The sequence below is a fragment of the Mangrovibacillus sp. Mu-81 genome (assembly GCF_036867415.1).
In the GTDB taxonomy this organism is placed as follows: domain Bacteria; phylum Bacillota; class Bacilli; order Bacillales; family Bacillaceae_B; genus Rossellomorea.
On record NZ_JBAJHU010000009.1, the window covers coordinates 1 to 57,671 of the forward strand.

Below are 57,671 nucleotides of genomic sequence, written 5' to 3' on the forward strand. Positions count from 1 at the left end.
AGTTTTTCCCGTTATCCTTCAGAATAGGGCTAGGTTCGGGGGATATAAGGGGAGATATTTCCGTTAAGGCAAGTAAAATGGTCCATTTCCCTGCTATTGGAGCAAATAGGGGAAGTTTTATCCTCTATTCACTTTATTTTTCGTGCTATAACCTCAATAAGAGGAATTTCTCCCCTTATTTTAGTAGCTTATTTTCCGGATCGGATATTCTTGTAGATTTGGAAATCGCTAACCAGTAGTTATCTTGGGAAAAAAAATGCTTGGAGCATATGTCTCCAAGCATTCTTCTTTTTGATTTTCTGCCCCAATTGCTTTTTAATTTTGGTGCGAATTACTACATGAAAAGCAATGTTAATTCATATTTTGTACTTCAAAACAGAACCCCCTAATGTAGACGAATCGCGTTTTCAAGGTAAACTTTTTTAAATTGAACACATAATTCTTATTGACAAAAAAACAGACTATCCATTAAAATATTTTCATAGCGGTTAACAAGTTATACATATCGCACGGGGCATTAGCTCAGCTGGGAGAGCGTTTGGCTGGCAGTCAAGAGGTCATCGGTTCGAACCCGATATGCTCCATACACCCGAAACCCTTGATATTCAAGGGTTTTTTTATATTCCCTCAATTTTCTCTTTTTCCCTTGTATATCCCTTCACCTTCACAAGTCCACATTTGTTTTCAGACATTCCTTTGACTTTTATGTTTCTCCATTTCTTTCTCCAAGCCCCGAACAGCCTCATGGTCCGCATTCGGCCAAAGATGGCCATAATATCGGAATGTGGTTTCTATATCTTCATGACCTAATCTTTCCTGCACCAACTTGGGTTGTGCTCCGCTTCGAATGAGCAAGCTAGAGTGCGTGTGTCTTAGTTCGTGAAACGTAATCCTCCTCACGTTCGCCTTTTTCATCAGATTATAGAGTTGCCTGCGCACATTAGATGGATTTTGGAATCCACCATCCATTTTTGGAAATACCAGGGCAAGTTCATGGTGATAATCTTTACCGATTCGCTGTTTCATAATATCTTGCTTTTCTTTGTGCACCTTCAGTTTTTCTACCAGGTACGTGGGTAAGGACAACGTTCGGTAACTCCTTGGCGCTTTCGGTAGAAGCTCTGGATTTCCCATTTCATCATAGGAAACACTTCTTGTTACAGTGACGCTTTTCCCGTCTAAATCTACATTGAACCAAGGAAGGGCAAAGACCTCCCCCTGCCTTAACCCAGTCGCAAGGGTAAAGTCATACATTACATCTTTCCCCTCTTTTTCAGCTACTGCTAAGAATTGATCGACCTCTGCATAACTCCAAGGGTTGGCTATGCGGATGGGATCTTTTGGCTTATTCTTAATGGCTTTGATCGGGTGTTCCGTTAAGACCCCATTTTCGATTGTAGCTTGAAAGAAACTCGATAAGAATTTGTGAATGCTGCTGATCGTTTTTTGAGCATACCCATCTCGTTTCAGTTTGGCATAAAACTCTTTGATGTCTTGAGTCGTAACGTCTGAAAGGTATTTATCTCCGAAGAATGGACAGATGTGCTTCTCCATAAAGTAACGGCCTGCTTTGAATGTTGTGGCCCTGACTTTTTGGTAATACTCGACTTCTAACCATTTGGTCGCATATTCGACGAACAAGATTTCCTCCACCTCTGCTTCATTTTTGCTGGAAGTCCCGTTTTGATTCATTTCACCTTGATAACTTCTATTTAACGTTACTTGTGATCTAAACTCTTCTGCTTCTTTACTTGACTTGAAAGTCTTTTGAAGTTGTTTCCTATTTCCTGTCCTTGGATCAGGCGCACCGTCATACCTTACCACCCAACGTTTTTTATTTCCTTTTCCTTTCGTCTTTACACTAGCCATAAGCTTAACTTACCTCCTATTTTAGGTAAGCACGTGGTCATCAACAGTATGAACACATGCCACCAAATATATAATGTAATGCCCTTTACCTAAACAAAGATGGAATTTCTAATTACCTGCAAAATTTGAAAATAAAAAGGCAAATAGATTGATCAAACAATCCATTTGCCAGTTCTTCTGTGCAAATAATTCCTATTAATATTTATAGTAGTCACTTACCCGACCAAAAATGGTTAATTCATTTATTGATAATATACATTCTTTCTGAACCTGCGATTTACCTGAACGCCTCAATAGCTTGTTTGTATTATGACATACAGCCGAAATTACTCTTTTACTCAAAACTCTACCTTTAGCTATATACAATATCACTGCCTAGGTTATGTATAGAGTATGAAGTGTTTCAGAGTTTTTAACGCCCTAATCTTTCTTGTATGAACTGAGGATGTGCTCCACTTTGAACCAGCCTGCTCTCGTGTATATTACGCAATTCATGGAAACTGATTTGCCGTAAGTTTGCCTTCTCTATCAGCCTGAATAATTGAACTCGAATACTTGAAGGGTTACGTAATCCCCCATCCATTCCGGGAAATACAAGGTCAGGCCCATGTCGATAATCTTCCCTCAGGCGTTGCTTAATTTCATCTTGTTCCTCTTTATGCATCTTCATTTTCTCTACCAGGGATGGAGGTAGAGATATCGTACGATGGTGACTTCTGGATGTACTAAGATCAGCACCTCCATTTGAAAAGAAGGAAACGCTTCTTGATACTGTAACGGTCCCCTGTTTTAAATCCACATTGAACCAAGGTAGGGCTAAGACCTCTCCCAGTCTTAATCCTGTGGAAAGAGTAAAATCATATAATAGACCTTTTCCTTCTTTATTAACTACCGCTAAGAATTGACTTACTTCTTTTGAACTCCAAGGTCGTTTATTACTTAACTGTCGGTTTAGCATCCTCTGCTTGGGTTTACTTCGATTAATTAAGTATTCTCTTTTACCTTCCTTTCCCCTCTTATCCGATACTGGAGTATGTTTTCTGACATACCTAGCTTTCAGACATTTCTTGTTTATATTTCCTTCATGATTATTATTGTTCATACTCAACTTCCCCCTGATTTAAATAAAATTCAAACGCACAATTGTTGGTTAAGAATTGTTTGATTTTTCTTCCAACCAATTGAAAAATTCACTGCGAAGCGCTCTCATATTACGTCCTAAGGTTTTAATCAAAGGAAAATCTTTCTCACGCATTAGTTTATACGCCGTAGGTTCTGAAACACCAAGTATTTCAGCAATGTGACTTGCTTTAAGAACAATTGGATAACTCTCAATCGACTTTCCCAATGTCTTCCCTCCTTATAATGAAATTGATTATTACTATATGTCGTGATTATAGTAATTCTATTCCCTCATAACTAACTTTCCTCCTAACAAAAAAAGGACAAACGTATTGTGTAAAATCCACAATACATTCGTCCAGTCCTTCTGTACAAAATGCATTAATTCTTATCTTATTAATATTTATTTCTAATTTAAATTATAAGTTTGTTGATAGAGCGAAGGCAACCAGAGGGGATAAATTTTTTTCAGTTTGAATAGTTGTTGTTCAATATGTGTAATATGTGTGATAAGGAGTTGATTGTATGGAAATTGAATTATCACCATTGTTTGAAGTTCCTGATGATGTCGTTCTCCATATAGAAGATATATCTGACCTAACTGGTATGCACCCAGAATCAGTTCGCCGCTGGTGCCGCGATGGAAAGATGGCTTCATATTGTTTTGGAAACAAGTATATTGTAACTGGGCATGACTTTAAAGTATTTATGAAAGCTGCTCGTGTAAAACCTAAGTGGGCGCGGGAGTGACTATATGGGCAAACATTATGTTGTATTATCATTCTTTAAAACACGAAAAATTGATTATGTCTTTAATGCAGACGAGATGACAATTGTTTTTCCATGTCCCCATTGCTGGGAAAACACAATCATGGATGCAGTGACGAGTGAATGGAAATGTCTTCAATGTAAAGAAGATGGAAACATCTTTGACTTAATACATATCACAAAACTTGAACCCATCTCCACAAAGGTAGATACCTTTGACCCGGTAAAAGAACGAGCTCAAATTAATAAAAAATTTGAGATAATTTTAGGAAACCCACCTAAAGAAAAATTACATACATTGCTTATTGAGATCCAACATAAAGTAAATGCAGTTCTTGATTTTTATATAAAATAATATTAGTACATTACTAGATGTTCTAATTATTGTAAAGTGCAAAATTAAAGAGACATGCAATATTAGAAGACGAATAATTTAGTTTTTGCAACACCATAAGTGCAAAAGCACATACTTTTTATAAAAAGATGAGATGAGGGATATAAATGAAATTGGAGAATAGGCCGCCAATAAGTAATTTGTTGCTTAGTTTATGTTTACTTCGCAATATAAATGTTTCTTCTCAATTTAGCCTTATTACTGGAGATGATTTATTACATATAATGATAATTATGTCACCAGTCTGAATTGCTGAGCATTAACAAATTATAGAAGTTAGTATACCTAAATATTGAACATAATAAGGGTTGCTAAAATAATTGAGTTATACTCTCGTTAAGAAGAACGCTTCTTAAACAACAGTATTAAAAACTCTAGAAACGTTGATATGTTGCGTTTTCTAGGGTTTTTTAATTTTTAGGTACTTTGTAAAACAACTTAATCTCAACCATTATTATGGGGGAGGTTTTTAAAAATTAAGTGGACAGACGTTAAATATATAATTCATCTTCGAATTGCTTTTTAATATCTACTTAGTACATAACAAATAAATCCTCAATCAAGTTGAGAGAAATCAGGTTCTAGGATTAATTTTTCTAAAGACCTGTCGTTATTCAAACAAAAATTATATACATCTGCCAATAAATCATTACTTCTGTGTCAAAGTATCTAAGTCTTAACATACCATCGTACTCAAGGGCATCTAAATCAACAAGTTCGGCGTGGTCAAGTAGTTTAATTTCAGATTGAAGAGTGCCTTCTCCTATACGAAGCTGTCTTTGAACCACCCCTGGATCTATAACAATATCTCTATTATAAAAATTTTTTGTCTTACTTTTATATGCAATCAACACTCGATATAAAAACCTTTTTGCATTCTCATCTAACTCATTAATATTTTCAGCTAATTTTTGTATATTTTCTAATATTTCTTTCTGATCAACTGGGTTTGTAATTCCATATGAATTTATAAATGAACTCGCACTAAAAGGTCGTATTCTCTGGGGAGTAATCTCATATAATTGACGTTGGTAGCCTTCTATTTGAGCATTTATATTTTCATTGATAAATTTACAAACCCTTGATATTTTATCGCCTTCTTGCTCATCGATTAAAAGTATCAGGTCCATTAAATCCATAATATGTACTTCATATTGATAGTCACCAATTGACCGAATAGTTACAAAGATATTATGTTTTACCTTATTAAATTTGATTTTATCAGTCTTTCTTAAAGAGTAATGTTTTTCTCCTACAATAAAATGGATTAATACATTATATTTTTCATATAATTTGTGGTTTTCAAACTTATCCATAGTATTCCAAAGTTTTGTTTTAGAGCCATCCGTTGTTATTTGCATAGAAACAAGATTCTTTTTGTCCCCAAGGTCAATACCAGGGTGATTTTTCTCGTCATATTCTAATCGTTTATACTTTGTATCCCATAAAATATTAAATAGTTCACAAAAGAATGGCTCACACGCCTTATTAATGTCGTATAACCCAAGTTTATTAGAACTAAATTTTATGTAATATTGAAGTAAAGATAATCCCTTCATAATATCTTCAATTTCCTCTAGTCTTCTTATCAAACTCATGCACCTCTTTAAACCTATTTTACCAAATATTACTTTAAAGTTTGCGATTTTAAAATAGGTATCTGTTAAATAGTTGATTATATAAATTAATACTGTAAGCGTAAAACTCAAAAATAAGGTTAATAGAGGCTTTAAAACTTTTATATTGAGAATAAATAAAGTTTTTCAATAGAAGATTGGTAAGAACTTCTTCCAAAGTAATATAAATTCGTTTACTTTCGTTTCGAATATTGCTATATAATTACAAATATATCAATATTTATAGAGGGAGCCGATAACATTGACTATTGCCCTTGAGGAAAAGATTACTCAACATGCTACCTATGTAAACTTGGAAAATATATTACAATCACTAGAGGAAATTGACTCTAACGGTTTACCAACTGATCAATTACAAATGTTAGGGAGAATAAGAGAGACTTTTATTTTCCTTAAAGAAGCTCTCGATAAAGTTGATCCGTGGCTAATTTCCACAACAACTTTAACAAATATGAATCAACCAATTTCACAAATCGTAAATGAGTTAAATAATTTTAAAAGTAATAAGAACGATCAACACTTAAAGAACACTATTAACAATCATATAGAAAAATTATTATTATATTTTTCTCAAGTTTTGGTCTCAAGGACACCAGAAGATATTGAAGGTGTAAGAGCCTCGGTTATTTCATTCAGAAAATCTGTTGGGCAACATTTATCAAATGTAGAAAGAGACGCTATTGAAACTTCGGAAACTTTAACAAGTAATACTCAAAAACTAAATGAATTAACTAATTCTATTGAAGGTCAAAAGTCGAGAATCGATTCTATTATTTCGGATATTCAAAAACAATTTCTTCAAGCGCAATCTCAAAGGAATGAGGAGTTTGGAAATTTCCTAAAAATAGGGGAGGAAGATTTCAAAGGCACAGTTGAAGCAAATAAAAATTCATTTGGTCAACTAATATTAGAGCAAAAGGAGTCTTTTGGATCCCTAAACGAAAAGTTTAAAGAACAGATTAAAACTCAACAAGAGTCATTTGACACTCTAACTGAAGACTTAAAAAACAAGTTAGGATCAGAACTCGATGAGATTAAGCAGATGAATCAAGAAGCAGAAAAAATAGTTGGCATTATCAGTATGAAAGGTCTAGCTCATGGTTATCAAAAGATTGCAAATGAGGAAAGTAAAAGAGCCCTTTGGTGGAATTTAGGCTCAATTGGCTCAATGATTGCTGTTATTGTTTTCGGAGTTATATTTATATTAATGCACGAAGGTACATTCGATTGGACAACTCTTGTTAGTCGGATAGTTCTAACCGGTATTGGGTTAACACTTTTCACCTACTGTGCAAAACAAGCAACTAACCACCGAAACGAGGAACGCAGGAACAGAAAAATAGAATTAGAACTTGCTTCACTTGATCCTTACTTAAAAGATTTAGATACACAGGAACAAAAGGAAGTTAAACAAAAGCTTGTTGATAAATACTTTGGTGTAGAATTACCAAGCACTGCATTACAGGAAAAACAAGGACAAGCTCAGCAACAAAATGTTGTTGACACAATAAGTAACAATCCACAATTATTACAATTATTAGCGGAAAGGGTAAATCTCTTAATAACAAAGCAATAAAAAATAAAAAGGCACAAGCATATCATTGCTTTGTGCCTTTTTTAAATGAATAAAAAACAGGGCATAAATTTAGAAACAGTAAAGTATTTATGGGCCATTGTTCTAGCCTCTAACTCCCCTTATCAATTTTTAACACCTTCAAAAGGTTATTTGCTATATCATTATCTATATTTGTTCTATATTCATTTTCAATTGCATTAATATAGGAAATGGAACAACCAACTAAAGAAGCCAGTTTTGCTCTTGAATAACCAAGTTCTATTCTTTTATTTCGAATAGTATTCCCATTTGTAAACTTTAATAGATCACACACCTTTTTATATTCTACCTCTTGAATTTTTTTATATTGAAGATACTTCCTAGTGAGGTAGATTGTTGCACCATCATATAGCCAACCTAAAACTTTTAAAGTTTGTTTGCGTCCACCCCATTTCACTTCATATAAATGCCCCTGTTTATTCAATAATTTAATATCAGACACATCACATGATTTTTTTATTATTTTTTTAATTCCTTCACAAATGCTCTTAGTTCCATAGAAGATTACTTTGAAATCATACTTATCGCCATATTCTTGAATTGAACCGTCCCCGTCTAATAACCCTCTTATAAAATGGACATATAGATGCTCTGGCAACCAGTATGGAAACTTTAGTTTATAGGTTTTACTTTCGTCTTTTTTTAGCCCAAGTAACCCAAGATGCTTATTTAAATCACTACATATTTTTAGTGAATTTACATAAATAGTCGATTGTTGATAGGTTTTTATCCCTTTTCCAAAATCTATTTCGGTTTCTGAATCAAATATCCCATAACTTGCTTTCAGGTTTTGATTTAGTTTCGCTAAATGATCGGTGTCCTCACGTTTAAGTTTTAAAACAAGAGTATTTTTTTTTATGTGTCCATCAGCAGCAATAAAGCCTAGCCAATATGCTTTTTTTTCATTATCAATTTCCGAGAAGAAGTTCTCGTCTAGTCTAACTTCTCTATTTATCTCTCTTACCCATTCATAATTCATAGGAATAAATTTGTTTACTTTGACACCTTTTTTATGAAGTATCCTTAAAACTGGCCCCACTCCACAGTTATATGACTGTGCTATAGAGACCGCACTCTCCCCAGACATATATCGTTTCACAATAGATGGTGCGTCTTCTTCTGTAACTTTCATCGGAGAGCCAGCCTTACGCATTTTAACATCGTTTTTGTTAAGAAGTGTTAATATCGTGTTTTTAACAACACCGTATTCACTACATAACTTATAACTTGATTCGCCAGCCTGGTATCTTCGAATAATTTCCTTCTTTTCATCTTCAGTTAAAACTGATTTTCTTATTTCAATGTTATTTCTGCGAAGAATCCCAAGTATTGGTGTTATACTAACACCGAACTCCTTAGCTATCTTATTTGCTGAAACCCTTTTTACCTTATACATATAAATGATTGATTGAATTTGACCTTGAGAAAAACTGCCCAATATAATCACCTTCTCCTAATTTAGTATTAGCAGTAATAACCAATTCAAATCATTCTTATACTAAAGGAAAAAAAATTTTGACATATATTTATTTCAAATGGGTCTACTTTATTGAAACACTATGAAAAATTGTCTAAGCACTGATAAAATGAGTATAGAAGTGTATCAATAGACTTGTTTCAAATAAGGAGACTTTAAATTGAGAAAAATAGGGTATGTTCGAGTAAGTTTTGTGGACCAAAATCCAGCAAGGCAATTACAGCAGCTAAATGAATTAGGAATGGAAATTATCTTCCAAGAAAAATTATCTGATGCTTCCAAAGATCGACCAGAGTTACAGAATATGCTGAGCTCCCTGGAAGAAGGAGATACTATTTTTGTCACAGACCTTACTCGAATAACCAGGAGCACCCGGGACCTGTTCGAATTAGTTGATAAAATCAGAAGCAAATCGAATTAGTTGATGAAATCAGAAGCAAAAAGGCAAATTTGAAATCATTAAAAGATACATGGCTTGATCTTTCAGAAGATAATCCTTACAGCAACTTCCTTATGACAGTAATGGGAGGAGTTAACCAGTTGGAAAGGGACCTGATTAGAATGAGGCAACGTGAGGGAATTGACTTAGCAAAAAAAGAAGGCAAGTACAAAGGAAGAGTTAAGAAATATCATCAGAAACATGCCGGAATCAATTATGCGGTAAAACTTTATAACGAAGGTGAAATGACAGTAAACCAAATCTGTGAGATTACAAGTGTTTCGCGATCTGCAATCTATAGAAAATTGAAGCAAATGAATAGAGAAGGATTGGGAGAGTAATAGGAAAAATTTTTATTTTAGACAATCTTTTCAACAATTGCCCTTTGATTGCGGAACACCTCTCTTGTCATTAAACATTTTCCCCAATCCCCTTTTAGTCCAAATTACTCTTTCTTTCACAATAAAAACACCCCTTTAGATAACCAATAAACCTAAAGGGGCAAAGCATCGTACTTTTTATTCAGCTTAACTTTATTTGATATCCACATTAGTAACAAACCAAAACTCTAAAGAAAAAACAAAGATGAACTTGAAAAAAGAAAGCAGGATTAGTACAATGGCTTATCCTATTTTATATTATAGACTTTCTTGATCTACGTCCTTAACTTGATAAATATACCTTTCATTTTTACTATTTTCTTCTTTAGCTTTATCTTTTAACCTTTCAATCTCTTCTTTACTTAATAAGCCTTTGTCTACAAGTAAATTGGCTAATAACTCAATATAGCTTTTGTGGTACAAAGTCATAGATTGAATATTTTGTGTTACAGGATAATTAAGTGGCCTCCGAACGTCATCCTCGGCATCATACTTATCTTCCACGATGACTAATCGATACTTAATTACATCATTCTCGTGTTCAGACCAAATATTTACACCAAAACGCATTTTTATAGGATTCTCATTTATTCCCTCACGAATTACAGTAAAGTATTTCTCTTCATTCTCATGGAAACCTTCAATACGATCTGCAATATCCTTAGTTACAGTAACTTTTGTGTGAATTATAATAGCTTCATCACTTAAAGTTTCTTCGTATTCATAGGGAGTTAATTCAATATCCTCAATCAAAAGTTTATGGATTTTGATTTTTTCCGCTTCAGATAGTTCGAAAGAATACATTCTACCATCGGAATTATCGCTATAACTGTAAGAAGTATTACTTATATTATATTTTCCTATCTCTTTTCCATCTTCATCAACTTCAGTTATACAATGTACTTTTACATAATCTAATTCATCTTCAAAGACAAATAATTGTTGTTCCCTAACTGATACAGCTACTTGGAATCTCTTTAGCTGATGTCCAGTAAAAGGTGAAGTGAAATATTCCTCGTCTGTTGGTTTAACTGTTACATGATTTTCTTTAAACTTTAGTCTCATCAAAAATCCTCCTATTAATTCACAATAGAAACGAGGTGATCATATTGCTTGTCTTATTATTAAGTTATTACTTATATTATAGAACAAACAATCGTCAAATTGATACTAATAAACCTAAAAAATTACAATTAAAACATTTTTTTCAAACACACACCCTTACTTGCCCTTGATTGTTAAATAAAATGCTACAACCAAACTTTTTTATATCATTTTTTCAGGTTGAAGATAATCATCTCAAAAAAATATCTTTTATAGAATTACCTACTGTACTCCAGAAAGTATAGGGTTCTCGTATTCTCTTTTCCAATTTATTTAATAACTTATTTATATCGTAAATAAGTTCATCTTCTTTTACTAAAAACCGATCTTTATCTTTAATTTCCACTAGAGAGCATCTAATTTGACTAAATATATTAAAGATGTCTAGATACCTTGTATCCGCTTGTCTTATATGAATTTGGTACTTTATATTGGATTCTTGTACGTATCTAAAACTAATTCCTACTTCTGAATTTTCCAATCTATTTAACACATAATTAAATTCTTTCTCATGTATTAATTTTGTAGGATTATATTCAAAAAATGGACCACTTTTTTCACTATCTGTATCTGTAATGCTGGTCTTAGTTTGATACTTTTCTTTTTTTAAACTAACTCCATTCTTTATAAGTACCTCTTCTACAATTTCTCCTGCTTTTAGAGAAAGATTTTGAAAACTCCAACCATAAGATAAGCAATCTTTTTCTAGTTCGATAATTTGTGGAAATAAACCTTTGTTTAATTCGACATGGTCTCCTTTATCCATCATTTCTTCTAAATATGGAGTAAATGAATCATGAACCGAGTTCACAAAATGTCTCCAGTATAATGGGTTGCCCTCTTCTATTCCATCTCTGAACTTTTTAAGATAAGAATAGATGTTCCGATATTTCTCTCGTAATTCTTTTCTCTCAGCTCTTTCCTTCCCTGCTCTTAATCCCAAAGCAAATAAGATTAAACTTAAAAACAGACTTATTGCTGCATTAATCCCTATAGTAATCCATTCAATATTATTCAAAAATAAACCCTCTTTTCAATAATCTACTTGTTAGAATTAATTACATCATGATCTCTTCCTAATTTTAGCATATTTCTCAAACCCGGTTATTCCACAATCTATCCAGATTGTGGAAACCCTACCCCGATAATATAACCTTTTTATTATAGTGCATTCCTTCATTAAAATATTTCAAGTTGCACAGCAATGGTCTATTAGGTGTTACAAGAGTTATTCTGGAGTTTTTATCGTTAACTGATCAGAAGGATTTTCAGTGGTAAAGTGGTAAACAGTGTGTCATTTTTTCGTTCAATTTTGTCATTTGATATTTAATATTACGTCAAAAGTTGTACATGGCCGTAATTAAGAAGTAAGGCAAAGCTTTTAAATAGTAAATTAACGTTCATGATTTATAATTATAAGTTAAGACACTTACTCTTCAATAAATACGTGTTCATATTTAAAGAGCTGAAAACAACCTTAAATCATGCTTTTAGTAAGTACAATTATAGAATATCCAATAACTGTTAGACGAAATAAAAATAACCACATAGCCTGTAAAACCTTTAATATCAAGGATTACAAGGCTATGTGGTTTAGTTTTGTGGTTTGGGGTATTCTCTAGCGAACTATGCGACTCGCATGTGACCCGGGCGCGGTCGCCACTTTGAAAGGTGCAGAGATATTGACCTACCTATGATCCCCTAATCCTACTTAACCAGTTGTTTTGTGTAAGGTAATAGTTCTTTTGTCTTTTCAACTATGCGTTTTTATTCTTCTAATGGAGGCAATGGTATTATCACTTTTGCTAATTATGCCGCTGGCAATTGTCTAACTTTTGGTTCAGATAAAGTGTACTCTAACCGAACAAACCTATCCCTCTCTTAGTATGAACGTCTCTCCCCTTAAACAACCAATTATATAAGAATGATCAACGTATAATTGACCAGTTTGGTCCTATGTAATACATTTTCCATTACTCATGTTTATTCCCGGTGACATCGGTTTTGCTTAAGTTGTATACACATAATCCATGTTATACGAACTAAAGGCTTTATAGTTGGATAATACCTGCTATCCCCGTAAGGCTAATTTAATACCAGTAGATTATCAATTAGACAGGAAATGGCGACAGTAAGCGAGGTAGAGGTGCTTCGGAACTCTTTTATGCCTTATCACACCTTGGGCAATACAGCCGCGCCAATAAATGATCACTCCGCTTTTTCCACTTGTGGCCGCAATCCTGGCATTTAGCTGTTACCTTTTCTTTACTTGAGATGTATTCAACAATATCGATTTTGTTATTTGACTTCGCTATAACTTTTCCTCTAAAAGTCTCTGCTCGCCTAATCTTAGGATCGACTTTCACTTTGTCTATTTTCTTCGGACTCTTAGGAACCTTCTCCGGTTTTATTTTCGAACGCTTTCTCCTTTTCCCGGTTTCAAGCAACTTCACTGCAAAAGAATGGCCTTGCAACTGTTCATTAAAAAGAGACTTTTCCAAACACCCTTTTGATTCGGTATTAGTTAGAACAAACTCGGTTTCATCGTTAACTAACTGTTGCAGTTCATCTAATACTACCTCTAACCGTACCAACTTTTTATCTTTCAATGTGTAATCATTAATCCCATGCTTATATTCAGCTAAGACAGATATAAAAGAGTTATCTAATTCATCATCTATCAATCCGGTAATTGAAAACCTCTCGGGATTGAAAACAAACATACTATCAAAATCTTTCTCAATATACTGAATACCCGATAAACCACGAAGTGTTGTTTCATTCTCAATATAATACTGGTTTTCAACTTTTCTCCCAGAGTCATCGAAGTAACAGTAATCGAAGCGAACAATGAATGGATCCTTTCGGTAATATCCTCTTGTCCTCCCATTGTTTGAAATGAACAACTGGATATGAATGGTATTCACATCTTCCTCGATGTTTAGTGGAGCGAGCTGCATTCTATCCCCCAGAAAAAACGGACTGAAATGGATTGAAGGGAAAATCATCTTATATCTTTCGCGCTTAAACTTGGCCATTCTTTCTTGATACTTGTTATAAGCATCCGCAACGGGCTTCCCTCTTTGTTCTTTTTCCTCCAACCTTTCAACCACCACAGCAATTTGTTTGTCGAAAAGTTGGTAAAAATCTATAGAGCAGTTTTTCTTCTCAAGATACTTCAAAAACTCACCTTTAAGTGTCTCTTTCTCTTCCTTAACAATACTGTACAGGAAGTTTTCAAAAGCCTTTTTACTATAAAACTGTAGTTCTTTAAATTTCCCTTTTACTTGATTAGCAAGAAGCACGAAGGCTTTATTATATTCACCTACTGCCACTTCGTATGGTTCTCTCAGCCAACTCCATTTTTTCTCCAGCTGTTGAATTTCAGCTATTTGAAGGTCAAGACGATAATGTGTTAGCAACTCTTTAATCTCAAGATTTACTTCTTTAAAAAGCTTCGTGTCACTTATCTTGGTGTTCAACTCTGACAAGAAAGAGAGCTCCTTAAGGAAGGAATGCTCTAGGTTAAATCTGGTGAAACCATAATCATAATAAGAATAGATCCCCTTTATATCTTCCTGGACTAATCTAAGGAAATCGTCCAACTCTTTTATTTCCGCATCTGCAAGATGGTGCAACTTGATAGCCGCAAGAAAGGAATTCAGTTGATTAAATCCGAAGAAAGAGGCATTTAATTGTTGTATGTATTCCTGTTCTTTTCCATCTAATTCTTCAGCTTTAACCTCTTCTAACAAAATCACACGAAAATCACTAAGAGTATAGCTATTTTCGACCATAAACTTAAAAATCTTAGAAGATTTAAAACGCCCTTCATAAAACGAATTAGACTTAGAAAAAAAGTAGTTATAGTAGTTCTCATAAGATAGCCGGTTTAAGGAAAGGATTTCACTGAGATGAACTTTATACCGCTTTTGCACATCCTTTGATTGGCCAATATAAATGGGTACCATTTTATCTGAAGTGAGTTTGTCTATGTATATCATATATATGCCGGAAATTTTGTAGTTTGTATCTGGGGTGATTTCTTTATCGGAGTGTTCTTCTATTAATTTGTTCACCATGCTTTTGACATCATTAATACTATCCAATCCCGCCACTCCTTTTTTAAAAATATGAAACTAAATCTTCCTATATTTTACCACAGAATACATACAGGCTCCTGGTTTCCTTTCCATTCCTTTATCGGATCTCCAAGCGAAGCGAGAGAACCACCTAATGATAACTCTCCCACTCCTAAATGTAATTCTTCTACTACCTCTGTTTTGTGCATTGGTAGTTGGTCATTGTCTTATTGAAGCAAAAAGAGGACTTTCTTTCATAAAAGAAAATAATTGTTTCGCAGTATGCGTCATATATGAAGAAGAGACGATTACTTATTAAGTAATCGTCTCAATAATTTTCCTATTCTGTACTACGAAGGCATGTTTACTCACCCACTAGTCCATCACCATTTCGATCGTCCATATATTTATTGAGCCAATGTTATATTTAGGTTAGCTGAATTTAACGCTTGGTTTTAAAAGAACCACACATATTAGACATATCTAACATGTCTGGTCTTATTTTGATCTCATCTTCAACTAACGCCCCCGTTAGTTGAATAAAGAACTATTTTATTAATTCAAAGTAATTACGACTATCAATCATTGGCGTACAATCTTCATAATTTGGTAAATCGATCTCAAAAATAAAATCCCTTTGAATAAGATAAGGTTTTAACCTTGACCAATCTATCCCACCAAAACCCAAAGACAGAGCATCGTGAACGTCTGTACCAGCACTATCTACGACGTGGTAGTGCCGAGTAAAAGGAAAAGCCTCAATAAGATCTTGTTCTAACTTTTGGTTGTCTCCTCGAAAAGACATAAAAGAATGGCTAATATCATAGCAAATAGGTAGATTTAAGGGTTTTACGATATGAGATAGCCAGTAACGATTTGCACTGGAGAAAATCCCTCTCGGAGCATTTTCCCAGAGAAATCGATCATATGTATTGCGACGCACTATTTGAACTGCTTCCCTTAAAGAATTTGATCGATCAATAATTAATTCTTGATTAAATGTATCCGTCTTTCCACTTTCACACTTTTCATAGTGAGGATGAACCACACAATAAATGTCTTCAGAATGGCAAATATCGTTTAAAATGTCACAAGACGAACGATAAAACTCAAATACTTCTGGATCCTTACTTAATACATCTAAAAATTTCCCATTTACTTTCATCGGATGATGAAGAAAAACCTTAACTTTATTTTCTTGAAGTAACCGAATACTATTGATAATTTTTTCTGGAGAGTAAATATCATGTTCAAATAATTGAAGTTCGACAGTCCCCGGATTATATTTTAAACGATCATCTATCTGTTTTGGATCAAGAGAACATTTAAGATTGATATTCTTGTTTTTCAAAGTATTACCCTCCAAATTTTCATTAGTGCTTCTTCAATTAACCTGACCTTTAATTGAACAATCCCTTTATCTAAATATTAACATAAAATCCCATAAGACCTTTGGAAAATCCTCTATTATGAATAAAAAAACGCACAGATAACCAATCACTGTGCGTTTTTTAGTGTGTATTTATTGAAAATTATATAGCTAATCGGGTAGCGAAAAGTGCTGTCATTTGACATTTTGTACTCCAAAACCGAACCCGTTAGGATTATCCCCCTCTCCTTAAGTTTGAATTATTTATTTTTAACAACAGTTACTGGCACCTAATAACACTAATCCAGCACCATTTTGATTTTCCTCTTTGTCTAACGTTAACTCTTCCGTTGCTGTAATCTCAGAATCTATGGCCACTTTGATGCCGTTAATTGTTTGAATTGAATCTGATTCCTCAGGTGCTTCTAGAGATATCGCAAACTGTGGTCCACAGCAACCTGTAACAGAATAAAGACGAATCCCTTCTGCACCTCGTTCACTTAGCACATTTTCTAACAATTGCTTGGCTCCATCTGTAATATTCATTTATTTCTCCTCCTAATGATATTATGCTTTTGGAAAAATTCTTTGTAATGTTTCCTTCATTTCGGGTTTTACATTAATTTTTGGGCGAGCAGCCTTAGCTATTTTTTCAGCATCTTCCATTGTACTTGCTTTCTTTAAAGCCAAAAGAGTTCCAATCGCAACGGTTCCTGTACGGTTGCTCCCTCCTTGACAATGGAAGTAAACCTTTTTCCCTTCATTATATGCTTTTACGACAAGATCGATGGATTTCTTAACAGATTCATCTTGTTGGTCTGCGTTATCCACAATTGGACTATGCATACGTTTATACTTTGATTCTTCTTTTGGTGCTTCTGCTCTTAAATCAAATGCAATATCTACTTTTTCATTTTTCATTACATCGTCAAGATCGTCTGCTCCACCAATATAAATACGATCTTTTACTAATTCATGATAATTCTTTGTTGTCATTAAAAGAATCCTCCTATTACAGTGATTTACTCCAATCATGGACAGCATTTCCTTCTAAATATCTTTCAGCATCCAAAGCAGCCATACATCCAGTACCCGCAGCTGTAATCGCTTGGCGGTATTTTTTATCTTGAACATCTCCACAAGCAAAGACCCCAGGTACATTGGTTTCAGTCGTTCCAGGAACCACATTGATATAACCTGTTTCATCAGTGCTTATCTGGCCATTAAGGAAAGATGTGTTTGGTGTATGCCCAATAGCAACAAAAATCCCGTCCGTTCGAATGATTTCTTCTACATTGGTTTCATTATTTTTGACTTTTAAACCTGTCACTCCATTTTCATCTGCTATAACTTCCAGCGGGGTCTTATTCAGTTCCCAAGAAACTTTTGAATTTTCCTTTGCCCGATCTTGCATGATTTTGGAGGCACGAAGTTCATTCCTTCTATGAACAACGGTTACCTCACTGGCAAACTTTGTTAAGAAATTAGCTTCTTCCATCGAAGAATCTCCACCGCCAACGATCACGACTTTTTTTCCTCGAAAGAAAAATCCATCACAGGTGGCACATGTACTCACACCTCGACCAATATTTTCTTTCTCTCCTGGTATATTCAAAAGCTTCGCTGAAGCTCCTGTTGAAAGGATGATGGACTCCGTCTCAACCTCGCCCAAGCCACTCACTTGTAACTTGAAAGGTTTTTGGGAAACATCAACGTTCGTGACCCATCCTCTTTTAAACTCAGCTCCAAATCGTTCCGCTTGTTTTCGCATATTTTCCATCAATTCAGGCCCCATAATCCCATCAATAAAACCAGGGAAGTTCTCAACCTCTGTTGTTAAGGTCAATTGGCCTCCAGGTTGGTCTCCTTCAATGACAATTGGCTGCATATTCGCTCGTGCTAAATAGATAGCAGCTGTCAATCCTGCTGGACCCGTTCCTAAAATAACGACCTTTTCCATATCTAATCACTACCTTTAATTAAGATAATCTTTCAGTTTGTCGTACCCAATTTTTTCTTCATTTAGCCAAGGAATAATGGCACATCTTTCAGTTTCTTTCTCATTCACTTTTTGAATCCATTCTTTTTCTGCCATGGCTTTTCCTTTTAAAACAGGATCTTTCGTTTTAGTCGCATAAAGACTTTGATTGATGACCCACCATTTCGGGGTAATATTTGCTCGCTTTAGATCATCTTGTAATCTTGAGGCTTCTAGCACAGGTGTAGCCTCAGCAAGTGTCACAATCACAACGGATGTTTCTCTTGGATTCCGAATTTGAGGCAATAATTTGGTTACACTTTCAGGTACTTCTCCTGTTGTTCGAGCAAGCTCATTACTATAAGACTGAGCCGCATCTAACAATAATAAGGTATGACCAGTTGGAGCTGTATCAATCACCACAATTTCATTCTGTGATTTCGCCACGACATCAGCAAATGCTCGAAAAACGGCAATTTCCTCTGTGCAAGGTGAATTAAGGTCTTCTTGCAAATAAGCAAGACCTTCTTCATCCAAATCTTTTCCTGCTTTAGATAATACATCTGCTTTATATTTTTCAACTTCTTTTTTAGGATCGATACTACTAATCGTTAAATTTTGATTGAGTTGATCACTTTGAAATTGATAATTAATATGAGCCGCAGGATCTGTTGTCGTTAAGTGTACTCGATGACCTTTTTCGACAAGACCCACTGCAATGGCAGAAGCAACCGTCGTTTTTCCAACTCCACCTTTTCCCATCGTAAAAATCAACCTAGTATTGTTCGAAGAAAATTCATTGATTACGTCATTTAACCTAGGGAGATTTATACTTGAATCTTCCTTGTTCGCCGCTCTTGATGGAATGGAGTAATGTTTAAATAGGTAGCGAAGATTCTCTATACCTGTTAAGGAATAAGATACAAACGGTAACGAATAAATCAGTGTTTGTTTTAGATTTTCTGGTAGTTGCTTTAATGCATCTCTTTGTCGATGATAAAAAGCTGATGATACTTCATCCTCTTCTAAATGTGATTGAAGAAGACCATTGACGATAAGTGTCTGATTTTTGACACCAATATCTTTGAGTTCAAGTGATGCTCGGTCTGCTTCTAAAAGTGATGAAACATCAGGTCTTGTAACCAAGATTAAAGTGGTTTTACTTGGATCGGAAAGGACCTCTACCGTTCTCGAATAGAGATTTTTTTTATCTGCCAATCCTGATAAAGGACCTAAACACGAGGCCCCGTGTGTGCTTTCTTCTAAGAATCCGTTCCAGGCTGTTGGAAGTTGTAAAAGTCTTAGTGTATGCCCAGTAGGAGCTGTATCAAAAATGATATGGTCGTATTGATGGACGATTTCACCATTGGTTAATAAACTCGTGAATTCATCAAATGCGGCAATTTCCACTGTACAAGCTCCAGATAATTGTTCCTCCATAGTGGCAACAACCGATTCAGGAAGTTTGCCTCGATAGGGTCCAACTACTTTTTCCCGATAGGCTTTTGCTGATGCTTCAGGATCTAGATTACACGCAAATAAATTACTCACCGCCGGAACAGCTTTGGGTGTGTTAGTTAATTCGATATTAAATACGTCTTGTAAATTGGATGCAGGATCTGTACTTATCAGTAAAACATTTTTCCCACTATCCGCTAGAGCTACTGCGGTTGCACTAGCCGTTGACGTTTTCCCTACACCACCCTTACCAGTCAAAAATAGAAAGGGAGTATTCACAACGTTCTTTGGATTGAATGGTTGAAACATGTTTTCACTTCCTTCTTATTACAGTTGGTTTAAATCAATAGATAGTCGAGTTTTGGGTTTTTCATTTAGTTCTTCAGGTTTCACTTCAAACCACTCAGCAAATTCTTCGTTTGAAGGATAACTTCCCATTTTTTCAACCTTATCGTTCACTAAGACAACTGGTAAGGCATCTGGCCCTTTTTCATGTAAAACACTATTGATTAAGCTGTTATTCGCAAATTGACCGGGTTCATTTGTTAAATTATATCGTGTAATATCAAAGTTCCTTTTTTTTAATGAATAAATGGCAGTGGCCACTCTAGTTAATTCTGGATCCACACTTGGACCACAAACTCCCGTTGAACAACACATCGCAGGATCATAAATCTCTACTTTTTTCATGATATAACCCTCACCTTTCAATAATGTATAAGCATATACTTATATTCACATATAAAGAAAACCAAGAGATTTCTCTCTTGGCTATTTAATTGGATTATTTTCCTGTTTCACCAAAACGTTTCATTCTATCTCCAATTTCATCACGTACTCTTTGGAAGAATGCCCACTTTTCTTCTTCGGTTCCTTCAGCTTTTGCAGGGTCATCAAAGCCCCAATGTTCGCGTTTCACATGCGGTGGTGTAATTGGACATTTATCCGCTGCATCCCCGCATAATGTAACCACTAAATCCGCATTATTGAGGATTTCAGGGTCAATAATATCCGATGTTTGATTGGAAATATCCACCCCAGCTTCTTTCATCGCTTTTACCGCATTGGGATTTAAACCATGTGCTTCAATACCAGCACTTTTGACATCCCACTCATCACCAAAGTATTTCTTTGCCCATCCTTCTGCCATTTGGCTTCTGCAAGAATTCCCTGTACATAAAAAATAGATTGTTTTTTTAGACATGATGCATTTCTCCTTTATTGTTTAATAGATAATTAATAACCATATATAGAGACCAACTAATGTAATAAACAATGTTGGGATCGTCAAAATAATTCCTGTTTTAAAATAAGTACCCCATGAAATCTTAACACCCTTTTGCGATAATACATGTAACCACAGTAACGTTGCAAGAGATCCGATTGGCGTGATTTTCGGCCCTAAATCTGAGCCAATGACGTTGGCATAAATAAGGGCTTCTCTTATGACACCACTTGTATCCGTATCGGCAATCGCAAGGGCATCTATCATGACTGTCGGCATATTATTCATAATCGAAGAAAGGATAGCCGCAATAAACCCCATTCCTACGGTTGCAGCGAATAGTCCTTGATCGGCTGTCACTTGAATAAGGTCCCCTAAAACATTGGTTAACCCTTCATTCCTCAAGCCGTAAACCACTACATACATACCGATGGAGAAAAAGACGATTGCCCAAGGAGCACCTTTAATGACGGTACGCGTGTTCACAGCATGACTTCTTCTAGCCATAAGAAGGAAGAAAATTGCCACAACACTTGCAATAATGGATACAGGTACACCTGTAAATTCACTCGCAAAATAACCTATAAGCAGTATGCCTAACACAACCCAAGATAATCGAAACATTCTTATATCCTGAATAGCATCAACTGGTTTTTTTAATTGAGCCATATCATATTTCTTTGGTATGCTTTTCCGGAAAAACAGATATAAAACCAAAATACTGGCACCTAATGCAAAGAAGTTCGGTATTATCATCCTGGAAGCAAACTCCACAAATCCGATACTAAAAAAGTCTGCAGAGACAATATTAACTAAGTTACTGACTACTAATGGTAAAGATGTCGTATCCGCAATAAATCCACTCGCGATAATGAATGGGAAAACCATTTTTTCATTAAAGTTGAGATTTCGAACCATGGCCAATACTATCGGAGTTAATATGAGTGCTGCACCATCATTCGCGAAAAAGGCAGCTACTAATGCACCTAGTATAGATACATAAACAAACATTCGAACCCCGTTCCCTTTTGCAGCTCTAGCCATGTGAAGGGCTGCCCATTCGAAGAATCCAATTTCATCTAATATTAAAGAAATAATAATAATGGCAATAAAGGCTAGAGTAGCGTTCCAAACAATGGATGTCACATCGATTACATCGTTAAAATCAACCACTCCAACGATTAAAGCGAGGATAGCTCCTCCACAGGCCGACCAGCCGATGGATAATCCTTTCGGTTGCCATATCACTAAGATAAGTGTGGCTAAAAATATCACTGATGCTAAAATAACTGATGTCAAAATACTACCTCCTCTTACTCACAGGAAATCCGTAATCCCTGTTCTTCCAGCTCTTGTAGTTTATGATCTTGATCTGGAAGGTTTTGAAGCAAGCTTTGAACTAATCGATAATAGTCACTACCTTTATTCAATGAGTAAATAATCCATTGTCCTCGTCTTGTTTCACGAACTACTCCAGCATCTTTCAACTTTCGTACATGTTGACTAATGGCAGGCTGGCTAGCTTTAAATATTTCAACAAATTCACAGACACAACAATCATTCGAGTCTAAAATTTTCACCATGGTTAGACGAGTTTTATCGCCTAACAACTTTAAGACCGTTGCAGCTTTTTCAATTTCAATAACCGTTCCTTGCATAAATGCACCTCCCAATATCATCTAAGTATTAATATATAATAATCTGCTTATATAATCAATGGTAATATGGTCTTTGTATATCTAGTTTCTAAATATCTTGAGTAATTTATTCAAATAGCCAGAAATAACGGTAGAACCTTTATTTTTCTTTAAAATAAAAAGTGATGTTATAAGAACAAAAACAACGAAAACAAGAGATGGAAATATTTGTACAAACATTATAATTCCCCCAAAGAACAAAAGAATGTTTAAAATAAATTAATTAATATATAACAATTTACTTATATAATATTTCACTTATGTATTTATTGCAAGTGTTTTATCTTTTGTTCAATTCTTAAATAGCACTTTCATATTTACTGGTACTTGGTTCATTCCTATTTCTATTTTTTTATGATTATTATGCCTATCATTTCTAGGTTAATTGCAAAGTAGTACAAGTAATGATATTGGCTCATGTCGCTCCCTTATTTTTAGTGGATCAACAAGAAATTTGCTTGTATTTCTTCCTCTTACTTAAGCATTACCAGATAATTTGAGCACATTAGTATCCAGCCATAATTGTGACTCAAACAATCGTTGAACTTGTTGGTGAACAAATTTATATTCGATTAGTACCCAATAAACTTTTGCGTAGAGAAACACCTTAAATTTAATTTCATATATCTTCTTAAAAGAAACAACTCTTGAATCGTCTAGTTAATCTAATACGATTCACAGGGTATTTTTTTGATTGTCTATTTTATTTAATGTTATTCAATTAAATGGCCCTTTAACGGAAGAATAAGAATCTTAGCTTACTGACCTTTAGAATATCTTCTGTTTTGTCGTTAATGGGGATTTTATGAGTAACTTATAACATAATGAAAAATGCCAAGATCCCTTTTATAACAAGGATCCTTGTCATTTTTCAGACGGAATAACATATATGACATTATATTTGTATTACATAGCAACTGTTTACTCACCTACTAGTCCATCACCATCTCGATCATCCATATACTTATAAAGCCAATGTTATATTTAGGTTATAGGACTTTAACGCTTGTTATTAAAAGAACTACACATATTAGACATATCTAAAATGTCAGGTCTTATTTTGATCTCATCTTCCACTAACGCCCTTTAACGGAAGAACATTTTATTTTCCCTCGATGTAATTGCACTTAAAGCTATTTTTTGTAGATTATCATATATGGGGTACCGCCAACATTTCGGAAATTTCGTACGCTAAGCGAATCTCAATCTAAAATAGTCAATTGCCTGTACGCTAAGGAACCGACTTTATTAGGTTGACTCTTCAAATAAAGCGCCACTTGAAGAAGTTTTTTTATTGACGTGGTGCAAACAACATTACTGATACCCCAGCCAAGCAAATACCAGCACCAACCCTACCATATAAATCAGGTGTTTTTTATCAATGCCCCATCCCCACAGTACAGAAAGAACAATAAATACTCCTCCATAGGCAGCATAAACTCTACCGAACGATGGGAATGATTGAAATGTAGCAATGACTCCGTATAAAACTAAGGTTACTCCCCCAAAGATCCACAAATAAAGTGGCTTACCTTCTCTGAGACATAACCAAATTAGATAACCACCACCAATTTCAGCTAATCCTGCAACAATGAATAATACAATTGTATAAATCATAAAGCACTCCTTGAACAATCTAATCAATATAGCAATTATTAACGTATCCTTTTTGAACTATGATAATTATTTCAAGCATAGAGTGGTTAACAACAGTTTGGAGGGATAGTATTGAGCGAGGATTTTATATATACAAATCAAATACTTGAAAGTCGAGGTACCGTCGGGTAAATACAGACGTTAAGGATTTTGAAAGATAAAAAAGCTTAATTCCTCATTATTTTTAGTGAGAAATTAAGCTTTTGATTTTCACCAATCGCGCCCTTTTCTGAATAAGCGTGTGCAAGAGATAATGGAAAAATCGTGCTGAAAAAACATCTAATAAAAGTTACAACATATGTGCGATGTCCGAAGCTACTGTTGGATAGGCAAATATCATTTGTTTCATTTCTTTGGTTGAAATTCCAAAACGAATGGCTGTTGCAAAATGATTAATAAGTTCATCGGCTTCATTACTAATCAAATGAGCACCGACAATTTGATCATGATCTTCGTCAATCAGCACTTTAAACGCAGCAAAGTCCTCATTTGTCCGTTTATACGTAAACCAGTCGGAGATGTTTTTCTGCTTTACTTTAATATTCCGGCCAGAGTTTTGGGCTACCTCCTCGCTCATACCTACCGATGCAATTTTAGGTACGGTAAATACAGCAGATGGAATCACGGGATATTCAATTTTTTTGCTGTTCCCTTTCAATAAATTAGATGCTACGACATGAGAATCTGCACTGGCTACAGGTGTGAGGGGCAAGCCATCCGTTGCTGCAGCATCCCCGGCTGCATAGACATTCGGGTTACTTACACTTTGTAAATACTCATTAACATGGACACCATGTTTTTTCCTTTTTATATTCCCTTTTTCAAGATCCATATCTAAGGCAGGGACCCTTCCTGCACCATGAATAACAATGTCTGCTTCAAACCGAGTTATATCCTCTTTTTTTCGAGCATACACATGAAACTTTCCTTGTTCTTTTTCAATGGATTCAACGGAATGTTGAAGATGTACCTGTATGCCAATCTCTTTCGACTTTTCTAAAAGGATATCTACAAGATCTATATCAAAATTCTCCAAAGGTCTTTGACCTCGATGGATAATATGAACTTCTGATCCAGCACGTGCCGCGATATGAGCAAATTCAAACGAAATATACCCCCCACCAACAAAGACGATTCTTTGTGGTAATTCATCCAACTCTAAAAATTCATCACTATAAGTAAGATGTTCTTCTCCTTCTATAGGCAAAGGAGTAGGTTTCGCACCACTTGCGATCAAGAAATAACTCCCCTCGAGCACTTCTTTATTCACTTCAAGTTTGTCCTCACTCACGAAAGATGCATTGCCATGATACGTATCGATTCCCTGTTTATTCAATGCTTGCTCTTTTTTTTCCGGGACATGATCTGTAAAGGTTCCTTTAAAGCTCATAAGATTTTTCCAGTTTATGGAGACTTCAGACGGTACCCCATTATTAACCATCCGTTTGTTCCAATCAATTAGTTCGGCAGCACCGTGCAAAACTTTCTTTGGGTCACATCCACGTAGTGCACACGTGCCCCCAAACGGCCTGTCATCGACCATAGCTACGCTCCAACCGGCTTTATTACATTTTGCTGCTGCAATTGAACCCGCAGAACCTGTACCAATCACAATAAGATCGTATTTCTTAATCATTATTATCCTCCTCACAGAATATTGATTCTATAATACGTTTGCCTTATTTCTATCAAATGAAACCCCGTACCTTATCCAGGGTTAGAAAAATCCACCGTCTTGCCTAAACGGTGGATTAATTGTGTTGTTATCCCGCACAACAAGATAATTTTGAAACATCTTTATCAAACGTCAGGGAAGCTAATTTCAATCCCTCTGCCATGGTTAAATATGGAGCTAGGGTTTCACGGAGATCTTCCACAGTTAACCCAAATTTAACAGCCAATGTTGCCCCATAAATCACATCTCCTGCATTTTCTGCCACCACATGAGCTCCTAGTATTTTCAACGTTTTTGAATCTGCAACCAATTTAAACACACCAGTCGTCTCTCTATTTACGAGTGCACGGGGCACTGCATCTAACGGCAATACGGAGGTTTTCACTTCATACCCTTTTTCTTTTGCCTGCTTTTCAGTCAAACCAACCGTCGCAATTGATGGAGTCGTAAACGTAACCCCTGGAACCAATTCTAAATTAAGCCTTTTGTTCAGTCCACCAATCGCATTTCCAGCTGCAACTCCGCCTTGATAGGCTGCCACATATACAAATTGAGGTCCAAGCGTGACATCTCCTGCAGCATAGATGCAAGCATTTGTAGTTTTCGAATAGTCATCAATTATGATTTCACCACGCGAACCTGTTTCAACGCCTGCAGCAGGTAAATTTAAACTTGCCGTATTAGGTGTTCTTCCTGTGGCAATCAGCAATTGTTCTGATTCAATGATTCTCTTCTTGCCATTGACTTCAATATGAACTTTTTTTATGTCTCCATCTTGTTCGATTCGTTTATAGGTTGCTCCTTTCACAAGATTTATTCCTTGTTCAACTAGAGCTTTTTCCACTACTTCTGAAATCTCCGAATCATAATCTTTTAAAAGACGTTCACTTCTTTGCATTAACGTAACTTCTGAACCTAAATTGTGAAAAAGTTGCCCTAGTTCCATACCGACATAACCAGAGCCAATGACTGTAAGACGTTTTGGCACTTTCTTTAATTCAAGTAATGTGGTGCTTGTTAAATAATCTACTGTATCTATTCCAGGAATGGCAGGTAAAGACGGTGAAGCACCTGTTGCTATTAAAAATCGTTTCGCTGATAGCTCCGTCCCATTCACTTCAACCGTGTTTTCATTTACAAATTTTGCTTCCCCTTTGATTAATTCAAAACCGTAGTCATCAATTAAATCTACATATTTCCTGTTTCTAAGATCCGTTACCAATTCATTTTTTTGCTTGATCAATGGTGCCAAATCCACCTCACCAGCTGACGTATGCAATCCTACAAACGGATTGTTTTTGGCTAAATGATTGATTTCACCAGCTCGCAACAAGGTTTTTGAGGGAACGCAACCAATGTTCACGCAGGTCCCACCAACTGTTTCACGTTCGATAATAGCCACCTTTGCCCCGTATTTTACAGCTTCAATGGCTGATGAAAAGGCAGCCCCACCGGAACCGATGATAATGTAGTCATAATCGCCTTCATCGCCTAGCTTCACTGGCTCCTGTAGTTGTACTTCTTTTGCTTCACCTGGCTCGAATTTGGCTTCGGCAATAGCGTTTTTCGCTGTTTCCACCTTCACGTCATTTGGAAGTTCAAAAATAGCTTCTCCGCGACGAAAATCCACCTCAATCTCTTTTGCCCCCATTTTTTGAAGGGCGACAGCTACATGTTCTTCACAACCCGTACATGTCATTCCTTGAACGTTTACTTGAAACTTTTTCATGTAAAATTCCTCCTTCTACTCGACTCCAAGGCCAAATTCCGATACAGACATCTTTATTGTCTGTAAATCCGTTTTCTTATCATCAAAGGCAACCGTTACTTCGCCTTTACTTCCACTGACTTTAATGGTTGTTTTGCCAACACCATCTACTTGTTTCAAAACATCTTTAACAACTGAAGGAGGACAACAATTCATACCCAAAACCGTGAATGTCCCTGTTTTAGTTGTTTCAATGGTAGCTTTTACATGCTCCTTAGCATCTATAGTATTTTGTGTTTCTTTTTCGTTATTACACGCACCAACCACGAACAAAAGCGATAATAGCATCATAATCTTGATTAAGTGTACTCTCATATAAGCACCTCATTTTTATACTCCACCTTCAACTAGAAATAAAAAAAGAAACATACAAAAAACGAAAAATGTCGTGAGCCATAAGCCGATGATATAATTTTTTCTTTTTCTCTTTCTTCCGTAAACCATGTAAAAGGAGTAAGCAAGAAGGATAATCGTAACGATGCTAAACAATAATCGATATTTAAATGAGTAGAAGGCTAATGCTCCGGCAAAACCGGTTAAACCCAGGGGTATAAAAATCAACGGACCCAGGCAGCATCCAGCCATAACAAAAGCAGAAAATATAGTAGTTAACTGAGACACTTTTTCCTTCATGATTTAAACCTTTCCATGCTGCAGCAATCATGAGTTGTTGTTTCTTTCTTTGTTTCTCTTTTTGTTTCTGGATCAAGTTTTCTCCAGCCCTTGAAAAGGGCGAATAAAAATAAAAGACCCATCACGATGAAAATAACATCTTTAAATTCCGTAAAGTATGAGCCTAGTGCTGTACCTGCAACCAAAGGAAGCAGTAAAAACAAATGGCACGGACATGTGATTAGTGCGAAAAGAAACCAACCTGAACTTTTTAGTGTGTTTTTCATCCTGTTGCACCTCTTATTTCCTCATCAGTGTTTCAATAATGGGGCATTCATAAATATCTTTATTTTCGGGACATCTTTCTTTTAGATCCACTAGCATTTGTTCAATTCTTTGAAGATCTTCAATTTTACGCTGGATGTCCTCTATCTTAAGAACAGTGAAATCATACATATCACGACACTTCGCTTCATCGCGATCGACAACCCCTAGCAATTTATCAATTTCATTTAAGGTAAATCCCAGTTCCTGCATCCGTTTTATAAAATTCAATCGATCAACTGTTTTCTTCGAATACATTCGGTATCCGTTTTCGGTACGATTAGGCTCTGGAATTAAGCCTAAACGCTCGTAATATCGAATGGTCTCCTTGTTAACGCCGCACTTTTCAGCCAGTTCTCCAATCCGAAATTGCATTTATCTCACCTCATACAAAGTATAAACCCTGTACTATAGTACAGGGTCAAGGGAAGTATTATATACTATATTATCGATTTACTATTTTAAACTGCCATTTTCAAAAAGCTTTATTCAACAATATGGCCCTTTAATTGAACATCCGTTTAGAATTTCAACAACAATAGAACGGAAGCCATAAAAACTTCCACTAGACACTATATTTTTCCAACTACCGAATGTACCCGATTAATAATCCTGTATTATCAACTCGCTTGATATAAAAGACTTTGATAACACTATTTTTGTAATAATACGAAGAATAATCTGTATTCTGATCAAAGAGAGGTCTTATTCCATAAGTAGAATAATCGTGTATCCTAATTTATTACTATTAACTTTGCTATGAGAGCTTGCTGCTATAGTTCAACTTCACCACAAATGAGTGTTTTTGCTCCTACTTTACAGCCATAGCATAGCAATCCCAAGGAATTTAATAAAAGGTCTCGTTGGCTTTAAATTTCTTTCAAAAAGGAATTGTTTATTAATATTTAGGAAAAAATATAAAAAGCCTCTTTGAAAATCTTTTTGCGTGTAAAAATACTAATCAATCATATAGGGAAGGGGGAGGGGAAATGTTAAGTTTGCATGATAAAAAGACAATAGAACCCAGAAAGTTCTTTAGTAATGAAACAAAAGATTTCACTCCGTGGCTAGTTCAATATGACAAAATAAGAGAATTAAGTGACGTGATAAAGTTAGATATAGAAGTAATAGGAAAAGAGGTGAACGCCAAAAACCGAAAAAGAGTAGATGTCCTAGGCAGAACAAAAGTTTCAAGGGAAAATGTAGTTATTGAAAATCAATTAACTGTAAGTGACAACGATCACTTCTCAAGGTTATTACAATACGGGGTAAGTTTCAATGCAAAGTATCATATATGGATAGCTCCGGAGTTCAAAGAGGAACACCAGGATACTATAAGAGACTTAAATGAAAAATGTGCAGGTAGAAGCTACTATTACCTAGTGCAATTTATACCCCAACTATTAAAAACAGGAGAATGTGTGTACGAATTTAGGTTAGTGGTTGGTCCTGAAAAAGTAGAGGTGGGTTTAAAAGAAAATAACGTTATTAGCACTGCCAGCAGTAAGCCCTCCTTAAGTGAAAGCTTTAGAAAAGAGCAAGTAGCTAAAAGTTCAAATCTTTATCTGCCAGTAAAAGATACGTTTGATAAAAACCTAATACACTTCGCAAACATAAGGCATTCAGACATTATAGAGCTTTCAGATTCTAAATTATGGAAGGAGTGGGAGCCCAAACCAGATTTTAATTACAATGGATACATGCATGATTTCATAGTGCGACATCAAATTAACCATCTAGATAATGGTAAAATCCTAACACTTAGAGAAGTTCAATATATCTTTAGATTCGATGATTTTTTTGAGTTGAGAAAACATGTGAATTACAAAGTCTTAAAGCCTCATATATTAGATGGAAAATTAAAGGCGACAAAAGGCAATGATCGTAAATGGCTAGTGAAAAGAGAAGATCTAATCGAATATATTTATGAAAATTATATAGCTTTTGTGCCAAAAACATCAAAACTTGTTGTTAAGTACACAGATACGTCTCAATGTGATATGCCGCCTTCTTAAACAGTCGGGCATAAGTATGCTAGTTTGAACACTCAGATCACACATAAAGGAACTTAGATCGGCTTATAGATATGACAACTGCCTCAACTTTAAATGCCATTTACTTGATGCTACTAAATTAAACAGCTTCTATTAGTATCGACTTTATAATCTGGCACAGGTAAAGAGCTCCAAGTGTTTTCATTTTGTAATAGTTCTACCTAAGACATTACAGCTATTAAATTGGTTAAACCTACCCAATGTACTATAACTCCATAGTAAGCAGTGGATGTTTTTTATTTAGCATGCTCTATTTTCTTTTGATTAAGAAAGAAAACTTTGGCTAACTCATTGGTGTCAAGGTAATATTTTTTCATAATACATAATGCATTTATCTCCCCATCAACCCCTTTTCTGCTATTTTCATTTATTTCTGGTCCTCTACCACTTTTACCTATTTGGTTTCTAATTATATTTCTGTAGTTCATTTTAATGTCACCCCTATTTAAGTAATTAACAAGACTATTTATAGTTAATTGTACTTACTTTTAAAACTATTAAAGTCCTTTCTTTATACATTATAAATTCTTATTAGCGTGTTACCATCTAGCTAAAGTAAATATTTTCACAAAGTAATTTTAACGGGACTTTTGCACAATATGAGTCAAATACGAAAAAACAATCACTTTCAAAGTGATCGCGTTTAAATATAATTCATAACAAGTATATTTATACTGTTTAGCAATTCTCCTGTTGTCTTTTTCTTGTATAACCAACTTAATACCCAATTGAAAGCGAGATAACCATTGTACCAATTTCACTTTAGCAACGATCTCAACAACCTCAGTTTCTTAACGGTTAAAGTACCAAATTTAGGTCTTTAACTCTGCTATACCTAACTTATTAAGTTGTTCATGAATGTATTTATGGCCATACTTTTTTTCCACCTCGGTTGTAAGCAACATAGTTAAGTCACGTATAGAACGAGTAAGTGCTACATATAAATAGTTCCTCATTTTATTGTAATCATCTACTTCTTTAAATAAATAAGGAGCAAGTTGGGTCGAAATTATAAACAAACAATTATAGCCTTCTAATCCTTTAATAGCATCAATGGAATCTACTAATATACCTGGTTCACTTGATAATGCACTATGATATGCATTTACAGCAGAACCAATCTTACCTTTGTCATATTTATCTAGACTTAATGTAAGTTCTTTTTCAAGTCCAGAAAAGATTTTATAAGTAGGAATTCCTCGTTTGATAGAGTTAACAGTCTTTTTTTTAAGCACATAAACAACTTGATTTAAATTATTCTGTTTTACAGAAGATGCCTTACGAGCTAATACAGTTAATTCGTATGATAGTTGCTCCTCTGTTTTTGTTACATCTTCTCTATGAGTCTTAAAGCGGTCATTCCTCTGGTAAATATATGCTAAATCGTACTTTGCACATTTAATATCTTCTTGAATTGTGGAGTTTGATTCCAATAAGTATCGTAATGTTCCCTCTTCTTTTGTTGAAGTCTGATGCTCTGCCTTTGATATGAAGCTATTTGAAAAATCTACGTGTAAACTAGGGCAGCGGTGGTTCTCTGACTTATAGTCAACCGATAAATCACCTGCAATAATATCTCGAAAAGCTGCTCTATTTCTAAGGTCTTGTTTAGGATCACCTATCAAATTAACGTTGATATTATAATTCGCAAGCATTGTTAATACCTCTGAAAAATCTTTATCCATATCTTGTGCTTCGTCCACATATATGGAATCTAAGTATCTAGACAACATTTTCAAGGCATTATTACGCCTGTGTTTTATCTTCTCAGTATCCTTGTTTTTACCACAAAGAAGATGTTTGGCTGTCTTCGTTACATCTTCTACGTGTAATATATGTTCCCTTCTTAACTCCTTTTTCTTAATTGCTTTAAAGGCCGGTTTAGGATGAAGGGGTATCTGTGAAGCAGATTTATATTGAGCCCCATAAACTAAGTGATTAAAAGGATAAATTACTTCTTTTAATAAAAAAGAATGTATAGTTTCAATTTTTAATAGATTAGGAATGCATCCTTCGTTTTCTAAAACTTTTTCTTTTATTCTATCTCTTGCAGCGTTTGTATAAGTGATAACGTATATTATTTTATTATCAGTAATCTCTTTAAGTCTTGATATTACGAGTTCAGCCATTGAGCTTGTTTTACCGGCTCCAGCTCCAGCCACTACAATATACATTTTTTTCTCCCGTTATTAAAAAGTGAATGACCTCTCTAATGTGGTTGGGCATTACCACATCTTTTAATTCTTCAGTTCCTATGTCTCGACAAAAGTGTAACATTGTATCCGTTTTAGCTCCCCTCCACTTATCTGAAAGGTTTTCTTTAGTATCAATATCTTCCCAGCCATGCTTGGTAGAAAAGTATGTTTTCAGCTTTTCAAAATTAGTACTAGTGTTAACAAATTCAGGTTCCAGGGTATACTCTTGTGTAGTTGTTACATAAATATTCGGATGATGATTATAAGCCTCATGATCTTCTTGAGCCTTCCTTTGATTGTCAAAATCTCTAATTATGCCTATTTTATGGCTTGTATTTTGATTCACTTTAAGCCATATATCAAGCATATCTCTAAAGCCCTTATGTAAAGAGATTACTTCAATATCATTCAACTGTTCATTTTGTGTACTTAGGTATGATTTGATAAGCATTTCCTCGGTTGGACCTTCTACTAAGATGCAATTCCTTGAGTAGAGAAACTTTAGAAAGTCTAAGTTAGGTTTTTTGGCTAAGTAATCCAATTGATCACCTTCAAGTTCTTTCTTTAGAGCATAAGTGCTTCCTTCAGCTAATATTGCTACATTCTTTAAATCGAGCTTATTAAGAAACTCCGCGCTATGTGTTGAAATAAAAAGTTGTAGTTGGTTGTTCCTATTCATCGTCGAATTTATAAAACTAGCTAAAAGGTGTTCATTGCTTACACTTAAATGAGCTTCAGGTTCTTCTATTGTTAATATGTTTAAAGCTACATCACTTTCTATGCTTAACGAATTCAACATGACGAATAAGTAGATTAGGTTTCTATATCCTAAACCTTGTGAATTTAAGGATTCATCACCATAGCCTAAACGCACATTGTTTAGTAAAGAGCTCATTGTAGGAACATTAGGTAGCAAAGTAATCTTTCCAAAAAAATCTTTAGCATTTTCTAAGTCCGATGATTCCTGCCAATTAAATACCTCTTCTAAGCTACTAATGTTTTTTAAGTCATTGAAGAATGTTTCATATGATTGTTCCACTTTCTTTTTATCATCTGTATTCATCTTATTATGCAAGAGAGATACTAGTGATTTAGAGCCTAACTGAGAAGATTTATTTGAAAAATCATCTCTTTCAGCAGCTAGTGCATTATATTTGAAGTAAGCCAGGTCTGTATAGGAAACCTTTTCATTGGTCGAGGGTATGATTGTTTGGTACTTATAAAACTCGATTGGAAGTAAATTCATCTTTAAATCATCTATCGAATCAACATCTTGTAATATGTCTGAGATATGGCGAAGTAAATCTTGAGGGTCCTCAACCTTATATTCATACCTTATAGTGAATAAGGGTGTGTCATTATCTAAATTAGAAGTCCAATTTCTAACATAATATTCTTCTGCCACTTTTTGGGGAGAAAGTGTTACTTCAACGTTTACAGAAGGTATATGGTCAATAAATTGATCTATGTCGCATGAACTATTTTTAATTTCTTCTAAATTTCCTTCTATGAAAGAATAATATTCTTGCTTAGCGGCACTATTAATGTCTTGCCATCCGAGATTTTTATTAACCGCTCCAATTTCTTGATTCATAAAAGGAAGTGTTATTGCTCTAAGTAGATTACTCTTACCGCAATTATTATCTCCAATAAAAACTACAATTTTATTTGTATCTAGGTCAACTGCTCTTAAGTTTCGGTAATTATTGACCTTAATATTTGATATCTTCAAATTAAAGCTCCTTTACCTTGTTAATAGTTAAATGCTATCTTTAATTTCAATTAAAGAATAGCAGTCTATTGGTTGCTCCTCTCCTCTGGAATCGCAAATCATGCCACACACCTAAAATAATCAGTACTTATAATCGATGTTATAAGAACTACCTCAATTCATGAAGAAATTAACCTTGTATATTTGACGTAGGAAATCCACCAATTTCCTTTCACTCTTGTAAATTAATTGTCTTACCCTTTCAGGAGTAACCTCAATGATCTCCGCGACTTCCCTTAGTTTTAAGGGTTTTCCTTTTACACCATAAACAGAATCTAATACTATCTGTTCTCTCTCGGTTAACATACTTTTATGATTTAGATAAACACTTATAAACCTCTTATACTCTTCTGATTCTTTGTTATGTAGGATATTATAGTATCTTTTCCTTAATCCGATTTTTCTGATTTTTTCATATATATAAAATGAAGAATTTCTTCTTTGGTTACTTCTAACACAGCAACACTCCCCCAAAAAAACCTGATAATACATACTTCGACATTATGTTTAAAATACCTACTCGACATGTAAAAAAGTGGATAATTAGTTCCCTAATCACCCACTTTTTTAGATTAGCCTATTTACTTTTTATTTCAGCACATTTGGCTCTTAGTGTAATTGTATCTACTGTTGCTATTTCCCATATTTCTGATAAATCTAGATTGTCGTATTCATTTATTAGAGTATAACGAAAGCCAATTATCTTTTCCCAAGGAATATGGGGATTATCTTCCTTCTCTTCAATAGGAATGTTTTTTGCTGTTTCTCCAATTAGTTCTAGATTCCAAATTACTGCATCAATAATTAACCTCGACTTTTTGAACTCTTCAATCGACAGTCCTTGTATATATGTCTCTATGCTGTCTGCAGCATTAATAATCTTGTCAATAAAATGAAATTGGCGCATTAGGATAAATTCACTTCCTTTTGTTTTTTTGACTAGAAATAAAACTAGATATAAAACGATTCCTCAGTCACTATCTTAGTAGATTAAAGCCTCGACATACTTATTTTGATAGGTGCTTTATTAGTTGCGATTTACTTATTATAATAAAACAAATAAGACTAGATGTAATTAGATGGATGAAGTTAGTACTGCTGTAAATGGTTCGTAGTTATTTATAAAGGGCAAGAATATGATGAATAAAACAAGCGTTATCAGAACCGAATAAGAAAAAATGCTTCTAAAATAAAGAAATACTTTCATATTGCGTTACAAAGATAAGAAACACGGAAGAGTACTTAAAAACGAATAATAAAATATTAGTGAGGAGATTTTCTAGAAGTATGTTCCCCTTTAATCTCAAAAATAATGGCTGTAGCAAGGTTATGCTATTTGTACCACAAAGCAAATTAAAATGTGCGTTCTCAGGAGCTTAGGGATTAATACTCATCCAACATTAATACTCAATTAAGTGTGCATGGAAGGGTATGAAAAAGCCTTGCTTATAGGTATTGAGAGATTTTTTGAAATGCTGTTACGAAGAAACCGGGAATGTCTGCAACGGAGAATTTCTATTTGTTTGAGGTTCATATTGAAGTGTTAAAAAAATCATTTCCAATAGCAGGAGGTGATAAAATGTGTAGCGATGAATTCAAGAAAAAAGTGGAAGAATTAGTAGTCAAATTAGAAGATGGTGTTGAAAATCCAGCCCTTTTTCAAATTGTGGAACAGATTGTGCTTAGTGATTCAGAATTAGCAAATTTCTTTAAATCAAAGGAGATTATTATGGAAAAGTTAACATTGAAATTAGAACCTCAAGCAATTACATATGATGACATGGAGTCGTATTTGCCACCAAAATGGGAAATGCCGCGAGAGGGTAAGATGCTATACACAGATGAAGAATTACAACGAGCTTTAATATTGATCATGTATAACCTGGGAATCCATAAAAGTTTAGAACTCATCCCTGACGATTTGATAAAAGTCTATCTACGTAAAAAAACAAAATTCACCGAAAGTAAGGACTGATTTAGCTTTGACAGTTGGAGAAATTAATCAAAAGATACTGGAATTAATACTATTGATTATAAAGACACTTTAAAAATATGGAAATCATCTGGGATGGATAAAAAATAGAGTCCAATTGAAATGTCTTTATAAATCTTTTACTTTGGTATCTTTGTTTATAAACTTCCAGTAGAACGTCTCAATTGAGTTTTTATGCCACTGCTCAGTAAGGAGATCATTTACATTAAGTTTCCCAAGTTGTTCTCTCTTTGATTTCATTTCAAAGTAGTCGTCTATATGACTTTTAATTTCCATTAATAATTCATCCCTATCTAAATCTAACAGACGGTCATATTCCTCTTTAAATGGATGCGATTCACTAATTGATGGACTATTTTCCCACTTCATTACAAGCACTCCGTTCTGAATAGTATACTGGAGGAACTTTAAAATAATCCCATAAAAACTCTTCCCTTCCAGGATTGGAAATATACTTAGTTTTTTAAAGCTATCTACTTTATCTTTATTAAAAAGATATTTTTATGAACGGCATATTCACACGTTCCTTAACGTAATTTAATTAACGCCCCCTTAGCTTAATAAAGAAAAAGAAAGATTTAACAACTAGTTTACATATATGTCTTGACAATAAAAAACGTACTGTTAGGTTCGTTGGGAAACCCAGTACGTTTTCCATTCTGCACCTCTATAGTAGACATCTTATTACATTATTTATAGTTTTGTATCAACTCTTTCCTTGTCCAATAATACAAGAAATTCTTTAAGTCACTTCCTACCACATGATAAGGTGCACGACCAGTTGTAGTTTTCAGTTTCCAAGAACGGCACCATCTTCGAACCGTTTCCTCTGAATATCCTGTTATATAAGATATATCAGAAGGCGTAAGCAGGTCGTTATCCCGGATTTTTTCAAAAACATGAGGGATGCTCCCTTCAAAGCCATATTCATGGATATAACCTTCAAACTCCTCCCAAGAAGAGTACTTTGAAAATATTTCTAGATTTTGATCTTTCATTAGCTTCCCCCTTATTGAGCTAATTAATGTACATTTTTTCTTTTTCCAAGCTCTCTTTCATCTCAAACCATTCTTCTATGGTTAACCCCTTGGGCCGCTTCCTTAGTTTATTTAATTGCAGATTAATTTCATCTAGACGTTTTGAATTAATCTCATTTAACTCATATTCCTTTTTTTCCTGACTGATCTTTTTACTTTCCTTCTCTTCACTTTGTATTTCAAAATCCTTTGAAGAATGCAGGTTCAATTCCTTTTCCCACATTATCAATTCTTTTCGGTTCCATGGAAAGTTAATCGTGTGATTTAAAACAGTATAAAAATCATCATCTGATATGGGTGCAGTATAATGCATTTCTCCAATATCTCCAGAAATTTTATGCCGCATTTGTATATCCGCAGCCACTTTTTGAATCCTACCGTTTAATCTTTCAATAGGTAACCTTACTCCAAAGCCCTCAATTAGATTATTCATGCTCCGCCTTGATGCTTTTAACTCAAAATCTCTTCTCTGCTCATACGATAGAAAATCCAATTGCGTTTTCAACCTCGTCATCACATCTGTCATAATTGCCGACTTGTATCCCTTTTCTGGAAATAGATCTTCAGGTCTGAATAAAAATCCCTTCCCCCTGGGCTCATTCTTTTGTTTTTTATACAATCGTTTCAAGTATTCATTTACCCGTTTTACAGTACCTGCTGGAATTACCGTACCTAGTACGGGGTGAGATGGAGAATTTTCATGTTTTGAAGCTTCACGAGGGATGTGAAGTTCTCCCCACCCCCGACTATTTAATTTTATATATCCTTCCTTGTCTAATAAGAAATATTCAATTTTGAGTTTTCTTACTTCGTACGGTCTAGTCCCTGTAACACAGCATAACTCCCAGATAGTTGCATTTCTATAAGGGTCATGAGAGCCAGGATCATTAAGTAGTTTTTCCCTCACAATAATCATCTCTTCTCTATTTAAGAAAGACTTATTAACTTTATTAATGGTCTCTCCAGACGCTAGTTCACTATAGTTTGTTGGAAACTGATTTAAGAAGGACTCTATTCTTAGCTCCAGTTGCCCATACTCAAACCATTTATCAGGAGTCAATGCATCGTTTTTTAGACGTTGTAGTATCCAAGCATAAAAAGGCTTAATAGTTTGGAATACGTGGACGGCTGATGTAGTCTTAGATTCTGTCATAAATGCAAATGCATCATCCTCACTAATTTGTGTGGGATGGAACTTATTTGAGTCGTATTTCTCCTTTTCATCTTGTGTAAGAAAGGCATACCTCATCTTAGGTTTTTGATCAATATTGCACCGAGCACAAATAATTCTAAAGAAGAATGTGGCCAAGGCACTTCTTAGTTTGGCAAGTGTTTCTTCTTTATTTGCAATGTGTTTTTTTGCCCGATAGTTGTTGTGTGATATTCTTCCCCCCTTTTTTCTAAAAGATAGATACTCTTCTATTATCTTCTGCTGTTGACTGTTGAGCACAGAAAAATTCGAGTTCTCATTTGCTGTATTTTTTGAATGCATATATTTTTCCTTCTTTTTAGCAAGAACAAGGCTTTCAACTTCATTTAAAGACATCGTATCTATCCCATATTGATTTTCTTTAACTGATAATAGTCCTTCTTTTTTATAACTTAATATAGTCGCATCAGAAACTACTATCCCTCTCTTTTTTAGTAATTTAGCAAGAAAACCAGTTGTTAAGTTCTCACAATGCTCTAGGAAGTCGTATTTAAAAAAATATATATAGGCACCAAAGATCGGGTCGAGTTTTTTTCTGCGTAATACTTTAACAAATAGATGATCGTATTGCTTCGAATCAATCATGTTCTTTATCTCTGAGTTGGTTTGAGTCACCCCTTTAACGAGCCCACCGATGTTCAGGTAATTCGGGTCTTTGGTGTAATTGTTAAATTCCTCGCAAGTTTTTTCATATAAAGCCTTAATATTTGGAATTGCTGTCTTTAGAACAAGATCCTGCCCATATTGTGTTGCATCTCCAGTAAACCATGCCTCGTGCTTGGGAAGGCTTTTTAAGACACTGAAGAATCCTTCCGAGATTCCCCATTCATTACTTGCAGCATAAATAGTCATAAAATCATTGGATTTCATTTTAATCACCTCTAAGTATTAGTTTATCCAGCTTAAAAACTGACATACACCCACTGCACACATCACCTACCTTTTAAGGCTTATTAGTACACCAACCAAAAAGAGTAATTTGTTGGCTAATGTGTGCTCTGAGTATATGTATAATTTTTCTTCAAAAAAAAACAAAAGCACCTGAAAACATGCCCGTATAATAAAGTAGGCATGTTTCTGGTGCTCCCAGTGTAAATAATAATAATTTGCGGAATTAATTTAATTTAATCACATCAATGTAGAATTAACAAGGACAGGGGAAATGGATTTATAACTACACCTTTTAATTCTTTAATAATTTTTAGAGAATTCAATTTTATGTATTATTCAGTTGAATATTGGAAATCTTCACAATATGGAAAATCATTTAGTTTTAGAATGCATAGAAAAGTATGGAAAAACGCCAAATGAATTATCAAGATATTTACAAGAAAATAAACTTACTATTACTGAATTCGCAAGGAGATCAGGGAAAAATAACAGCACTGTCGGAAAACATTTTAAAAAGTACGGTGTTCACCCTTATAAATTACCTCTTGCAGAAAAAGCGGAGTTTATTTGTAAGAATTGTAATACTACCTTTGTTAAAGTGATACGGAATTCACCTATTTATAATCAATTCTGTAGTCAAAGCTGTTTTGCAGATTCTCAAGTAAAAGAGTTCGATGAGTCAAATTTTAGGTTCAATACCAAAGAATATGAATTCTTTGCGCCTGATGAAACACTTGGAACATATGACATTGTAGGTAAACAAAAGAATTTTCGTAACAAAGAAATTTGCAACCACTTCTTTTTTAAATACGGGATTATTAATAAAATAATCGCTTATCCTTTTGGTGTTATGTTAGGAGACGGTAATACCTTTCCATCAAAAAAAAAATGCAACAAAGACAGTATCAATATCGCAAAAAGACCATGATATTGCAGAAAAAATTTCTAAATTATTAAACTACACCAATGAACTAAAAATAGTAAGAGATAAATATAAAGAATTAAGAATACATAGTCCATATCTATTTAATGACCTAGTAGCTTTGGGGTGTGTTCCAAATAAGTCATTAGTAGTGAATTATCCATTAATCCCAGATTCATTAGATAGTACTGTAATTCTCGGATTAATAGATGCTGACGGATCTTGGTTTCATAGGAATAGTCAGTTGTTTCTTGCAATTTGTGGTAACGAAAAACTTATGTATGGAGTATATTTAAAAATCAAAAAACATCTAAATATAACCCCCTCTCATGTTTGGTACCCTATTGATCATAATGATTGTAAATCTGAGTCATTTATGAAGATGTTATTTTGCAGCCGTGATTCAATAAAGATTCGTGATTGGTTGTATGATGGCGCGGAAATATATGGAGAAAGAAAGCATAGTATTGCTTATGAAGAAACTTTCAATTATAAAAAACAATTCACAACAACTCACATGGCTGCCTACTTGGGAGTATCTGTAGATTTTATAAAGAGTAATTTAAAAAAGCATCCACACCTTCCAGTACATAAAACTTCTGGTGGTTTACGTTATTTTCTAAAGGAAGAAAAAAAGCAGTGGGTAGACTTTCTGCGAATCCAACTTGAAGATCCAAAATCAAGACTACCCAATAAAAACGAATTAATTAACAAGTGGCAGGTGGTGTAATGGATCGTAGAACTTAACCTGCCCGGTCTTTATATACCTTACCCCCTAGAACATCATTTTTCTATAGCAGCTTTTGACGCTTATGGACACCTTTATCACTCACTATAAGGAAGAAAGAGAAGTATATGTTTAGCTTTCTAAATCAATTCCTTACTATCAAATTCTACTGAATAGGCATATTGATGGTTGATATAACCCCACATTTCCCTCCCCTTTCCGAAACGGCTCATATCTTTTTGGGTAAACAAATTATCTATATTGTCTGATTGGTCAGATTCAACAAAGGATAATGAATGCTGAATTGGATCTTGGTTTTGCATATTTTGTTTCTCCTTGCTTAACGAGAATTTAAAATAATAATTAATCGTACTAATTTTTAAGTATTAAAAAGCACCGTTCTATACTTGTAAATAAAACACTCGTAATGTGTGTTTCTAATCCCGTTTTGCCCTTTTCTAGCTCTTTACTTATAATAGCTCGCTAAATGAATCTGATTTCCCCTCCTTTTCTAGACTTTTTTAAAATAGTCTACCTGCACTTTCAGATAATCTCTTTCCTCTTCTATTGAGTTAAAACTTTTACATGGTCTCCCCCTTGAGAGTGGATCTTCCAAGCAACAGGTTCAGCTTTGTCGATGTAAAATGTTTAAACCTGTATTCTCATGTAGCCGGTCTTATCAAATATGTTTGAACTAACGATAAATCGGAATACGGTTTAAAGAAAACAGATAACAGTTTCAATAACAATCCTCATAACAAACCTAATTAAAAACCCTATTACAAAAAACATTAGGAAAATGCAATTGACGGTAATAGAAGGATTGGATCCCTTGATATATATGTAATTCAAGTTTTATTGATTTTTTCAGATTACAGCAATTTTTCACCAGTATTGGAATTGTGCTTCTTATGGCTTAGAGAAGTTCAATAAAATCTTTTAATGCTATAGGAAGTCGTATAGGAGTAGAAGTAATGGTTTTTATAGAAACGATAATTGTTTTCATCTGAAAAATAATGGAAGAAATGAACACAAAAAAACCAGTTTTTCCTCAATTGGGAGGTGGAACTGGATCGTATTATTGTATGAAGTTTCTGTTTTTTTATGACTCCGCTTAAGTATGTTCTATAGACAAACACGAATAAGCTGTTAGCTTCTTATTTAAAAAAGAAGGGCAACAGCTTGTTACGAATTTATATATTCATCAAGCACGGCTAGATAATTCTTTGGTTTTGGTTCTGGTTCCTCACTGCTCTCCTGTATGCGTTGACCAAGAGGAGCATGTTTCTTTTTGAAGAATCGTACCACCTGTTTGAGTTGGTTAGCTTCCTCCTCTAGGTATTTATGTTTAGAGAGTTGAGCATTAGCAGCAAAAGATGCAATGAGTTTTTTTGTGTTCACTGCTTCTAGCAGTTCGAAAGGTTGATGGATGCCTGCTTTGACACCTTCTACTCTCAACATCTTGTATAACTTAGCTTCGTGAACTGCGTAAGTGGTTTCAATGGATTCTGCTAAGTATGTCCATGGCTCCTCTGCAGCTAGACCTGAGAGTAAATCGTAAGCATTATCAATTTTCTTGATGTCTTGATCTATTAGAACCTTATGTTCATCAGACGAATTGGCAATAAAGTATTTAATAAGTGTAGGGATGTGAGCGCTTTTTATTGGATTTGACAAAGAAGTGCTCACAAATCCGCCTAACTGATTTTCAAGAGTACTCAAAATAACCTTCTTGATCTCTTCTAATAAATAGAAGTCTGTGAAGGTGTTTGCGGCTTTGCCAACAAGGTCGTAATAAATGATACTTTCATTTTTTTCTTTGAAGTATTTTTGGAGGGCTGTACGGTATATCTCAAGTCCGGCAATGCCGAATTGTTCTATCAATGTTTTCTTTCTACCTATGATGAAATTAAATGTTTCTACTTTCATATCTTCATGGCACATATGGTAACGGTCAGCCAATAAGCGAAGTTCCGCCTTACCAGCTTCATTCTTGATAGCTTCTTCATTGAACAAAGTGGGATTCACTTTCAGATCGAGATTGTGTTTTTGTTTGAAATATTTGCTAGTGCGTGATTTTTTATTGTTTTTAAATCCGAAAGTTCTATGGAAATCGGACTTGTAGTGGATTGTATTATTATCAATTAGTTGTTTATTTCCTTTGAAGCGCACTGAAATATAGCCATTATCAATAAGAAAGAATAGGTCTTCTGTCATATCTTTATAACTATCGTAAATATTTAGTCCGTATTCGCGGTCATGCAGTGTATTTTTGTACAGGTTTTCAACGGCTACACGTGTAAATTGATTCCTTACATTGTTTGTAGCGATGTATAAGAATAGACGAGTCTGATTTTTAGATAGGTTTTGGAAATCAGCTGAATTGTAAAAAGGGATATGCTTAAGGTAAGAGTCATCCCCATTTGTAGGCAGGTGGAAATGAGAAACATAATAACCATTTTCGTAGGTTATAAGTTTCTTACCTTGATATGTAGTTTCACGTAACTCATTTAAAGCTTTATGTAATTCGCGTCTGTCGCAATACATCTTTCTCTTTACAACTTCTTTGTCCAGGTGGATACGTCCGTCGCGATCCACGAAAGGAGTTAGGTGAAAGATTAAGTTTAAAGAGGTTTGAGAAATGTTTAACTGTTTCATTGGAAAGTCTCTAAGCAATGTTCTATCTAGCTTTGCGGTATGTATGCTAAAACTCATGATTATCACCCAAATTTTTGTATATATGTTGTAAATAAATAAAAAAGGACCACAAATGAACCGATGCAGGTACGAAACCCATCGTTTAATTTGTGGTCCTTCCACTTTTTTGTATATTAAATTACTTTATTATTTGATAAAATGATTGTACTTTTATTAACTCATATTATTAAAAAAAATGCAATCAATACCTAAAAGAGATTATGTATTTCCTCGGCTGGGAACTTCTGTATATAACATACCATGCAACCCAATTCTTGTAAAGGTTATTTTTAATTATTTTTGCTGAATGAATCAATTCTTTTATCAATGTAGTTTTTAACTCTGTTGATGCGGGAGGATTTCTAAGACTTTAGTAATCTGTATTCAAAAGAATATAGGAATTAATCATTTATTTTCTTAATAAAAGCGAACTCTTACTAGAATTAATTCTAAAAGTCATAAGAACAATTGAGCATTTTGAAATTAAAAATTGACCCCGCACGTTACCAAAAAAATTCACAAAGCACACATTTGATTTTTTAATGGGGTTTTTTCGTGATTTTTTTCTTGAAACGACTTAAATTGACTTATTTTAAACGTATTTAATAACTTCGCTCGCATCCAAAAGGTCAGCGGTTCGATCCTGCTATGCTCCATATACCTAAAACCCTTGATATTCAAGGGTTTTTTTATTCCCTAACGTCTCTCCTTTTTCCTTGTTTATCCCTACACTCTCATTGTGAATTTTTACAGTTGGAGAAATTCCATAGCGTGGAAACACTAAAATTCAACTCTGAGCCCAGTTCTAAATAGATATATTAGTTTGGCTGGTTATCTTTTTCACCGCCTAACTCAAACGGTGAATATACCCCTTCATAATCCACAATCGTCACCATTCCCATATCCGCATGGTTGTTATCGTGGCAGTGGAACAGCCATTCTCCTGCGTTATCCGCCTTGAAGTAGATCACATACTCTTCTCCGGGTTTCACGTGAATTAAGTCTTTCACAATTGGATTTTCAAATTCTTCCCCGTTTTTAGAATTCACCTGGAACCGGTGACCATGCAGGTGCATAGGATGATTCATTCTTCCTGTATTTCTCAGTGTCACTTTTACAATGTCGCCTTCCTTTACCTGAATAGGCGGAGTCTCGGGGAATGTTTTATCATTTATTTGGAAAGACATCCCTTCTCCCATGTTCATTCCCATGCTTAAATCCATGTCGTAATTGACATCTGGATCAGGGGTATCTTCGAATAGGAGTTTTTCACTTCCATATGAAATACCTTTTGCTGTATCCTTTCCGGATGCAAGCACAACCTCTTGATCCGACGCTTGGTTATTATTCTCTGATATCAACGGGATCACCATGTCTTCCGCATTTTCTATGTTCTGTTCCTGACCGATGAAAGCAGTCTCCTGGGTTCGTTTCGTAAACTCCACATCGATTCGCTCGCCAGGTGCAATTTCTAGTACATTGGAAGTGTTTTTTTCTGATATAACCTTTTCTGCATCATTGGCAATTACACGCATAGAACCTTCCGGGAAGACTAATTTATGCACCTGATAACCCGCATTAACGAACCTCAACCTTGCTTTTTCACCTGATTCCATCTTAAGTGGTTCGATGGCATCCCCCGATTTACCGTTCACGGTAAACGTGTCGTACATTTGTTTCGTATCCGCTTCACCGTCACCGGACATAGCTCCCTGCATCATCCCCCCCATATTCGACATATCCCGTTTATCCTGATCTACCGCCCATTCATCAAGAATGAAAAACTCATCCTTTTCATATTCTTTTTCCTTTTCTTCAATAACAAGTGAACCATAGAGGCCTTTATCCACCTGTTTTGAGCTTTGTTGGTGAGAGTGATACCAATAAGTCCCTGCGTCGTTTGCTATAAATTCATATGTAAAGCTTTCCCCAGGCTGCACCGCATCCTGAGTGAGTCCGGGAATTCCGTCCATTTTATTCGGTAATAGGACCCCATGCCAGTGAATCGTAACCGGAACGTTGAGTTCGTTCTTTAAATTTACTTTTACAAAGTCTCCTTCTTTAACCCGAAGCGGTTCTCCTGGAACTGTACCGTTATAGGTCCACGCGTTTACAATCTTTCCTTCACTGATTTCCCACTCTTTTTCTTGAGCGGTTAAATCAAATGACTTTACATTTCGTTCACCTTGCTCTTGTGCCCCGACCTTTAAAATACTCCTTTCGCCGCTTTTCACTCCCTCTGGTAAAGTCATATCACTTTTATTCCATGGAGAATTGAGATACAAAAAAACACCCATGATCACCAATATTGTAATAAGTATAGATCCTATTATTTTCCTGTTCATCGTTGAGTCTCCTTAATACATTTTTTGAATCACTACCACGGTACCCATCTCTCATGCAGAATCTTTGCAAGTAAATCGTAAACGAAGACTGCGCCATTTAAGGCGCAGTTAGTGAACACGAAACAGAAACCTCTCAACTCTATTGTTCCAGTTTTCTCTTAAGCCGATCGTATTCCTCTTCAGTAATTTCTCCTTTTGCCAGCCTCTCCTTTAATCGATTCAATGCTTGGTTGTTCATGTTTTGAGTTGGAGGACTGGCATCTCCTTTTGGATTTGACCTCATCATCCAAATGAATACTCCAATGATGGCAAGGATGAGAATAATAAAGAGAAATCCGCTTCCAAAAAAGCCACCGCCCATACCTCCGCCGTTCATCATAAAATCATCTCCTTATTATTCTTATACACACTACCGTATTTTATAAACTAGAAATTATCCATGTTTAATTAAATTTCGTAATAGTTTACAAAAAAGAGCATATCCACAATGTACGGATAAGCTCTTTTCGTTTATCATTGTTCTTTGGATGACAGCTCACTTTCCGTAACCCATTTATGATTTTTCACTTCTTCTCCGCCATCCGTTGGGGTGTAATCGACCATATAGACGGTTGTTTCTTCAGCTGAATCAATTGCGGCTTTAGCACCATCCATTCCTTCCATGTGGTTGGCATTTAATACGACTTCATCTGCCTGCTTATATGGTTCTTCCCTGAGGTTCTCCAATTCTTCATGGATGACCCACTTGTGGTTTTTAACTTTTTCACCACCGTTTGTAGGCGTATAAGTAACAGTGTATACTACAGTGTCATAAGCACCTTGGATAGTCGCCTCTGCACCTTTCATCCCCGGCATATGATCCGTTTCGAGTAAGGCATTGCTTCCGACTGCATATTTAGGGTTTTCTGCCTCCTTCAAGCCTTCTGGAACTTCACCCGAACCAGAATGATTCATTTCACCATGGTCCCTATCATCCATTTCTTCTTTTTCTTCCATCTTCTCTTGATCACTTTGGTTTTCGTTGTTTTCTGTCTTTTCCCCGTTGTTGCTAGAACAAGCCCCCAGAACAAGAATAGATAGTGTTACGAAAAGCAAAGCAATTCTTTTGATTGTCATGTTGACTCCTCCTTACTTACGTTTCATTAAAATTTTACCCTGTAGATATGCAAAATATATGTAGAAACAAAAACTATTTATAAGCTAGAGTTAACTGTTAAAACTGCACACTTTCTTCAAAAATAAAATGTAAACTTATTAATAGTTCAGAATTGAGGGTTGATAATGAAGATATCTACCAAGTTAACGGTATATTTCACGATTGCAGTATTTATTTTGGTTGTTTTCATCTTGGTTTTTCTCCACGAAAGTATCGTGAACAGTAGGATAGATGAAGAGATAAATTCCATTCAATCCAGAGGTGAAAGTCATCGTGACATATTAGAGGATAATTACACTCAGCAAACCCTGCAGCATATAGCCCTGATGGAATCAAGGACAAGTGCAATCGTTGTTGTTACTGACAAACAAAAAAACATAATTATTGCTTCGGACAAGGTTTCACCTGAAATGGAAGGGGTTATAGAGAAAGCTGTTGTAGCTTCTTATCCCAATAGCAACATGCTAAAAAAAGACTACCGTAATGACGATTACATCGTATCTATGTCTTCTTTTCGTGCAAGTTCTCAGGAAGGCTATATCTTTATGTTCAAACCTACTGGCCCTTTAAGAAAACTAATCAAGGAACTAAATTCTCACTTTCTAATTGCAGGCTGGCTGAGTTTAGTACTAATGATTATTATTCATTTTATTCTTTCCAAGATTTTAACCCGGCCACTAATTAAAATGAAGGCTGCAACCGAGAGTATCAATAGAGGAGATTATGATGTCATGCTTCCTCAAGCTGGAAATGATGAAATTGGCCAATTGTCACAAGCTATACAGAAGTTATCTGATGATTTAAAGACAATAAAAGCAGAGAGAGCTGAATTTCTAGCAAGTATCTCTCATGAACTTAGAACTCCTCTAACTTACGTGCAAGGCTACACTACTATTGCAAAGAGAATAGAAATCGGGGAGCAGGAGCGAAAGGAATATCTTCATATTATCGAGGAGGAGACCGGTACAATTGTCCAGCTAGTGGAAAATCTTTTTGAACTTGCAAAGCTTGATGAAAATACCTTTACTATTTACAAGGAAACAGTGGAAATTGGGCCTTTATTAAATAGATTATATACAAAGGTTAAGCCGGCATTTGTTAATCAAAACATTCAATTACATTTTGTAGATTGTACAACTAATATGGTCATCTATGCAGATCCGATACGTCTGGAACAAATTTTCTTGAATCTGCTGGATAACGCTAAGAAATATTCAAAAAAAGATACGATGGTCACTCTTACTGTCACCTCTGACTCGAAGAATGCTATCTTCTCGCTTGAAGATGAAGGTATCGGTATCCCTGAAGATGAAATTCCGAATATCTTCACACGCTTATATCGCGTTGAAAAGTCTCGTTCTAGAGAACATGGGGGATCAGGGCTTGGACTATCAATTGTAAAAGAGCTGGTTGAAGCACACAGAGGTGATATTCAGGTGAAGAGTACAATCGGAAAAGGAACGATTATACAACTGTATATTCCTATCAAGGAGGGTTCTAAATGAAAAACATTCTTATTGTAGATGATGAGGCGAGAATGCTGAATCTCATTGAACTTTTTCTCAAACCGCGTGGGTACTCATGTGTTAAAACTAACAACGGTCATGAAGCCATCCAGCAATTGAGGAAGAGAGAATTTGATTTACTGCTGCTTGATATCATGATGCCAGAGATGTCTGGTTGGGAAGTATGTGAAAAGATCAGGACGTTTTCGTCGGTCCCAATCATCATGCTTACTGCAAGGGACACAAAAGCCGATCTTATCAGAGGCCTTGAACTCGGAGCAGACGATTATCTCACAAAACCATTTGACGAAGAAGTGCTCCTGGCCAAAATTAAAGCAGCTTTGAGAAGGCACAAGAATGAGTTCAAAACATCTAACTCACACCTCTTAATCAGAGGGGATTTCAGTTTGAATTATCAGTCATTCACACTAATTCATAATGAAAAGCAAATATCACTCACTTTGAAGGAATTTAAATTACTAGAAGCATTAATGAAGAAGCCTGAACAAGTGTATACAAGGCAGCAGCTTCTATTGATGGTATGGGATAATCATGCAGAAACTGAAATCCGCACGGTAGATTCTCATATCCGGAATCTTCGTGACAAGTTAAAATCCGCTCACTTTCCCATTGAGAACCACTTGACCACCATTTGGGGATTTGGTTATCAGTGGAAAGTATAAATAAACAAGAAGGCAGGAGAAAATTATATGAAACTTAATAAAGCAATTGGTATATTAATTGGATCTGGATTACTAATAACCGGATGTTCCTCTACAGCACAAGAATATAAGTTCGTAAGTCCAGAATCAGAAAATGTCGAACACCTACATGGTGCAGGATACCCAAATAATGACGATGCTTTTTTTATAGCCACTCACAACGGACTCTATAAATATGAAGAAAACAAATGGACAGAGGCTAATCGCAATAAACATGATTACATGGGATTCTCTCCATATAAAGACGGTTTTTATTCCAGCGGGCATCCTGAGAATGGTTCTGACTTGAAGAACCCCCTGGGAATCATCAAGAGTACTGATCAAGGGAAATCTTTAGACAAGCTGGCATTCTATGGGGAAACTGACTTTCATTATCTTTCTGCAGGATATGAATCCGGTCAGTTGTTTGTCATAAACCAAGAACCTAATTCTACATTGGAAACAGGCCTTTATTCTTCAAGCGATGAAGGGGAAAACTGGAACAAGAGAAAAATGTCAGGAATCGATCCTGCTAAGTTGATTGGACTTGCCGCCCATCCTGATAAAAAAAATCTGTTGGCTATAAATAGTCAGGAAGGGATCTTTTTCTCAGAAGACGGCGGGGATACCTTTTCACCAATAATGCAAGGAACACCGGTTACCAGTGTAGTATTAAACGATAAAACCGGGGTATATTCGAGTTTAGAAGAAGAGGGTATCAGCTTGATTAAATTTAACTTGGAATCACTTGAAGAAGTAGAATTACCGTTACCTTCAATAAATAACGATAATCCTATCATGTTCATAGCACAAAATCCAAAGAATCAGTCAGAAATGACGTTAGTGACATACAAAAATGATATCTACCGTACGTCTGACGGCGGCAAGAACTGGACTGAAATTATGGACAGTGGAAAACCTAAGTGATAATAATGAATAAGGTTGTGTAAGTATGTATGAAATACTAACTAGAATCAGTAATACATTAAGTCTCCCGTTTTACAATATGGTGGATAGTTTAATGGATTTTCCTATTTTAGTTGCATTAATCTTAGGATTAATCGGTTCACTCGCGCCCTGCCAGCTCACCACGAATATCAGCGCTATCACAATTTATGGAACCAGCAGTATCCAGTCTAAAATGAAGTGGACAGAAGTACTTTTTTTCATAGCAGGGAAGATCATTGCCTTCTCTTTGCTTGGTCTATTATTTTGGTGGATTGGAAATGATTTCAGATCTAATAGCACTATTTTTTTCTCTGCATTCCGGAAGGTTATAGGTCCCATGATTATTTTTATTGGTTTATTTTTATTAGGCTTCTTCAAGTTGCGTTTCATTAATAAACTATCAAGTTGGATTCCAATTACATTTAAAGAGGGGAAATGGGGATCGCTTTGGATGGGAATCAGTTTTTCAGTTGCTTTTTGTCCAACTATGTTTATTTTATTCTTTGTAACCCTAATGCCAGTTGCCATTTCTTCTCCTTCAGGCTTTATACTACCGTCATTGTTTGGAATCGCTACATCTATTCCACTTTTAATTATTCTATTCATGATTAGCTTTTTGGAACTTGATGGATCGTTGATTAAAAAAAGCAGAAAGGTAGGTTCCTTGGTTCAGAAGTTTTCTGGGGTAGCCTTAGTTATCCTTGGGGTTTTTGATACGCTCACGTATTGGAGTTTGTAAACCAACAATTAAAAAGAAATTCTCATGAGAAAGTATATGATATATGTAAATTTCATTTTCAAATGAATATATAGTAAAAGAGCATCGAAAGAGATGCTCTTTTACTATATTGTGATCTATGCAGTTAAATTTCTTAGAGTGTTCCTCAAGTAAGTCACCTGCGCGTTACTCAAAAAACCTTAAACTTTCAATAAACGTGCATTAATAGCTACTATCACGGTACTGAGTGACATTAGTACGGCTCCGATTGCCGGACTCAGTACAATTCCTGCATTGTACAGTACTCCAGCTGCCAGCGGAATAGCTACAATGTTATAACCGGCAGCCCACCATAAGTTTTGAATCATCTTCCGATACGTTGCTTTCGATAATGAAATAATGGACACAACATCGTTCGGATTACTCTTTACCAATATAACATCCGCTGTTTCCATTGCCACATCAGTACCCGCTCCCACCGCTATACCAAGGTCGGCGTTTGCAAGAGCCGGTGCATCATTTACACCGTCACCTGTCATTGCTACTCTCAGACCTTCTTTTTTCACCTCCTTGATCTTTTCAGCTTTTTGGTGAGGCAAAACCTCTGCATAAACCTCATCAAGATCTAAACTATTCGCCACCCAGTTGGCCACCTGCTTGTTGTCGCCCGTCAGCATCATAGCACGGATATTGAGTTCTTTTAATCGTTTCATAGCTTCCTTGGAGCTTTCTCTCACTTTATCCGCCAGAGCAATCATGGCAGATAATTCTCCCTCAACAAGTACAAACACTACAGTTTTCCCTTCACCGGATAGTTTTTCATAAATATCTTTATCATAGGAAATCTTCTCTTCAGCCATATAACCAGGACTGACCACCATTACGCTCTTGCCATTAATGCTCCCTTTAAGGCCCTTACCTGTAATGGATTGGAAGTTTTCCGGTTCTGATAATTTAATTGAACGTTTTTCAGCTTCCTCGAAAATCCCTCTTGCAATTGGGTGCTCTGACTGGGCTTCCAATGAGGCAGCGAGCCTAATAACTTCTTCTTCCGAACTTTCAACCAATTGTATATCAGTGATACCAAACTTACCTTCTGTCAACGTTCCAGTTTTGTCAAATACAATTGCATCAAGGATTCTTGCACCTTCAAAGCTAGCACGATCTCGAATTAACAGCCCCCTCTTCGCAGCAATTGCCGTCGATCTTGCGACTACGAGTGGAGCAGCCAGTCCCAATGCGTGCGGACAGGCAATAACCATGACTGTTACCATTCTTTCCAATGCGTAAACAAAACTTTCCCCTATTAACAGCCACACTGCCATTGTAATGATGCCCGCTAAAAGAGCTATATAAAACAACCATTTAGCTGCACGGTTTGATAAGTCTTGTGTTCGTGACTTTGATTCCTGTGCTTCTTTCACCATCGTCACGACCTGTGAGAGATAACTGTCTTCCCCTGTTTTCTCCACTGAAACTGTCAAAGAGCCTTCACCATTGATTGAACCGCCAATGACTTGATTTTCTTTGAATTTTTCAACAGGCACTGATTCCCCTGTTAACATTGACTCATCAAGTGTGGATTCTCCTTTAATGATTGTTCCATCGACCGGTACTTTTTCCCCCGGTTTAATCAGAACCTTGTCCCCCTGTTTCAATTCTGAAGTCGGAACATCTTTTACATTTCCTTCTTCATCGACGAGGTGAGCCTCTGACGGCATTAACTTCACTAACTCCTCCAATGCACGTGAAGCACCCATGACCGATTTCATTTCAATCCAGTGGCCAAGGAGCATGATGTCAATCAACGTTGCCAACTCCCAGAAGAAGTTTTTTCCGGAAAGACCAAATACCGTAAGCGAACTATAGGCATAGGCTACGGTGATGGCCAAAGCAATCAGTGTCATCATTCCAGGTTCTTTTCGCTTTAACTCTTTCCAGGACCCTTCAAGAAATGGCCATCCTCCATAAAAGAATATAAACGTAGCAAGGCCGAATAAAATATACATATCTCCAGTAAATCTTAAATCTATCCCTAAGAATTCCTGAATCATAGGTGAGAAAATCAGTATTGGAATAGTGATGATGAGCGAAATATAGAACCTTCGTTTAAAGTCATCAACCATATGGGCATGATGAGAAGCATGATCTTCCTGCTCCCCGTGAACATGTTCATTTTTCATCCCTGGTTCTCCGTGAGACTCTCGGTGCTGATGATGATCATGTGTATTTTGATGATTCATCCAAATATTCCTCCTTCATAAACAATCTTTCAATTAGTAATGCCCCAAAAATATGCAGAATTCATGAAAAACCATACCTTTACTATTAACAAAAAAGCATAACAGTCAAATTGCATGGCTGTTATGCTTCTTAATAAGTTCAATAATTGTAATTATACTGCCATAGGGATGCACCTGTTACTGAAGGCATACTTCAGCATATTCACATTTAGATGTACATGCATCATATAATTTCAATGCTCACAGCCGTTTAACATCGCAAGTCGTTAGTGCCTCCGATAGTTGTGAAGATATGGTTCAAGTCTATACTTCTTTCTACGGTAATACATCAGAAAAATAGATATGCCAATAATGAGCAACGAAATCAATTGAGCTACTCGAATACTGTCTGTAACCATTAGACTGTCTGTCCTCATTCCTTCAACAAAAAATCTGCCCATGGAATACCAAATCAGGTAAGTGAGGAACACATCTCCCTGCTTTAATTTTGTGAACTTTCTTCTAATAGTGATCAAAACAACAAATCCTAATAAATTCCAAATCGATTCATAAAGAAATGTCGGGTGATAATAATTACCCTCGATGAACATCTGATCGACTATAAAGTCAGGGAGGAACATTGATTCTAGAAACTCTCTGCTCACTTTAGTTCCATGAGCCTCCTGATTGATGAAATTACCCCATCGTCCAATAGATTGAGCCAAGATCAAACTCGGTGCAGCAATATCGGCGACTTTCCAAAAAGATATGCCTTTTTTATAACAGTAAATAATTGTGGTTAATACCGCCCCAATCAACGCACCATGAATGGCTATTCCGCCTTCCCAGACAGCAATGATATTCAACGGGTTTTCTTTATAGTATTCCCATTCAAAACTAACATAATAGATTCTTGCAAAAAGAATGGAAATAGGAATTGCCCAAATCAAAAGATCCGGAAATACGTTATGGTCCAGACCTGTCTTTCTGGACTCTTTAGTAGCCAGCAAGAACCCTATCAGTATACCTAACCCTATTATTACTCCATACCAGTAAACAGTAAAGGGTCCAACTTCTATTGCTATACGGTCCATCGTGTTTATGTCCTCCACTGTAAAACATACCTCCTTTTAATAGGATAGTTTATCTGATAAATAAGGAGAAAATATGAAATGAGACACTTTTTTATATAACTGTGAATTTTTTTTGACATACATCTAATTTCATAAGTTTTGCATTTATTTTCATTAATCTAAAGTTATAACTTTTATGGAGGTAACGAGATGAAAAGGTTAATTTTATTTAGTTTTTTCCTGTTTTTCACAATCGTGTTAGCTGCCTGCTCTTCACAAGAAAACGACATGGGCAGCATGGACCATAGTAGTTCCAATGATAATGCCAAACAAAGTTCAACAAATTCGGACGATCAATCAGATGGAGTAAAGACGGTCGATACAGAAACATTGACAGGTAACGAATTTACAATTACTTCAAAAGAAGGAATCCATCAACTAACTCCTACAACCAGCGTTAACGCATTAACCTTTAACGGATCAGTTCCAGGTTCACAACTTCGAGTCAAACAAGGGGAAAAAGTAAAAATTAATTTAAAGAATGAATTAGATGTCCCAGTTACTATTCACTGGCATGGCATTACTGTTCCTAATGACATGGATGGGATCCCAGGGGTTACTCAGAATGCCGTTCAATCCGGAGAAACTTTCCAGTATGAATTCACTCCTGAAGATGCAGGTACCTATATGTACCATACCCATCAAAATGCAGTCGAACAAATGGATAAAGGGCTTTATGGCTCTTTAATTGTCGAGCCAAAGGAAGTCAGCTATGACAGAGATTATACGCTCATGCTCGATGAATGGATAAGCGAAGAAAAGAATTCGGGTATGGATGAGATGGAAGGCATGGACCATGAAAAAATGAATTCAGAAGGGGGTCAGAACGAAGGCTCTGAAAAAATGGAGAACGATGAGGGAAATTCTATGGGTCATGATATGAGTGAGTACGATGTATTCTCCATAAACGGTAAAAGTGGGGAAGCAATAGAACCACTCAAAGTCAAGGAAGGAGAAAAGGTTCGACTTCGCCTTGTGAACGTTGGCTTTATTTCCCACAAGATACATTTACATGGACATGATTATAAAGTGGTCGCAATTGACGGTCAGGAAATAACGAATCCACAGAAACTTAAAGACGAAGTTGTCTCCATCGCTCCAGGTGAACGCTATGATATCGAATTTACTGCAGACAATCCTGGTGAGTGGTTCCTCGAATGTCATGGTGAAATGGAAGGCACAAAAGGAATGAAGACTTTAATAAAATATGAAGGTGCAGAGACCAGTGTAGATAAGTCAAATCAAGCTCAAAAATTGCCGGAATTTAACTTTACATCGTACGGGGAGCCTGAGGAGACTAAGTTCATCCTTGATCAACAATATGATGTCGAATATACAATGGATTTGAATACCGCAATGAACCACGAAGGAATGGCCTATACAATCAATGATAATACGTTCCCTAATACAGAAAATATCAAGGTAAATGAAAACGACCTTGTAAAAGTTACATTGACGAACAATTCGAAAAGTGATGACCACCCCATGCATCTACACGGACACTTTTTTCAAGTATTGAGTAAAAACGGTAAACCAATAGAAGGTTCACCCATTTGGAAAGATACAATAAATTTAAAGCCCGGAGATGAATACGTAGTGGCCTTTAAGGCAGATAACCCTGGAAACTGGCTATTCCATTGTCACGATCTTCATCATGCAAGTGCTGGAATGGTCAATATGGTGAAATACAAAGGTTTTACACCAAATTTTACTCCAGACCCTGAAGCAAATAACCAGCCGGAATGATAAGTGTGCTTACTGATAAATATATAAAGCCCTGTAGTATTCTTTAATAACCTACAGGGCTTTATATCATATTTGCCAGTACAATACTTATTTTTTTTCTTTTCATCTTGAAATTCAAATAGCCCAGGACCATTACTCTAGGAGCCACCATTAAAATCAAACTTCACTGCGATGCTTTAATTACATTCACAACAATCATTGCTTCCATTAAAAGAGCTGGAATTTTCCCAATGGTGCTGATTATCGAAAACGCCACAATGTGAATGTTGCTGAAAGCTGCAGCGACGGTCACCACACTCGAAGGAATAAATGGTACAATTCTAAATGCAAACAACAGGAATATCCATTCATTTCCCTGAGCATTTTTTAATTTAACAAAATATTTGTTTCTGGTTACTTTGTCAAGCTTTGAAGAGGAAGTCCCTCTTCTGTACAATACAAATCTGATAATAGTTCCTAAAGATTCACACAGGATTGATACTACGATTCCTGTTTCCAGTCCAATCAGAGTTAAATTCATTTTGGTGTTATAAAAAAGTTGGTAAAACAACTGATAAAAACATTGATTGCAATACTGAATACAGCAGTAAAGAGTTTATTGTCCTTAATATTTTGTCTATGATGTCATTACAAAGATGCGTAAACCAATCCATCTTAACTTCATTCCTTCTTAATTTTTGGAGGTTCCTCAGTTCACATTCACTACATACGGAAACACGAATACTTCCCCGTCAAATTTAAATTCTGCCCAAACTTTATAAAGTCCTGGTTCAGCAAAACTTGTTGCAAAGATAGGATTTTCGCCTTCTAATGGATGAACATGAAGATATTCCTCGGCATGTGCATCCAAGATAACCACATGGCCAAGGGCTCCCAAGTATTGCTCGGGTACTTCCCCGTTCAAATCAAAGTGCAACTCCACTTCCTCACCGCTTTTCAGGGTACTGGGGTTTAATGTTACTTGATGAGAACCGATTTCCACAGAAAGCTTTTCACTTTCAATCAATTTAGCGTGATGGCTATCTGCACCTTGCTCACCTATGTTAAAAGA

At 35.5% G+C, this 57,671-nt stretch carries 53 protein-coding genes, 1 tRNA gene and 2 pseudogenes (1 of these 56 running past the window's edge); 15 read left to right on the top strand and 41 right to left on the bottom strand.

Annotated features, from left to right (window positions below; all coding sequences use genetic code 11):
• The coding region (locus V6B33_RS16360; protein WP_334218833.1) for a hypothetical protein at positions 1-239 on the top strand (239 nt) is incomplete at its 5' end.
• A gap of 272 nt (positions 240-511) precedes the next feature.
• A tRNA-Ala gene (locus V6B33_RS16365) sits at positions 512-584 on the top strand.
• 100 nt (positions 585-684) lie between these two features.
• Here V6B33_RS16365 and V6B33_RS16370 read toward each other — a convergent pair.
• From V6B33_RS16370 to V6B33_RS16380, 3 genes are all read right to left on the bottom strand, one after another.
• The gene (locus V6B33_RS16370; protein WP_282139263.1) at positions 685-1,869 is read right to left on the bottom strand and encodes a tyrosine-type recombinase/integrase; all 1,185 of its coding nucleotides are present in this window, start codon (positions 1,867-1,869) and stop codon (positions 685-687) included.
• Between the two features lie 412 nt (positions 1,870-2,281).
• Entirely contained in the window at positions 2,282-2,971 is a 690-nt protein-coding gene (locus V6B33_RS16375; protein WP_282139264.1) for a site-specific integrase, read from the bottom strand.
• A 48-nt stretch (positions 2,972-3,019) separates the two neighbouring features.
• The gene (locus V6B33_RS16380; RefSeq protein WP_282139265.1) at positions 3,020-3,217 is read right to left on the bottom strand and encodes a helix-turn-helix domain-containing protein; all 198 of its coding nucleotides are present in this window, start codon (positions 3,215-3,217) and stop codon (positions 3,020-3,022) included.
• Between the two features lie 299 nt (positions 3,218-3,516).
• Between V6B33_RS16380 and V6B33_RS16385 the strand changes: the two genes are divergently transcribed.
• On the top strand, positions 3,517-3,741 hold the full coding sequence (locus tag V6B33_RS16385; protein WP_282139266.1) for a helix-turn-helix domain-containing protein: 225 nt from the start codon (positions 3,517-3,519) through the stop codon (positions 3,739-3,741).
• Between the two features lie 4 nt (positions 3,742-3,745).
• Entirely contained in the window at positions 3,746-4,114 is a 369-nt protein-coding gene (locus V6B33_RS16390) for a hypothetical protein (RefSeq protein ID WP_282139267.1), read from the top strand.
• 653 nt (positions 4,115-4,767) lie between these two features.
• Here V6B33_RS16390 and V6B33_RS16395 read toward each other — a convergent pair.
• Entirely contained in the window at positions 4,768-5,745 is a 978-nt protein-coding gene (locus V6B33_RS16395) for an SMEK domain-containing protein (RefSeq protein ID WP_282139268.1), read from the bottom strand.
• 286 nt (positions 5,746-6,031) lie between these two features.
• Here V6B33_RS16395 and V6B33_RS16400 point away from each other — a divergent pair, with 286 nt between their 5' ends.
• Positions 6,032-7,366: a hypothetical protein gene (locus tag V6B33_RS16400; protein WP_334218834.1), complete on the top strand. Its 1,335-nt coding sequence runs from the start codon at positions 6,032-6,034 to the stop codon at positions 7,364-7,366.
• Between the two features lie 109 nt (positions 7,367-7,475).
• Here V6B33_RS16400 and V6B33_RS16405 read toward each other — a convergent pair whose 3' ends face one another.
• Complete coding sequence (locus tag V6B33_RS16405) at positions 7,476-8,843, bottom strand: helix-turn-helix domain-containing protein (RefSeq protein WP_282139270.1); 1,368 nt, start codon at positions 8,841-8,843, stop codon at positions 7,476-7,478.
• A 199-nt stretch (positions 8,844-9,042) separates the two neighbouring features.
• On the opposite strand from V6B33_RS16405, the pseudogene V6B33_RS16410 reads away from it, so the two are divergent.
• A pseudogene (locus V6B33_RS16410) lies at positions 9,043-9,662 on the top strand (recombinase family protein).
• A gap of 297 nt (positions 9,663-9,959) precedes the next feature.
• Here the strand turns inward: V6B33_RS16410 and V6B33_RS16415 are convergent.
• From V6B33_RS16415 to merR1, 19 genes and pseudogenes are all read right to left on the bottom strand, one after another.
• On the bottom strand, positions 9,960-10,766 hold the full coding sequence (locus V6B33_RS16415; protein WP_282139271.1) for a hypothetical protein: 807 nt from the start codon (positions 10,764-10,766) through the stop codon (positions 9,960-9,962).
• Between the two features lie 229 nt (positions 10,767-10,995).
• Positions 10,996-11,823, bottom strand: coding sequence for a hypothetical protein (locus V6B33_RS16420; RefSeq protein WP_282139272.1), 828 nt, complete (start codon positions 11,821-11,823; stop codon positions 10,996-10,998).
• 1,144 nt (positions 11,824-12,967) lie between these two features.
• Positions 12,968-14,914: an excinuclease ABC subunit C gene (locus V6B33_RS16425; protein ID WP_334218835.1), complete on the bottom strand. Its 1,947-nt coding sequence runs from the start codon at positions 14,912-14,914 to the stop codon at positions 12,968-12,970.
• 520 nt (positions 14,915-15,434) lie between these two features.
• Positions 15,435-16,238, bottom strand: a complete 804-nt coding sequence (locus tag V6B33_RS16430) for a TIM barrel protein (RefSeq protein WP_334218836.1) — start codon at positions 16,236-16,238, stop codon at positions 15,435-15,437.
• A 288-nt stretch (positions 16,239-16,526) separates the two neighbouring features.
• The gene (locus V6B33_RS16435; RefSeq protein ID WP_282139277.1) at positions 16,527-16,802 is read right to left on the bottom strand and encodes an adhesin; all 276 of its coding nucleotides are present in this window, start codon (positions 16,800-16,802) and stop codon (positions 16,527-16,529) included.
• A gap of 21 nt (positions 16,803-16,823) precedes the next feature.
• Entirely contained in the window at positions 16,824-17,252 is a 429-nt protein-coding gene (locus tag V6B33_RS16440; RefSeq protein ID WP_282139278.1) for a protein-tyrosine phosphatase family protein, read from the bottom strand.
• A gap of 16 nt (positions 17,253-17,268) precedes the next feature.
• Positions 17,269-18,216: a thioredoxin-disulfide reductase gene (gene trxB, locus V6B33_RS16445; RefSeq protein ID WP_282139279.1), complete on the bottom strand. Its 948-nt coding sequence runs from the start codon at positions 18,214-18,216 to the stop codon at positions 17,269-17,271.
• 15 nt (positions 18,217-18,231) lie between these two features.
• Positions 18,232-20,001 (bottom strand): arsenical pump-driving ATPase, encoded by a 1,770-nt coding sequence (gene arsA, locus V6B33_RS16450; RefSeq protein ID WP_282139280.1) that lies wholly within the window; start codon positions 19,999-20,001, stop codon positions 18,232-18,234.
• 18 nt (positions 20,002-20,019) lie between these two features.
• Positions 20,020-20,382: an arsenite efflux transporter metallochaperone ArsD gene (gene arsD, locus V6B33_RS16455; protein ID WP_282139281.1), complete on the bottom strand. Its 363-nt coding sequence runs from the start codon at positions 20,380-20,382 to the stop codon at positions 20,020-20,022.
• A gap of 94 nt (positions 20,383-20,476) precedes the next feature.
• Entirely contained in the window at positions 20,477-20,896 is a 420-nt protein-coding gene (gene arsC / locus V6B33_RS16460) for an arsenate reductase (thioredoxin) (protein ID WP_282139282.1), read from the bottom strand.
• A gap of 21 nt (positions 20,897-20,917) precedes the next feature.
• Complete coding sequence (locus tag V6B33_RS16465) at positions 20,918-22,216, bottom strand: arsenic transporter (protein ID WP_282139283.1); 1,299 nt, start codon at positions 22,214-22,216, stop codon at positions 20,918-20,920.
• 14 nt (positions 22,217-22,230) lie between these two features.
• The gene (locus V6B33_RS16470; protein WP_282139284.1) at positions 22,231-22,575 is read right to left on the bottom strand and encodes an ArsR/SmtB family transcription factor; all 345 of its coding nucleotides are present in this window, start codon (positions 22,573-22,575) and stop codon (positions 22,231-22,233) included.
• A gap of 1,330 nt (positions 22,576-23,905) precedes the next feature.
• Positions 23,906-24,231 (bottom strand): annotated as a pseudogene (locus V6B33_RS16475) (YnfA family protein).
• A 328-nt stretch (positions 24,232-24,559) separates the two neighbouring features.
• Positions 24,560-25,906: a dihydrolipoyl dehydrogenase family protein gene (locus V6B33_RS16480; protein WP_334218837.1), complete on the bottom strand. Its 1,347-nt coding sequence runs from the start codon at positions 25,904-25,906 to the stop codon at positions 24,560-24,562.
• 127 nt (positions 25,907-26,033) lie between these two features.
• Complete coding sequence (merA, locus tag V6B33_RS16485; protein ID WP_282139360.1) at positions 26,034-27,674, bottom strand: mercury(II) reductase; 1,641 nt, start codon at positions 27,672-27,674, stop codon at positions 26,034-26,036.
• A 15-nt stretch (positions 27,675-27,689) separates the two neighbouring features.
• A complete protein-coding gene (gene merP, locus V6B33_RS16490; RefSeq protein WP_282139361.1) occupies positions 27,690-28,028 on the bottom strand; it encodes a mercury resistance system substrate-binding protein MerP in 339 nt (112 codons plus the stop codon).
• A gap of 15 nt (positions 28,029-28,043) precedes the next feature.
• Positions 28,044-28,346, bottom strand: a complete 303-nt coding sequence (merT, locus tag V6B33_RS22105; RefSeq protein ID WP_432653509.1) for a mercuric transport protein MerT — start codon at positions 28,344-28,346, stop codon at positions 28,044-28,046.
• The gene (locus V6B33_RS16495; RefSeq protein WP_079533368.1) at positions 28,343-28,612 is read right to left on the bottom strand and encodes a hypothetical protein; all 270 of its coding nucleotides are present in this window, start codon (positions 28,610-28,612) and stop codon (positions 28,343-28,345) included. The genes merT and V6B33_RS16495 overlap by 4 nt, the downstream gene beginning before the upstream one ends.
• Positions 28,613-28,625: 13 nt before the next feature.
• A complete protein-coding gene (gene merR1, locus V6B33_RS16500) occupies positions 28,626-29,024 on the bottom strand; it encodes a mercury resistance transcriptional regulator MerR1 (RefSeq protein WP_079533366.1) in 399 nt (132 codons plus the stop codon).
• Between the two features lie 614 nt (positions 29,025-29,638).
• Between merR1 and V6B33_RS16505 the strand changes: the two genes are divergently transcribed.
• Entirely contained in the window at positions 29,639-30,664 is a 1,026-nt protein-coding gene (locus V6B33_RS16505; RefSeq protein WP_282139119.1) for a hypothetical protein, read from the top strand.
• Positions 30,665-30,939: 275 nt separating this feature from the next.
• Here the strand turns inward: V6B33_RS16505 and V6B33_RS16510 are convergent, their stop codons facing one another.
• From V6B33_RS16510 to V6B33_RS16525, 5 genes are all read right to left on the bottom strand, one after another.
• Positions 30,940-31,131: a hypothetical protein gene (locus tag V6B33_RS16510; RefSeq protein ID WP_159362658.1), complete on the bottom strand. Its 192-nt coding sequence runs from the start codon at positions 31,129-31,131 to the stop codon at positions 30,940-30,942.
• A gap of 384 nt (positions 31,132-31,515) precedes the next feature.
• On the bottom strand, positions 31,516-32,877 hold the full coding sequence (locus tag V6B33_RS16515) for a UvrD-helicase domain-containing protein (RefSeq protein ID WP_282139118.1): 1,362 nt from the start codon (positions 32,875-32,877) through the stop codon (positions 31,516-31,518).
• Positions 32,843-34,630 carry an ATP-dependent nuclease gene (locus V6B33_RS16520; protein ID WP_282139117.1) on the bottom strand — a complete coding sequence of 596 codons (1,788 nt, stop codon included), beginning with the start codon at positions 34,628-34,630 and terminating at the stop codon, positions 32,843-32,845. The genes V6B33_RS16515 and V6B33_RS16520 overlap by 35 nt, the downstream gene beginning before the upstream one ends.
• Positions 34,631-34,783: 153 nt before the next feature.
• On the bottom strand, positions 34,784-35,161 hold the full coding sequence (locus V6B33_RS22110; RefSeq protein ID WP_442915552.1) for a sigma factor-like helix-turn-helix DNA-binding protein: 378 nt from the start codon (positions 35,159-35,161) through the stop codon (positions 34,784-34,786).
• 85 nt (positions 35,162-35,246) lie between these two features.
• Positions 35,247-35,576, bottom strand: a complete 330-nt coding sequence (locus V6B33_RS16525; RefSeq protein ID WP_282139116.1) for a HepT-like ribonuclease domain-containing protein — start codon at positions 35,574-35,576, stop codon at positions 35,247-35,249.
• A 588-nt stretch (positions 35,577-36,164) separates the two neighbouring features.
• On the opposite strand from V6B33_RS16525, the gene V6B33_RS16530 reads away from it, so the two are divergent.
• Positions 36,165-36,644: a hypothetical protein gene (locus V6B33_RS16530; RefSeq protein WP_282139115.1), complete on the top strand. Its 480-nt coding sequence runs from the start codon at positions 36,165-36,167 to the stop codon at positions 36,642-36,644.
• 126 nt (positions 36,645-36,770) lie between these two features.
• Here the strand turns inward: V6B33_RS16530 and V6B33_RS16535 are convergent, their stop codons facing one another.
• The 3 genes from V6B33_RS16535 to V6B33_RS16545 all read right to left on the bottom strand — a co-directional run bounded on the left by V6B33_RS16535 (position 36,771) and on the right by V6B33_RS16545 (position 39,779).
• Positions 36,771-37,031: a hypothetical protein gene (locus V6B33_RS16535; RefSeq protein ID WP_282139114.1), complete on the bottom strand. Its 261-nt coding sequence runs from the start codon at positions 37,029-37,031 to the stop codon at positions 36,771-36,773.
• A gap of 320 nt (positions 37,032-37,351) precedes the next feature.
• Positions 37,352-37,660 carry a helix-turn-helix domain-containing protein gene (locus V6B33_RS16540; RefSeq protein WP_159362665.1) on the bottom strand — a complete coding sequence of 103 codons (309 nt, stop codon included), beginning with the start codon at positions 37,658-37,660 and terminating at the stop codon, positions 37,352-37,354.
• A gap of 19 nt (positions 37,661-37,679) precedes the next feature.
• Positions 37,680-39,779 (bottom strand): hypothetical protein, encoded by a 2,100-nt coding sequence (locus tag V6B33_RS16545; RefSeq protein ID WP_282139113.1) that lies wholly within the window; start codon positions 39,777-39,779, stop codon positions 37,680-37,682.
• A gap of 385 nt (positions 39,780-40,164) precedes the next feature.
• On the opposite strand from V6B33_RS16545, the gene V6B33_RS16550 reads away from it, so the two are divergent.
• Positions 40,165-40,728 carry a hypothetical protein gene (locus tag V6B33_RS16550; protein WP_282139112.1) on the top strand — a complete coding sequence of 188 codons (564 nt, stop codon included), beginning with the start codon at positions 40,165-40,167 and terminating at the stop codon, positions 40,726-40,728.
• A 145-nt stretch (positions 40,729-40,873) separates the two neighbouring features.
• Positions 40,874-41,452, top strand: a complete 579-nt coding sequence (locus tag V6B33_RS16555; RefSeq protein ID WP_282139111.1) for a hypothetical protein — start codon at positions 40,874-40,876, stop codon at positions 41,450-41,452.
• A gap of 137 nt (positions 41,453-41,589) precedes the next feature.
• Here V6B33_RS16555 and V6B33_RS16560 read toward each other — a convergent pair whose 3' ends face one another.
• From V6B33_RS16560 to V6B33_RS16580, 5 genes are all read right to left on the bottom strand, one after another.
• On the bottom strand, positions 41,590-41,772 hold the full coding sequence (locus V6B33_RS16560; protein WP_159362668.1) for a hypothetical protein: 183 nt from the start codon (positions 41,770-41,772) through the stop codon (positions 41,590-41,592).
• Between the two features lie 862 nt (positions 41,773-42,634).
• Positions 42,635-44,107 (bottom strand): hypothetical protein, encoded by a 1,473-nt coding sequence (locus tag V6B33_RS16565; protein WP_282139110.1) that lies wholly within the window; start codon positions 44,105-44,107, stop codon positions 42,635-42,637.
• A gap of 857 nt (positions 44,108-44,964) precedes the next feature.
• Positions 44,965-46,491 carry a multicopper oxidase family protein gene (locus V6B33_RS16570; RefSeq protein WP_334218838.1) on the bottom strand — a complete coding sequence of 509 codons (1,527 nt, stop codon included), beginning with the start codon at positions 46,489-46,491 and terminating at the stop codon, positions 44,965-44,967.
• A gap of 139 nt (positions 46,492-46,630) precedes the next feature.
• Positions 46,631-46,870 (bottom strand): SHOCT domain-containing protein, encoded by a 240-nt coding sequence (locus V6B33_RS16575; protein WP_159362671.1) that lies wholly within the window; start codon positions 46,868-46,870, stop codon positions 46,631-46,633.
• Between the two features lie 134 nt (positions 46,871-47,004).
• On the bottom strand, positions 47,005-47,607 hold the full coding sequence (locus V6B33_RS16580) for a YdhK family protein (RefSeq protein ID WP_282139108.1): 603 nt from the start codon (positions 47,605-47,607) through the stop codon (positions 47,005-47,007).
• Between the two features lie 165 nt (positions 47,608-47,772).
• On the opposite strand from V6B33_RS16580, the gene V6B33_RS16585 reads away from it, so the two are divergent.
• From V6B33_RS16585 to V6B33_RS16600, 4 genes are all read left to right on the top strand, one after another.
• Positions 47,773-49,152 (top strand): sensor histidine kinase, encoded by a 1,380-nt coding sequence (locus V6B33_RS16585; RefSeq protein ID WP_282139107.1) that lies wholly within the window; start codon positions 47,773-47,775, stop codon positions 49,150-49,152.
• A complete protein-coding gene (locus tag V6B33_RS16590) occupies positions 49,149-49,835 on the top strand; it encodes a response regulator transcription factor (protein WP_282139106.1) in 687 nt (228 codons plus the stop codon). The genes V6B33_RS16585 and V6B33_RS16590 overlap by 4 nt, the downstream gene beginning before the upstream one ends.
• Positions 49,836-49,862: 27 nt before the next feature.
• Positions 49,863-50,780 (top strand): F510_1955 family glycosylhydrolase, encoded by a 918-nt coding sequence (locus V6B33_RS16595; RefSeq protein WP_159362674.1) that lies wholly within the window; start codon positions 49,863-49,865, stop codon positions 50,778-50,780.
• Positions 50,781-50,874: 94 nt separating this feature from the next.
• Complete coding sequence (locus V6B33_RS16600) at positions 50,875-51,540, top strand: urease accessory protein UreH domain-containing protein (protein WP_334218839.1); 666 nt, start codon at positions 50,875-50,877, stop codon at positions 51,538-51,540.
• A gap of 179 nt (positions 51,541-51,719) precedes the next feature.
• Here V6B33_RS16600 and V6B33_RS16605 read toward each other — a convergent pair whose 3' ends face one another.
• Together V6B33_RS16605 and lgt are read right to left on the bottom strand one after the other, a co-directional pair.
• On the bottom strand, positions 51,720-53,762 hold the full coding sequence (locus V6B33_RS16605; RefSeq protein ID WP_334218840.1) for a heavy metal translocating P-type ATPase: 2,043 nt from the start codon (positions 53,760-53,762) through the stop codon (positions 51,720-51,722).
• A 266-nt stretch (positions 53,763-54,028) separates the two neighbouring features.
• On the bottom strand, positions 54,029-54,853 hold the full coding sequence (gene lgt, locus V6B33_RS16610; protein WP_282139103.1) for a prolipoprotein diacylglyceryl transferase: 825 nt from the start codon (positions 54,851-54,853) through the stop codon (positions 54,029-54,031).
• A 171-nt stretch (positions 54,854-55,024) separates the two neighbouring features.
• On the opposite strand from lgt, the gene V6B33_RS16615 reads away from it, so the two are divergent.
• The gene (locus V6B33_RS16615) at positions 55,025-56,620 is read left to right on the top strand and encodes a multicopper oxidase family protein (protein WP_282139102.1); all 1,596 of its coding nucleotides are present in this window, start codon (positions 55,025-55,027) and stop codon (positions 56,618-56,620) included.
• A gap of 163 nt (positions 56,621-56,783) precedes the next feature.
• Here the strand turns inward: V6B33_RS16615 and V6B33_RS22115 are convergent, their stop codons facing one another.
• Together V6B33_RS22115 and V6B33_RS16620 are read right to left on the bottom strand one after the other, a co-directional pair.
• On the bottom strand, positions 56,784-57,140 hold the full coding sequence (locus V6B33_RS22115; protein ID WP_282139122.1) for a VTT domain-containing protein: 357 nt from the start codon (positions 57,138-57,140) through the stop codon (positions 56,784-56,786).
• A 168-nt stretch (positions 57,141-57,308) separates the two neighbouring features.
• Positions 57,309-57,671: the final stretch of a hypothetical protein gene (locus V6B33_RS16620; RefSeq protein ID WP_159362680.1), read on the bottom strand. 495 nt of this gene lie beyond the right edge of the window; 363 of the gene's 858 nt are visible here — the last part of the coding sequence; the start codon falls outside the window, past its right edge; its stop codon occupies positions 57,309-57,311.

Excerpts from the sequence above, each read along its gene's own strand:
- V6B33_RS16370 (WP_282139263.1), bottom strand. The coding sequence starts at position 1,869 with ATGGCTAGTGTAAAGACGAAAGGAAAAGGAAATAAAAAACGTTGGGTG.
- V6B33_RS16375 (WP_282139264.1), bottom strand. The coding sequence starts at position 2,971 with ATGAACAATAATAATCATGAAGGAAATATAAACAAGAAATGTCTGAAA.
- V6B33_RS16385 (WP_282139266.1), top strand. The coding sequence starts at position 3,517 with ATGGAAATTGAATTATCACCATTGTTTGAAGTTCCTGATGATGTCGTT.
- V6B33_RS16390 (WP_282139267.1), top strand. The coding sequence starts at position 3,746 with ATGGGCAAACATTATGTTGTATTATCATTCTTTAAAACACGAAAAATT.
- V6B33_RS16415 (WP_282139271.1), bottom strand. The coding sequence starts at position 10,766 with ATGAGACTAAAGTTTAAAGAAAATCATGTAACAGTTAAACCAACAGAC.
- V6B33_RS16435 (WP_282139277.1), bottom strand. The coding sequence starts at position 16,802 with ATGAATATTACAGATGGAGCCAAGCAATTGTTAGAAAATGTGCTAAGT.
- V6B33_RS16440 (WP_282139278.1), bottom strand. The coding sequence starts at position 17,252 with ATGACAACAAAGAATTATCATGAATTAGTAAAAGATCGTATTTATATT.
- trxB (WP_282139279.1), bottom strand. The coding sequence starts at position 18,216 with ATGGAAAAGGTCGTTATTTTAGGAACGGGTCCAGCAGGATTGACAGCT.
- arsA (WP_282139280.1), bottom strand. The coding sequence starts at position 20,001 with ATGTTTCAACCATTCAATCCAAAGAACGTTGTGAATACTCCCTTTCTA.
- arsD (WP_282139281.1), bottom strand. The coding sequence starts at position 20,382 with ATGAAAAAAGTAGAGATTTATGATCCTGCGATGTGTTGTTCAACGGGA.
- arsC (WP_282139282.1), bottom strand. The coding sequence starts at position 20,896 with ATGTCTAAAAAAACAATCTATTTTTTATGTACAGGGAATTCTTGCAGA.
- V6B33_RS16470 (WP_282139284.1), bottom strand. The coding sequence starts at position 22,575 with ATGCAAGGAACGGTTATTGAAATTGAAAAAGCTGCAACGGTCTTAAAG.
- V6B33_RS16480 (WP_334218837.1), bottom strand. The coding sequence starts at position 25,906 with ATGATTAAGAAATACGATCTTATTGTGATTGGTACAGGTTCTGCGGGT.
- merA (WP_282139360.1), bottom strand. The coding sequence starts at position 27,674 with ATGAAAAAGTTTCAAGTAAACGTTCAAGGAATGACATGTACGGGTTGT.
- merP (WP_282139361.1), bottom strand. The coding sequence starts at position 28,028 with ATGAGAGTACACTTAATCAAGATTATGATGCTATTATCGCTTTTGTTC.
- merT (WP_432653509.1), bottom strand. The coding sequence starts at position 28,346 with ATGAAGGAAAAAGTGTCTCAGTTAACTACTATATTTTCTGCTTTTGTT.
- V6B33_RS16495 (WP_079533368.1), bottom strand. The coding sequence starts at position 28,612 with ATGAAAAACACACTAAAAAGTTCAGGTTGGTTTCTTTTCGCACTAATC.
- merR1 (WP_079533366.1), bottom strand. The coding sequence starts at position 29,024 with ATGCAATTTCGGATTGGAGAACTGGCTGAAAAGTGCGGCGTTAACAAG.
- V6B33_RS16505 (WP_282139119.1), top strand. The coding sequence starts at position 29,639 with ATGTTAAGTTTGCATGATAAAAAGACAATAGAACCCAGAAAGTTCTTT.
- V6B33_RS16510 (WP_159362658.1), bottom strand. The coding sequence starts at position 31,131 with ATGAACTACAGAAATATAATTAGAAACCAAATAGGTAAAAGTGGTAGA.
- V6B33_RS16515 (WP_282139118.1), bottom strand. The coding sequence starts at position 32,877 with ATGTATATTGTAGTGGCTGGAGCTGGAGCCGGTAAAACAAGCTCAATG.
- V6B33_RS22110 (WP_442915552.1), bottom strand. The coding sequence starts at position 35,161 with ATGTATTATCAGGTTTTTTTGGGGGAGTGTTGCTGTGTTAGAAGTAAC.
- V6B33_RS16525 (WP_282139116.1), bottom strand. The coding sequence starts at position 35,576 with ATGCGCCAATTTCATTTTATTGACAAGATTATTAATGCTGCAGACAGC.
- V6B33_RS16530 (WP_282139115.1), top strand. The coding sequence starts at position 36,165 with ATGTCTGCAACGGAGAATTTCTATTTGTTTGAGGTTCATATTGAAGTG.
- V6B33_RS16535 (WP_282139114.1), bottom strand. The coding sequence starts at position 37,031 with ATGAAGTGGGAAAATAGTCCATCAATTAGTGAATCGCATCCATTTAAA.
- V6B33_RS16540 (WP_159362665.1), bottom strand. The coding sequence starts at position 37,660 with ATGAAAGATCAAAATCTAGAAATATTTTCAAAGTACTCTTCTTGGGAG.
- V6B33_RS16545 (WP_282139113.1), bottom strand. The coding sequence starts at position 39,779 with ATGAAATCCAATGATTTTATGACTATTTATGCTGCAAGTAATGAATGG.
- V6B33_RS16550 (WP_282139112.1), top strand. The coding sequence starts at position 40,165 with ATGGAAAATCATTTAGTTTTAGAATGCATAGAAAAGTATGGAAAAACG.
- V6B33_RS16560 (WP_159362668.1), bottom strand. The coding sequence starts at position 41,772 with ATGCAAAACCAAGATCCAATTCAGCATTCATTATCCTTTGTTGAATCT.
- V6B33_RS16565 (WP_282139110.1), bottom strand. The coding sequence starts at position 44,107 with ATGAAACAGTTAAACATTTCTCAAACCTCTTTAAACTTAATCTTTCAC.
- V6B33_RS16570 (WP_334218838.1), bottom strand. The coding sequence starts at position 46,491 with ATGAACAGGAAAATAATAGGATCTATACTTATTACAATATTGGTGATC.
- V6B33_RS16575 (WP_159362671.1), bottom strand. The coding sequence starts at position 46,870 with ATGATGAACGGCGGAGGTATGGGCGGTGGCTTTTTTGGAAGCGGATTT.
- V6B33_RS16580 (WP_282139108.1), bottom strand. The coding sequence starts at position 47,607 with ATGACAATCAAAAGAATTGCTTTGCTTTTCGTAACACTATCTATTCTT.
- V6B33_RS16585 (WP_282139107.1), top strand. The coding sequence starts at position 47,773 with ATGAAGATATCTACCAAGTTAACGGTATATTTCACGATTGCAGTATTT.
- V6B33_RS16590 (WP_282139106.1), top strand. The coding sequence starts at position 49,149 with ATGAAAAACATTCTTATTGTAGATGATGAGGCGAGAATGCTGAATCTC.
- V6B33_RS16595 (WP_159362674.1), top strand. The coding sequence starts at position 49,863 with ATGAAACTTAATAAAGCAATTGGTATATTAATTGGATCTGGATTACTA.
- V6B33_RS16600 (WP_334218839.1), top strand. The coding sequence starts at position 50,875 with ATGGATTTTCCTATTTTAGTTGCATTAATCTTAGGATTAATCGGTTCA.
- V6B33_RS16605 (WP_334218840.1), bottom strand. The coding sequence starts at position 53,762 with ATGAATCATCAAAATACACATGATCATCATCAGCACCGAGAGTCTCAC.
- V6B33_RS16615 (WP_282139102.1), top strand. The coding sequence starts at position 55,025 with ATGAAAAGGTTAATTTTATTTAGTTTTTTCCTGTTTTTCACAATCGTG.
- V6B33_RS22115 (WP_282139122.1), bottom strand. The coding sequence starts at position 57,140 with ATGAATTTAACTCTGATTGGACTGGAAACAGGAATCGTAGTATCAATC.